Here is a 55,991-nt window from a genome sequence, read left to right as displayed (position 1 = left end):
GATCACCACGCTGTTCAACCTGTTCACCGGCGGGGTGCTGGTCCTGCGCGAACGGTGGGACCCGGAGGCGTTCATCCGGACCGTGGACGCCGAGCGGCTCACCTCCACCTTCGTCACCCCGCCGATGCTCTACGAGGTGCTCGACCATCCGGCGCTGGACGGCGCCGACTTCTCCGCCATGTTCATGTTCAACGTGGGCGCCGGGCCCGCCGCGCCGGCCCGGCTGCGCCAGGCGATCGCGCGCTTCGGCCCGTGCCTGCGCATCGTGTACGGGCTGAGCGAGGCCGTGGTGATCTGCGCCCTGCCCGGGCTGACCGACGACCCGGAACACCCGGAGCGGCTGCGCTCCTGCGGCCGGCCGTACGGGGACGTGGCGATGGAGATCCGGGACCCCGACGGCCGGGTGCTGCCGCCCGGCGAGGACGGCGAGGTGTGGGTACGCACCAAACTCAGTTTCGCCGGCTACCACGGCCAGCCCGAACTGACCGCCGAGACGCTGGTCGACGGCTGGGTACGGACCCGCGACATCGGCCACCTCGACACCGACGGCTACCTCTACCTGGTCGACCGGCTCCAGGACCGGATCCTCACCCGGCAGCGAAGCTGGCCGATCTACTCCCGCCCGATCGAGGACGTGCTCGCCGCCCACCCCGAGGTACGCGCCGCCGCCGTCATCGGCGTACCGGACCCGGTGGCCGGTGAGCTGCCGTACGCGTACGTGGTGCCCGCGCCGGGGGCGACGGTGACCGGGGACGACCTGATCGCGCTGGTCACCCGGGAGCTGAGCGAGACCTGGGCGCCCGGCGCGGTGGAGTTCGTCGAGGCGCTGCCGCTGAACCGCTCCGCCAAGGTGGACAAACGGGCCCTGCGCGCCCGGTACGCCGCCGCCCATCCGACCGACACGGACGCGGTGGGCACGGTGATCGGCAGCCCGGCGTGACCCCGCGCCGGGAGCTGTACACCCTGGTCGGCGCGGACCTGCTGTCCAACCTGGGCACCCGGATCTCGGTGGTGGCCATCCCCTGGCTGGTGCTGGAGACCACCGGCAGCCCGACCCGGATGGGTCTGGTCGCGGCGGCGGAGACCCTGCCGTACATGCTTTCCAGCGCCCTCGCGACCCCGTGGGCGGACCGGTTCGGGGTGCGGCGTACCGCCGTCACGGTCGACGCCGCCAGCGCGGCGGCGATGGCGGTGGTGGCGCTGGCTCCCTGGCTGGGTTTCGGGGCGCTGCTGGCGCTGGTCGCGGTGGCCGGTGGGCTGCGCGGCATCGGCGACCGGGTCAAGCATGTGCTGTTCAAGCCCGCCGCCGAGCGCGCCGGTGTGCCGCTGATCCGGCTCACCTCCGCCTACGACGGCCTGGCCCGGGGCATGACACTGTTCGGGGCGGTGCTCGGCGGGCTGCTGATCGACTGGGTGGGAGTGACCCGGGCGATCTGGATCGACGCGGCCACCTTTGCGGTCTGCGCGCTGCTCATCGGGGTGCTGGTCCGGCCACCCGCCCCGGCGGAGCCGGCGCCCCGGGAGAGCTACCTACGGGCGCTGCGCGGCGGCTTCGGCTACCTGCGCACCGACCGGGCACTGCTGACCATGCTGGTGGTGGTCTCGGCGTCGAACATGTTCGCCAACGCCAGCGTCGCGGTGTGGATCCCGCTCTGGGTGGACCGGGTGCTCGGCGACCCGGCCGGCTTCGGCCTGGTGCTCGGCATCTTCTCGGGCGGGGCGCTGCTGGGCAACCTGCTGTTCACGCTGGCCGGCACGCGGTTGCCCCGCCGGTCGACCTTCGCGCTGGGGCTGGCGCTCAGCGGCGCGCCCCGGCTGCTGGCGCTCGCCCTCAGCGACGAACTGGTGGTGGTGCTCACCGTGACGTTCCTGTCCGGGGTGGCGATCGCGGCGGTGAACCCGCTGCTCGGCGCGGCCCTGTACGAGCGGGTGCCGGCGCCGCTGCAGACCCGGGTGCTGGGCATCTCCGGGTCGGTGGCCTTCCTGGGCCTGCCGGTGGGGGCGCTGCTCGGCGGCTGGTCGGTGGCGGCCCTCGGGTTGACCCCGGCGCTGCTGGTGATGGCGGCGGCCTGTCTGGTGCTGACCGTGGGACCGCTGCTGCTGCCCCGGCCCCGCGCCGACCGCCCGGCGGCGGAGCCGGCGATGTCCACCCCGGCCTGATCCCGGGGCCGCCGCCCGATGTCAGTCCAGGTCCGTGCAGACGTTGTGAGTTGTGCCGTGCACCATGGTGAGGGTCTTGAAGTTCGTCGGGGAGAACTCGACGACGAACTGCCCGTCGATGAGCCACGCGCCGCGCGGCAGATTGCCTCCGTTCTCGCCGAAACCGAACAGCACCGGCCCGGTCACGTACCAGGTCGTCGAGCCGTCCGTGGCGTACTCGACCATCGCCATGCCGCCCGCGTCCAGCAGGGTGCTGACCCCGGTCGCGGTGTTCGTCACCCTGGTCAGCAGGGCGCCCTGGTACATCTCCCGACGCGGCGAACCGTCCGGGAACTCAGCCAGCACCTTCTTGCGGACCTCGTCCAGCACGGCCTCGACGTGGATCGGGAAGTCGCACCGGGCACCGGCAGGCTGGTCGAACGGCTGCTGCGGAGCCGGCACCCAGCCGTGCCCGCCGCCGTTCCCGGCCGCCCCGGCCGGAGTGGTGGACACCGTGGCCACCAGGGCGCCTACGACGAGGGCGGCCCCGAGGTTGAACATCCGACGCATGATCACTCCATTCTTGACGCACGATCAGGACCCAGGCTCGCCAACGCCGCTCACCAGATCCTCACCACGCGGTCCGTCACCCGCGCGCCGTGATCGAACTCCGGGCGCACACCGGCTCGTTGGAGATGACAACCTGAGGCGGGTGCCAGGCGGTCAACCCGACATGGAATTCCGACTGCTCGGCCCGTTCGAGGCGTACCAGGACGGCGAACCGGTCGCGCTCAGCAACCGGCGGCAGGAGCGCTGCCTCCTCGCCCTCCTGCTGCTCGACCCGGGCCGCCTGGTGCGCACCGACCGGCTCATCGAACTGCTCTGGAACGGCCAGCCGCCGGCCTCGGCCCGGGGCGTCGTGCAGACGTACGTCGGGCGGCTCCGCGCCGCCCTGGTGCCGTACCGGGTCACCATCGGCAGCCGGCGCGACGGCTACCTGGTGGAGGCCGACGGATATCAGATCGACATCGACGAGTTCAGCCGCCTCAGCTACCGGGCCAGCGACGCCACCGACCCGGCCGAACGGCTGTCCCTGCTCGATCGGGCGCTGGCCCTCTGGCGCGGCCCGCTGCTCGCCGACACCGCCGACGATGAGCTGCGCGAGCGGCTGCACGGGCCGCTGGAGGAGCTCCGCCTCACCGGCGTCGAACTGCGGGCCGAGGCCCAGCTCGCGCTCGGCCAGCACGCCCGGGTGGCCGCCGAGCTGGCCCCGCTGGTCGCCCGGCACCCGACCCGGGAACAGCTCGTCGGCACCCTGATGACCGCGCTGTACCAGGGTGGCCGGCAGGCCGAGGCGTTGACCCTCTACCAGACCACCTGGCACGCCCTGGTGGACAACCTCGGCGTCGATCCCGGGACGAGGCTGCGCGAGGTGCACCGGCGGATCCTCCGCGCGGACCACCGGCTCGACCGCCCGGGCCGCCGAATGTACGAGGTACGGGTACGCGGTGAGAGCCTGCCATGGAGCGTCGGCGGGCACCCGGCGCTCGAATTCTGCAACACCTTCGCCGGCTGGCAGCACCCGGCGCCACAGCCCGGCGCCGAGTGGCTGCGCGGCTACCGCACCCTGGCGGTGTGGGCCGGTCACGTCGGGCTGGTCGACGACGTCGCGGTGGCCCGGCTCATCGAACTGGCCCGGCGTGATCCCCGCGAGGCCGCCGCCGTGCTCGACGAGGCTCGGACGTTGCGCACCCGGTTGTACGCCTGCCTCACCGCCCCGGACGACCACCGCGCCTTCGACGCGGTGGCCCGTCACGCCGAGGCGGCCGCGCAGGTGCAGGTGTTCCGACGCGGGGTGGACGGCCGCGGCCGGTGGTGGCCGGACCTGCGGGCCGGGCTGCGGCTTCCGGTGCACGCGGTCGCCTGGAGCGCTGCGGAACTCCTCGCCGACCCACGCCGGCTCACCATCCGGACCTGCCCCGATCCGGCGTGCGGCTGGCTGTTCCTCGACGACAGCGGACTGCGTCGCTGGTGCAGCCTCGGCACGTGCGGCCGGTCGGGCGCGGGCGCCCTGTGTCACATCGCTTGAGCCACTAGATGATTGAGTCCGAAGTTCGGGCTGGTCAGTGGTCGTATGCGATGAGTGATCGTTTCCTGGGTGCGCCGGTGTTGGTGTTGTGCCAGATGCAGGTGGCCATCGCGAGCAGACGCTGGCCGACGCGGGCGTAGATGCCGGCCCGGTGGCGGGCTCCGTGTTGTTCGAGACTGAGTTGGCCTTTGAGGGTGTCGAAGATCGCCTCGATCCACTGGCGCATGAGCAGCAGACGTCGTTCGGTGCAGCTCGGCGTCGAGTCCCGGGTGCCTTTGCGGGCGGGGCGCAGCAGGTGGACACCGAGGTCGTCGAGGAACGCCTCGAACGTCTGACCGGCGAAGCCCCGGTCGGCCAGGATCACCTGCCCGGACTGGACGAGGTGGTGGTCGACTTCCAGCAGGGCGGCCAGGACGTCGCGTTCGTCGAGTTTCGGGTTGGCCAGGCACCAGGTCACCGGCATGCCCTCGACGGTGGTGACCAGATACAGGCGCATGCCCCAGAAGTAGCGGGAGTGGGAGGCGCAGTAGCCGTAGCCGGCGTCGCCTGCCAGGTCGGAGCGTTTCGCGGTCTCGCGAGAGGCTCCGCAGGGCACGGGTGTGGAATCGACCAGCCGCAGGATCGGTACCCCGGTCGGGGTGTTCTCGGCCAGATGTCGGATCGCTGCGGCGATCAGCGGACCGGCGGCTCGTAGCCGTTTGCCGTATCCGGACTGGTCAGGGATGTAGGGGAACAGGTGGCGCAGGTTCTTGCGGGCGTAGCGGATCCAGTGCCGTTCACGGGGGAAGTCGAGCAGGACCTGCGCGATGGCCAGGCACAGCAGTTCGGCGTCGGACAGCAGGGGCGGGCGACCGATCCGGCGACGACCGATGACGTGATCGTCGAGGAACACGTAGAGTGCGGTCAGAAGGGTATCGAGGTCTGTCTTCACAAACTGACATCGATACCCTTCGCCGTGTCCAAGTCAAGCTGCCCAGTCACACAGCTCAGACTTCGGACTCAATCATCTAGAGTCGGCCCATGGCGACCTGGGATGACGTACGCCGGATCGCGCTCGCCCTGCCGGAGACCACCGAGCGGGGCAGCCACGACGACCTGCCCGCCTGGCGGGTCCGGGACAAGTCCTTCGTCTGGGAACGGCCGCTGCGCCGCGCCGACCTCGACGCCCTGGGCGACGCCGCCCCCGACGGCCCGATCCTCGGCGTCCGGGTGCCCGACCTGGGCGCCAAGGAGGCGCTGCTGGCCGATGATCCCACCGTCTACTTCACCACCCCGCACTTCGACGGGTACCCGGCCGTGCTGGTCCGGCTCGACCGGATCGACGTCGATGAGCTGGCCGAGCTGATCACCGAGGCGTGGTACGCCCGCGCCCCGAAGCGGCTCGCCGCCGCGTACCGGTCGGAGGCGCGGTGAGCACTGCCCCACGTCCCGGCTCACCGTCCGTGCGCCGGGAGCACGCGCGGATGGACGGAATCGTCTTCGACATGGACGGCACCCTGATCGAGTCGCACGCGGTGGTGCCGGCGGCGTACCGGGCCGCCATCGTGGACGGCGGCGGGCCGGCCCTGTCCGACGCCGAGATCATCGCGGGGTATTCGCTCGGTCCGCCGGCCGCGCTGCTGACGCACCTGATCGGGCGCCCGGCCACCGAAGTCGACCTGGCCTGCTACCACGAGCACCTCGCCACGCTCGCGGAGCGGGTGGCGGTCTATCCCGGCGTGGCCGAGGCGCTCGCCGACGTCGCCGGCCGGGTGCCGGTCGGTCTCTTCACCGGAGCCAGCCACCGGGCCGCCGAGATCCTGCTCGACCGGGCCGGCCTGCGCGGACACTTCCGGGTGGTCCTCGGCGGGGACGAGGTCGCGCGGCCCAAGCCGCACCCGGACGGTGTCGAGCTGGCCTGCCGGCTGCTGGGGCTCGATCCCCACCGTGCCGCGTACGTCGGTGACTCGCCGCTCGACCTGCGGGCCGCCCGGAGCAGCGGCGCGATGGCCGTGGCGGCCGGCTGGGGCCACCAGTACGACGCCGCGGAGCCGGCGGACCTGGCCGCCGGACGGCCGGAGGAGCTGCTGTCGCTGCTCGGCTGACCCCGGTCAGCCCGGCCGGCGCAGCGCGACGTCGACCGCCTCCTCCGGGGTGTCGACGTGCCGCGGGCCGGGCAGCGGAGCACCGGCCGGGTCGAGGATCTGCCAGCCGCCGAGCACGGCCACCGGGACACCGCGCCGCATCGCCAGCGCCACCTCGCTGAGGGTGCCCCACGAGCCGCCGACGGCGATCACCGCATCGGCGCTCCACACCAGGATCGCGTTGCGGGCCTGTCCCATGTTGGTCACCACCGCCGCCGACACGTCGGCCTCACCCGGGTCGGTGCCGTCGTCGGGGCGTACCCCGATCACCAGGCCGCCGCGGGACCGGGCGCCGGCGGCGACGGCGGCCATCACCCCGCCTCCCCCGCCGCAGAGCACGACGGCCCCGTGCTGCGCGAGCAACTCCCCCACCCGCCGCGCCCACGCCTCCTCGCCCGCCGACGCCTTCGCCGGCCCACACACCGCCACCTGCACCCACATCCCTCCATTGCGGCAGTTGATCATGGGGTTAGCGGCGCGACACGCCGGGTGAACGGCCGCCAACCTCATGATCGACGCAGCGAGGGCGGGTGGGTTAGCGTGCGAGAGTGGGATCGACGTTGACCGAAGCGACGGATCCGTGGTGCCTCCGCCCGGGCGAGGCCGCCGAGCTGCTGCGGGGGCATCCGTGGCGGCGGTTCGTGGTGCTGGGCGACAGCGTGGCCGAGGGGCTGTGCGAGCCGGTCCACGGCTACTCCGACCTGCAGTGGGCCGACCGGATCGCCGCCGAGCTGCGCGCGGTCCAGGCCGGACTGGCCTACCGCAACCTGGGGCGGCGTGGGCTGCGCGCGCACGAGGTGCGGACGGCCCAGCTGGCGTCGGCGCTGGCGTTCGGCCCGGACCTGGCGCTGGTGGTGTGCGGTGGCAACGACGCCTTCCGGCCCGGCTACAACCCGGACGCGGTCGACGCCGAACTGTCCGTGATGATCACCGCCCTCCAGGACGCCGGGGCGAGCGTGATCACGGTCGGCATGTTCGACGTCTCGCACAGCCCCGCCGTCCCCGAGGCGCTGCGAGCCGGCCTGCGGGAGCGGATGCGTCAACTGTCGACCCACACCGGTCGGCTGGCCGAGCGGCTCGGCACCCTGCACGTGCACCTCACCGACCACCCGGCCGTCGCCGACCCGTCGCTGTACAGCGGCGACGGCCGGCACGGCAGCGCCCGCAGCGACGCCATCGCCACCGCCGAGACCCTCCGCGTGCTGGCCGCCCACCTGGCCACGTCGCCACGCCACGTGTCCGACGGGACACAGATCGAACGCCGGTGATGGCACAATCCCGGGATGCCGCCACTGTTCACGACGACCCGCAGTGCAGCGTCCACCAGCGACGACGGGCTGTTCGACGCGGTCGAAGCCGTCCTTCCCGCCCTGGGGTCAGCTGACCCGGTCGTGCCGGACAACGACGCCGGCGCGCTCGGCTGGGGGCTCGCCTGGCGGATGCAGGCGTACCTGCTCATGGCGGAGGCCACCGGCGACCCCAGCTACCTTGGTCGCCTGGCACGCATGGCGGACGCGGTCATCGCGGCTCGGGACCACCTGCGGGGCGTGCGGGACCACCGTGGCCAGAGCCTGCCGGTGTGGAGTTCCGCCAGCAAGTTCACCGTGGCCACCGCCGTGGTCCCGGACGTGACCGGCGCGCCAGCCCTGCACGTGCACCACCTCCCACCGCACGGGGTGAAGGCGGCCGTCCAGGTCACACCGGTCGCGGACGGCCGGTTCGCGCTCACGGTCACCCCGGGCGGCGACCGGCCGCCGATCGTGCTGGCCGACCTCAGCCTCGATCCCACCGACTCGCGCCGCGCCGACCGGATGGCCTACGCGCAGCACAGCGCCGCCGCGCCGGTGACCGTGGACCTGCTCGCCGGGCCGCCGGGTGCCGAGGCGGCGGCGACCGGTGCGCCCGACGCACGCCGGGTACGGCCGGGCAGCTACCCGTGCCGGCCCGCGCGGGTGGTCCTGGCGGCGCAGACCGGGATGATCACCTACCCGCTCGCCGGTCTCGCCCGGCTCGCCCGTGAACGGCCCGACCTGCTGCCGGCCGCCGTCGCGGCGCGTACCGACGACTATCTCGCCGTGGCGCACGAGGCGCTCGCCGGGCACAACCACCAGTGGCGGGTCTCCGCCGACGGGGAGGGCTACTACGTCTGGTTGCCGGACGAGCCGGTCGGATTCGCCGGTGCCGAACTGCCCACCAACGAGTTCCTCGCCGTCGGGCGGACGCTGATCCAGCTGGCCGCCGCGACCGACGACCGCGACTACGCCGACCGGGCGGCCGCCATGGCCCGCACCCTGCGCCGGCAGTTCGCGGTCCGGGCCGGCGGCGGCTTCGTCTGGCCGTACTGGCCCTCGTTCGGCCGGGTCCACGGCGGCTGGGCGAAGACCGGCGATCCGGCCCGCGACGGCTCCCGCTACCGTCCGCAGTTCCATGCCGTGCCGAAGGCCGAGGACGTCACGCACGCGCTGCTCGACATCGACTTCGCCGTGCTGTACCACTCGACACCCGGGCTGCCCGAGGTCTTCACGGAGGCCGACATGCGGGCCCTGGCGCGTACCTTCACCCACCACGTCAGCACGCGCCGCCTCGGCCTGCGGCCAACCGTACGACGCGACGTCAGCGGCACCGGTCGACCCGGCACCGCCCGCCACGAGGCGCACGTCGCGGGCTGGTTGCCACTACGTCGCTGGGACCACGCTGGGACCCCACGGTGGCGAAGGCGGTGTCCGCCGTCCACCGCAGCCGCCGCCCGGTGCCGCCGATGGCCGTCGATGCCTACTGCGCCGCCCTCCTTACCCGCTGGCGCCACCCCTGACCCCGTGTTGATCAAGAAGTTCGCATCGGGAGCCGACTCCGGACGACGCAAACTACTTGATCAACGCAGGTGGGGGTGGGGAGCGGGCTCAGTCGGTGAGGAGGATGCCGGTCATGAGGACGCCGCGGGCCAGGTTGAGCACCGGCTCGCAGCCGGGGTAGCCGACCCGGGCCAGGGCGCCGGAGCCGGTCCGGCCGAACAGGTACGGGGCAAGGCTGTAGGGCACCTCGGCGCTGACCGTCTCGCCGGTCTCGATCTGCACGAAGTCCATCGCCACCCGGTCGGCCTCGTGGTAGCGCTGCAGGATGTTGCCGCCCGCGTCGATTGCGGCGCGGATGCCGTCCTCCCAGGCCACCGCGCTCATCTCCCGGCCGATCAGCACCCCGTGCCCGGCCGAGCCACCGGCCGGCTTCGCCACCAGGTCGGCCTGCTCGGCCAGGGCGCGGTCCAACTGGTCGGCGGTGAGCGCCACGGTGTGCGGGACGTACCGGCGGATCAGCGCCTGGTCGGCCGCCGACAGCAACGCCAGGTCGGCCCAGAGCCAGGCGTAGTTCAGCTTGTTGCTGAGCAGCCAGGCGGCGGTGCTGACGAACATCGGCAGGGTGCCGGCCGCGAGGGCCCCGGCGACCGCGTCCAGGCCGGCGCTGGGGGTGACCCGGTTCGGCACGAACAGCCGGAACAGCGCGGCCACCGGGCCACCGCCGACCACCAGTCGCTGCTCCTCGTCCAGGGTGGCGGTGGAGACCGGGGCGATGATCAGGTCGATGCCGAACCGCTTGGCCTGGTCGGCGAGCGGGGAGAGGATCCGGATGAACGTCTCCGGGTCGTCCAGCCCCGGGTACTCGGCGTCGAAGTCCATCAGCAGCGCCACCCGGGCCCCCTCGGCCAGAGCGAGGGTGTCCCGGATCGCCACGAACCGCTGGTCCAGCAGGGACGGCGCCGGGCGGGCCGGCAGCCCGTCGAGCAGGCCGTGCTGGCGGTAGAGGTCGGCGTACCGGTAGATCACGGTGTCCGCGTCGAAGCCGCCGCCGAGGCTGCTGTCGATGTTGTACTCCACGATGCACGGCACGCCGCCGGAGAGCAGCACGTCCGGCCGGTACGCGGCGAGCAGCCCCTCGTGCAGCGGCTCGTCCTCGTCGAGCAGCTTGGTCTCCCCCGCCGGCACGTCGAGCAGCCGGCGCAGCTCGCCGGCGGTGCGGGCGCGCCGCTGGCACGCCTCGAGGATGAGCTGGGCGATCCGGTCGCAGACCTCGTTCAGCTCGCGGAACGCGTCGGCGGTGAGCACCGGTGGCCGGGCCAGCCGCCACTGCTTGTTGTACGTCGCCCGGCCGTGGTGGATCCGCTCCCACTCGGCGGCGCCGGCGGCCACCATCGCCCTGCGGGTCGACTCGGGAAGGTCGGTCCACGCCTGCTCGGCGGGCGGCCACGGGTAGTTCGGGTCCATCGGTCAACCGTCCTTCACGGTGAGTTGGATGGCGGCGGTGAGCTGGTCGCGGCCGGGCTGCACGGCCCGGTCCAGGGCGGGCGCGAAGGGCAGCACGGCGCCGTCCGGGCGGGTGACCCGGCGGGGCGGCGCGAGCAGCCGCACCCGTTCGACCACGGTGGCGATGATCTCGCCGGCGATGCCGCAGGACCGGTTGGAGTCGTCCACCACCACGAGGCGCCCGGTACGGGACACCGACTCGACCAGCCCGTCCCAGTCGAACGGGTACAGCGTCCGGGGGTCGAAGACCTCCACCGACACCTGGCCGGCGAGGTCGCCGGCGACGGCCAGCGCGTCGTGCACCAGGTGCCCGACCGCGACCACGGTGACGTCGGTGCCGGCCCGGCGGACCACGCCCCGGCCGAGCGGCACCGGGGCCGGGTCGGCGACGTCGGCCCGCAGGTCCATCGCCCCGGCGGGGGCGAACACCACCACCGGGTCGTCGCAGCGGATCGCCGACACCAGCAGCCCGTACGCGTCGGCGGGGGTGGCCGGCACCACGGTGGTCACCCCGACGTGGGCGAAGAGACTGTACGGGTGGTCGGAGTGCTGCCCGGCCCAGCCGGTCCGGGAGCCGGAACCGGGCACCAGGTAGGTGACCGGCACGGCGCACTGCCCGCCGGTCATCAGCGGGAACTTGTGGGCGTGGTTGACGATCTGCTCGAAGACCAGGAAGAGCAGCGACGGGATCTGGAACTCGATCACCGGCCGCAGCCCGGCCAGCGCGGCGCCGGTGGCGAAGCTGGTGAACGCCTGCTCGGACAGCGGGGTGTCGACGACCCGCTCTGGCCCGAACCGTTTGAGCAGCCCGGAGGTGACGTTCGCGGCGGCCACCCGGATGTCCTCGCCGAGCAGGAAGACCGACTCGTCGCGGGTCATCTCGTCGGCGAGCGCGCGGGTGAGCGCCCTGCGGTAGGACAGCCGGGGCATCAGCCACCTCCGGTCCGGGCGGTCAGCCCGCTGGCGTACAGGTGCTCCAACGCCCCGGCCGGGTCCGGGGCCGGGCTGGCCAGGGCATACTCAACGGCCGCCGCCAGGGTCGCCTCGACCTCGGCGTCGACGGCGTCCCGAACCGACCGCGGCAGCCGCGCGCCCTGGATCGCGACCGGGTCGCGGGCGCGGCCCCGGGCCACCTCGGCCGGCGGGCGGTAGTCGAGGCGTACCACGTGCTCGAAGGTGTGGTGGGCGTCGAACCGGTAGGTGTGCGCCTCGACCAGTTCCGGGCCACCGCCGGCACGCATCCGGGTGACGGCGGCAGCGGTGGCGTCGCGTACCTCCTCGGGGTCCTGTCCGTCCACGACGGTCGCCGGCATGCCGAACGCCGCCGCGCGGCCGCCGATGGTGCCGGCGACCGCGCCCGCGACGGGCATGGTGGTGGCGTATCCGTTGTTCTCGCAGACGAACAGCACCGGCACCCGCCAGAGCGCGGCCAGGTTGAACGCCTCCAGCAGCATCCCCTCGTTGACCGCGCCGTCGCCGAAGAAGGTCGCGCCCACGATGTCGTCGCCGCGCCGCCGGCGCGCCCACACCGCCCCGGTGAGGATCGCGCCGGCGGCCCCGACGATGGCGTTGGCGCCGAGCACCCCGACGCCGAAGTCGGCGGCGTGCATCGACCCGCCCCGGCCCCGGTTGAGGCCGGTGACCCGGCCGCAGAGCTCGGCGAGCATCCGGGCCGGGTCGGCGCCCTTCGCGAGCACGTGCCCGTGCCCGCGATGGGTGCCGGTCACCAGGTCGTCGTCGCGCAGCGCGGCGCAGACCCCGGCCGCGATCCCCTCCTGCCCGAGGTACGGGTGGATACCGCCGACGATCTCCCCGGCGCGGACCAGTTCGATGGCCCGCTCCTCGAAGCGGCGGATCAGCCGTACCGTCCGGTAGAGCCGGACCGGGTCGTGGGTCACGCCGGGCGCCCCTCCTTGATCGCGGCGAGGATGTCGTCCCAGAGCTTGGCCCGGGCGGCGAGCGCGGCGTTGACGGTGTCCGCGCACTGCTGCCATTTGGCGTCGTCGTCGCCGCACAGGTCGGCGAGCATCTGCATGGCCATCGGGGTGTGCTGCTCCCCGTCGACCTCGATGTGCCGCTCCAGGTAGTCGACGAACTTGTTGAGCCGCTGGTTGCGTTCGTTGACGGCGACGACCTGGGTGAACATCTCGGGGATGAGGTCCTCGCGGCCGAACGCGAAGGCCGCCGCCTGGCAGTGCACCGGGGTGCTGTCGATGATCCGCCAGGTGGTGCCGGCGAACGCCGCGGACGGGGCCGGCACCCCGGCCTCGACCAGCGCTTCGGTCACCGGCCGGCCGGCGCGCAGCAGGTCGATCAGCTTTTCCACGGCCCTGGTGTCCGCGCCGGCCTCCGCCATGCCCTGCACGTAGAGCTCGAAGTGGCTGATGTAGCCGTCGCCCAGCTCGTCGCTCTCCTCCACCATGACGATGTCGTTGATCAGGCGGCGGCTGCCGGTCGGCCCGGTCGGGACCCACGGCACGGTGACGCAGGTGAGCTGGCGCTGCAGCGACTTGAGCAGCGACATGAAGTCCCAGACCGCGAAGACGTGGTGCTCCATGAAGGTGACCAGCGCGTCGTGGTTGTCCAGGTTGGCGTAGAGCGGGTGCTTGACCACCACGTCGCGGCGGTCGGTCACCGCCCGCTCCAGCCGCTCGATGCCCGGGTGCGTCCTACCCCAGTCGTACCGTGACATGTTCAGCCTCCCTGCTGGGCGCGGTCGCGCCAGATGACCGGGCAGAATTCGGGGTCCGCGTAGTCCGGCCGACCGTCGGGGGTGCGGCGGACCAGCACGTCGTGGTTGTACCCGGCGAGCGTGCCGTCGGAGAGCGGATGCTCCCGCCAGGCGTTGCCGCCGTCCTGCAGGTGCAGCGAGATCGCCCGGCGGGGCCGGCCGCTGACGTTCGGGCCGCTGCCGTGGTAGATGCGGCAGTGGTGGAAGCTCATGTGCCCCTTGGGGATGACCATGGGGATCTTGCGGATCTCCGCGTGGTTGTGCGCGGCGTTCTCGGCGAGCATCACCTCGAGCTGGTCGCGGTCCCGGTCGGCGAAGTGCCGGACCACGGTGTCGTCGGCGCCGATCTCCTGCCAGCGGTGCGACCCGTCGACCATGGTGATGGTGCCCATCTCCTCCCCGCAGTCGTGGAACGGGATGAACGCGGTGAGCATCCGCTCCGACGACAGGGCCGCCCAGTAGTGCTTGTCGAAATGCCAGGGCACGATGTTGGACGGCTCGCCGGAGATCGGCGGCTTGTAGATCAGCGTGGACTGGAAGACCCGGATCTCCGCGGCCTGGGCCAGCCGGGCGGCGACCGCCCCGATCAGCGGCTTGCGCAGGATCCGGCCGATGACATCGTGCTCGTAGTGCACGTAGTCGTTGTGCCGCTGCACATCCCCCAACGCCGGCTCCCAGTACGCCAGCTTCGGCGGCCGCGCGGGCAGCCGCCGGTCGCGTTCCCCGGCGTAGTAGCGGTCGGTCGCCGCGAGCAACTCGTCCACCTCGTCGTCGGTGAACAGCTTCTTCGACAGGTACCAGCCGTGTTCGGCGTAGTGGCGCACGTCCTCGTCGGACGGCAGCAGCGCCTGCTCCTCGGCGGCCAGCACCGGATGTGTGGCGGTCATGCCCCAACCCCTTCCGCGGCCGCGGCGGCGGCGGTCGCCCCCGCCGCGGCCAGTTCCCGTTCCTTGGCCTCGTAGAGCGCCTTGATGTTGCCGCTGCCGAAGGTGCGCGCCCCGCGCCGCTCGATGAGTTCGAGGAACAGGGTGCGGCGCACGTGCATCGACTCGGTGAAGATCTGCAGGAGCTGGCCGCCGTGGTCGGAGTCGACCAGGATGCTCAGGTCGCGCAGCCGGTCCAGGGGCGCGTCGACCGGCCCGACGCGCCGCTCCAGGTCGTCGTAGTAGGCGGCGGGGGTGCCGGCGAAGCGCACCCCCCGCTCGGCGAGGGCGCCGACCGCGGTGACGATGTCGTCGGTGCGCAGCCCGAGGTGCTGCACCCCCGCGCCGGCGTGCCAGCGCAGGAAGTCCTCGATCTGCCCGGGCCGGCGGCTGGTGTCCGGCTCCAGCAGCACGACCGTGACCCGCTCGGACGGGCTCTGCACCACCTTGGAGTTCATCGCCTGCCCGGCGACCTCGATGTGCTCCTCGAAGATCTGCGCGAAGCCGAACACCCGCTCGTAGTGCGCGACGGTCCCGTCGAGCTGGCCGGGCGGCACGCAGACCGCCAGGTGGTCGATCGCGGCGAGCAGCTTGTCGTCGTCGCCGGCCGGCAGCGACTCGACCGCACCCGGCAGGAACTCCGTGCGGTCGCCGCGCCGCTCGACCAGGCGGTGCAGCACGTCGCCGAAGCCGCCCACCTCCGCGGTCACCACCTCGGCGTCCACGCCGGTGAAGGTCCGCGGCGGCGTCACGCCGGCGGCCCCCCGGCCCACCAGCTCCGCGTACGCCCCGGCGGCGTCGTCGACCTCGAGGGCCACCACCGCGATGCCGTCGCCGTGCCGCTGCACGTACGCCGACGCCGGGTGCTCGGCGGTCAGCCCGGAGGTGAGCAGCATCCGGATGTCGGCCTGCGCCAGCAGCAGCGAGCGCTGGTCGGCCAGCCCGGTCTCCGGGCCGCCCTGGCCGCGCAGCCGGAACCCGACCGCGGTGCCGAAGTAGAAGGCGGCCTGCCGGGCGTCCCCCACGTACAGTTCGATGTGGTCTATTCCGTTGATGTCCATCTGTCAGCCCTTCCCGATGTCCCCCCCGTGACTGCCGTCCCGGGCCTGCGCCGCCCGGGGGTGGAACGTCGGATCACCTCCCCGTCCCGGCGGCCGGCGTCGCGGCGCCGGCGGCCCGCCGCGCCGCTGACGACCACTGCGGCTCGGCGCGTCTGTCGCCGCGCCGCGGCCCGGAGCAGTCGCCGGCGAGCCGGCGGAGCAGCAGGCTGACGTTCTGGCCGCCGAACCCGAACGAGTTGGTCAGTGCGTACTCGGCCCGGGTGGCCCGGGGCGCCGTGCGGATGTGGTCCGCCGCGCAGTCCGGGTCCGGGTCGTCGAGGTGGTAGGTGGGCGGCAGCAGCCCGCGGCCGAGCGCCAGCGCGGTCGCCGCGGCCTCCAGCACCCCGGAGGCGCCCAGCAGGTGCCCGGTGAGCGCCTTGGTGGAGCTGACCGGCACCCCGCCGACGCCGAACACCTCGGCCAGCGCGGTGGTCTCGGCGATGTCGCCGAGCTTCGTGCCGGTGCCGTGCGCGTTGACGTAGCCGACCTGGCCCGGCTGCACGCCCCCGCCGGCCAGGGCGCGGCGCATGCAGCCGGCCGCCCCGGCGCCGTCCGGCCGCGGCGCGGTCGGGTGGTACGCGTCGCTGTTCACCCCGTACCCGGCGACCTCGGCGTAGCCGGTGACGCCCCGGGCGGCGGCGTGCTCGGCGCGTTCCAGCACCAGCAGCGCCGCTCCCTCGGCGAGGACGAACCCGTTGCGCCGGTTGTCGAACGGGCGGCTGGCCTCGGTCGGCTCGTCCCAGCCGCGGGCCAGCGCGCGGGCGTTGCCGAAGGTGTCGGCGAAGGTCGGGAACAGCGGTGCCTCGCTCGCCCCGCAGAGCACCACGTCGGCCTCGCCGGCGCGGATGAGCCGGACCGCGTCGGCGACCGCCTGGGCGCCGGACGCGCAGGCCGTGCCCACTGCCGAGCTGTAGCCCCGGATGCCGTGCGCGATGGCGATCCGGGCCGACGGCATGTTCGGCAGGATCCCGGTCAGCAGGTACGGGCTGACCGCGGCCCGGCCTCGGGCGGCCCGGGCGAGCACCTGGCTCTCCAGCGTGGACATGCCGCCGACCCCGCCGACGATCACCCCGATCCGGTCCGGGTCGACGTCCCGCCCCACCTCGATGCCGGCGTCGGCGAGCGCCTCGGCGGCGGTGATCAGGGCGAGCAGCACGATCCGGTCGAGCACCTTCGTCTCCGGTCCGGAGGCGACGCTGCGCGGGTCCACCTCCGGCAGCACCCCGGCCACCTCCAGGCAGTCCCGGGCCGGGTGCCCCTCGGGCGGGCGACGCAGCCCGGACCGGCCGGTGGTGAGCGCGCCGAAGGTCTCGTCGACGCCCCGGCCGGCCGGGGTGAACAGCCCCATGCCGGTGATGACGGCGGTCATGACGCCGACTCGGTCAGGTAGCGCTCGCGCAGCGCCACCTTGCGGACCTTGCCGGTCACGGTGACCGGGAGGTCGTCGGAGCGGACCGGCACCACCCGGCGCAGGGTGGCAGCCAGGTCCGGGCCGAGCGCGGCGCGGATCCGCTCGGTGCGGTCCTCCGCCGGGTCGGCCCCGGCGGCCAGTTCGAGGAGCACGTCGGTGACGACCGGGGGTCGCGGCGCGGCGTCGGACGAGTCGCGCCGCAGTGGTCGGCCGGCCCGGTCGCCCTCCTTGACGATCACCACGGTGCAGTCGGTGACGTCGGCGCAGGCGGCGAGGATCCGCTCCTCGGACAGCGCGGTGAAGAAGCGCTTCCCGTCGCCGGCGTCGACCGAGTCGACGGCCCGGTCCAGGTGGTAGTAGCGCCCCTCGTCGTCGGTGTGGACCAGGTCACCGGTGAGGTACCAGCCGCGCAGCCGGGACCGGTAGGTGGTGACCGAGTCGTTCCAGTAGCCGCGGAACAGCGACGGCGAGTCGACGCCGAGCCAGCCGACCTGCCCCGGGGGCAGCTCGTCGCCGTCGTCGTCGAGGACGGCGACCTTGGTAAACCGGTACGGGCGGCCGACGCAGCGGCCGTACCGGTCGGTGTCGACGGTGTGGGTGATGTGGAACATCGAGTGCCCCATCTCGCTGGAGCCCAGCCCGTCGATGAAAACCGACCCCGGTGCCCGGGTCACGCCCTCCCGGGTCACCACGTCCCGCGAGCCGACCTCGACCAGCCGCCGCACGTGCGGCTCGTGGGAGCAGTCGCCGGTGTTGAACCACAGCCGCACCGAGTCGAGGTCGTAGCCGGACAGGTCGAAGCGGGCCAGTTCCGCCCAGGTGACGGAGAACCCGAAGACCCCGTCCGGCCGCCACCGCTGGATCGCGTCGAGCACCCGCTCGCCGCCCTGCTCGGACAGCAGGTACATCTCCGCCCGGTTGCCGAGCGCCTGGTTGACCATCAGCACCGTCGCGGTGTGCGGGGCGGGCAGCGCGTTGAGGATCCGGCCGGTGCCCTGCGCCTGCGGCATGGACAGCAGGTGCCGGGTGGCGGCGAACAGGCTGGCGTGCGAGTGCAGCACGGCCTTCGGCACGCCGGTGGTGCCGGAGGTGTGGGTGATGACGACCGGGTCGTCCGGGTGATGCCGGTGGTGGGCCGGAGCGGCGGCCGGGTCGCCGGCGCCCGCCTCGGCGGGCTCGCCGAGCAGCGGGGCACCGAGGTCGTGCCCGTGCAGGGCCGCGGCGTGGGCGGCGTCGGCGAGCACCCCGGCGGCCCGCAGCCGGCGGATGTACTCGGCGGCGATCTCCGGCCGCAGCTTGCCGTTCATCAGCGCGGGGATCGCGCCGAGCCGGGTCAACGCCAGGAACGACAGCACCATGTCGGCGGCCGTGTCGGCCCACACGGCGACCGGGTCCCGCCGCCGCACTCCGCGTTCGTACAGCCAGGCGGCCCGGGCGGCGACCCGCTCGGCGAGCTGGCCGAGGGTCAGCGGGTGCTCGGCCGGGTGACCGTCGACGGGGGTGTCGAAGGTGAGCCCCGGCCCGTCCGGGTCGGCGCCGTGGGCCAGCACCCGGGCGAGCACGTTGCCCGCGCCGAGCGCCGTGTCGGCGGCCAGCGCGCCGCGTAGTCCCTTGCTCCTCATGGAGTTCCCTCCCCCAGCAGCACCGCGGTCGCCTCGCCCGGCGTCCCGTCCGGCGCCTGTTCGATCAGGATCAGCAACGCCTCGTCGGCGTCGCCGTCGTACAGCAGCAGTTCCGCCTCGGCCGTGCCGTCGGCCCGCGGCTCCCCGGTCGGGCTCAGGCAGACCACCGGGCCGTCCAGTCCCCAGCGCGCCGCAATGTGCCCGGCCACGCTGTTCGGCACCGACTGGAAGAAGAACAGCGGCCCGATCCGGCCGCCGGCGGCGACCGTGGCCCGGACGTGCTCCGCGCTGGCCCGGTCGCCGCTGGCGCTGACCAGCACGACCGCCGTGCGGGTGCCGGCCGGCACGGGCCGCGCGCCGTGCCGGCGGGTCAGGCAGCGGTCGGCGACCGCGGCCACCAGCGGCGGGAACGCCGAGTGCACGAACCCGGGCACCGGGGGCGGCGCCCCGTCGCCGGGTTCCGGCCAGCGCGCCTCGGCGAGGACCCGCGGCCCGCTCGCGGCGCTCACGGCGCACCGACCAGCAGGGCCGTGTTGGCGCCGCCGAAGGCCGCGTTGAGGGTCAGCGCGTAGTCGGTGACCGCGGGGCGGGGCGCGTCGGTGATCACGTCCAGCGGGCAGGTGTCGTCCGGGCCGAGGAACCCGGCGTTGACCGGCAGCTTGCCGTGCCGCAGCGCCAGCACGGTGACCACCAGTTCGAGCAGCCCGGACGCTTCGAGGGCGTGCCCGTGCACGGACTTGGTGGAGCTGACCGGGATTCGGCCGGCCCGGTCGCCGAACACCCGGCGCAGCGCCGCCGCCTCGGCGGCGTCGCTGTACGGGGTGCCGGTGGCGTTGGCGTTGACGTAGCCGAGCGCCTCGGCCGGCAGCCCGCCCCGGCGCACCGCCGCGGCGACCGCCCGGGCCAGCCCGCTCCCCTGCGGGTCGGGCTGGCAGGGGTGGTACGCGTCCCCGGCCCGGCCCCAGCCGGGCACGGTGGCGAGGGTGGGCGCGCCCCGGCGGGCGGCGGCGGCGGGTGACTCCAGCACCACGGCGGCCACCCCGTCGCCGAGCAGCAACCCCTGCCGTCCGGCGCTGAACGGTCGGACCGTCCCGTCGGCGGCGAACGCCCGGCCGGCGTCGAAGAGCGCGTACTGGTCCGGCTCGACCAGGTAGCCGGCCGCGACGACGACCCGGTCCAGGTCGCCCCGGCCGATCAGGGTCGCCGCGTCGGCCACCGCGGTGCTCGCCGACACGCAGGCGGTGGTGTAGACCCGGATCCGTTCCGTCAGCCCGCAGCGCCGGGCCAGGTCGGCGGCGAGCGCGGGCGCCTCGGGTCCACCGTGGACGGCCAGGAACAGCGCCGCCGCGGACCGGTGCGTCCGGTCCAGCCCAGCCGCCCGGCAGGCGGCGTCGACCGCGTCGGTCAGCTCGTCGACCAGCGGGCCGACCTCGGGCAGGGTGGCCGCCACGGTGACCCGGCGGCCGGTGGTGTCGAACCTGCGGACCGGCGCGAACGCCGGGGTGCCGGTGAGCACCCCGGCGAGCAGCGCGTCGGCGCCCCTGCCGAGGGCGCTGAGCGCGTGGACGCCGGTGATCCTCAGGTGCTGCCGGTCAGCCATCTGCGGGCGCGGTCAGCGAGGTGTGGAACACCGCCAGCGCGTCGTCGACGGTGCGGATGCCGGCGAGCTGGTCGTCGCTGAGCTCCATCCGGCGGTCGTAGCGTTGCTCGACGAGGTGCACCAGCCAGGCCAGCTCCATCGAGCCGATCCGGTCCGGCACCTGGTCAACGGGTTTCGCGGTCAGTTCGGCGAGCATGCTCACCAGGTCAGCTCGCCCCAGGTCGGGCTGACCGGCCATCAGGAGCGGTCGCTCGTCGCGCCGGCCACCCGGTCGGCGACCATCGTGGTGAACTCGCCGACCGTCATCAGGGCCAGCTGCTCCGACTCGTCGTCGGCGAACTTCAGGCCGTACCGGTCCTCGACCCGCACGGCCAGGTCGGCCAGGGCCAGCGACTCGAGGTCGACCCCGGAGGGGCCCAGGGTGGTGTCGTCGTCGACGTCCTCGACGTCGTAGTTCATGTCGGCGAGCTGCTCGATGACGAAGGTGCGGACCTCGTCGCGCATGGCGTTAACCTCTTTCCGTGAGGCAGCTACCGGTGCCCGGTCGGGACACCGCGTACGTGTGGCTCGGCCGCACCGCCGGCAACCAGCGGGAGCTGACGCGGCGGCTGCTGCGGTGCGCGGGTGGCGCGCTGCTCGGCCGGTCCGGGACGGAGATCGGGGTACGGCGGGCGCCCGGCGGGCGGCCCGAGGTGTACGCCGGTGACGGGCGGACGCTGCCGGTGAGCGTGAGCCACGTCGACGGGCTGGTCGTGGTGGCCGCCCGGGCGGGCGGGCCGGTCGGGGTGGACGTCGAGCGGTGCCGGCCGCTGCCCGCCGCCCCCCTCGCGGGCCGCTGGTACGACCCGGGGGAGGCGGCCTGGCTGCGGGTCCGGGACGAGGCCGGCCGGGACCTGGACTTCCTGCGCCTGTGGACGGCGAAGGAGGCGGTCGGCAAGGCGCTCGGCACCGGGCTGCGCGACGGCGGGCTGCGCCGGCGGATGCCGGTGCCAGGCGTTCCCGGCGACCTGCTGCGCCCGGTGCCCGCCTGTCCCGGCGTACGGGTGGGCCACCCGGCGGCCGGGGACGGCCTGGTGCTCGCGGTGGCGGTCGCCGGGGCGGCCGGGGAGGTCGACGTCGTGCTCGCGTAGCGGGCCGGTCATGACGCCGCGTCCCGCAGCGCCGCCGTCGACCGGACCAGCTTGCCGGTGGTGGTGCGCGGCAACTGGTCGAGCAGGTGCAGGGTCCGCGGCCGCTTGTAGCCGGCGAGGCGTTCGGCGAGCAGCTTGTCCAGCGTCGCCGCGGACAGCGGCCCATCCGGCTGGACGTACGCGGTGATGCCGTCGTCCCAGACCACCACCGCGGCGCCCACTCCGGGCAGCTCGGCGACGGTGGCCTCCACCTCGGTCAGGTCGACCTTCATGCCGCCCACCGACACCTGCGAGTCGAGCCGGCCCTTCACCGTGACCAGCCCGGTCTCCGGGTCGACGGTGCCGGCGTCGCGGGTGTGCAGCCAGCCGTCGGCCCACCGGGTCGGGTCGGCGAGCCCGACGTACGGGGACGCCGGGCAGCTCACCCACAGCTCGCCGCCGGACTCCCGCACGCGCATGCCGGGAGCGGGGGCGATGGCGGGGCGATTCGCCCCGTACAGGTCGGTGCCGATGACGCCGACCTCGGTCATCCCGTACATGTTGCCCAGCGTGATGCCGTAGCGGTCGGTGAAGGCGCGGGCGACGGCGGCCGGGACCAGCTCGCCGCCGGTGGTCATCCGCTTGAGCTGGGGCAGCGGCCCCGGCGGGGTGGTGGAGGCGAGCAGCCCGATGTGGAACGGCACGCCGAGCACGGTGGCCGGGGTGTCCTGGGCGGCGACGGCGGCGAGGATCGCGTCCCCGGTGAGCCGCTCCGGCGGCACCAGTTCGACGCCGGCGTGCAGCCCGTAGAGCAGCCCGCCGACCAGGCCGAGCACGTGCACCATGGACGGCAGCAGGATGATCCGCTCGCCGGGCAGCGCCACCCCGTCGATGCGCGTGTAGCGGTGCACCTCGCCGACCAGGTCCTCGGCGGTGCGGCCGATCACCTTCGACGGTCCGGTGGACCCGGAGCTGAGCTGGATCACCGCGTGCGGGCTGCCGGCCGGGCGGTCGGAGTAGGCCGTGATCCCTTCGGTGACGTCGACGAAGATCCGCAGCGCGCCCCCGCCGGTCCGTACCGGGGCCACCACCACCTGCGGGGTGAGCCGGCGTAGCGCCCGGTCGACCTCGTGGTCGGTGAGCCGGTGGTCCAGCAGCACGGCCTGGGCGCCGCTGCGCCAGGTGGCGAGCAGGTTCACCACGTACGCCAGCGACGGCGGCAGCCGCAGCGCGACGGCGCCGCCGGGGCGCAGTCCGGCCTCGGCGAGCCGGGCCTGCGCCTCACCCACCAGGCGGCGCAGGGTGCCCTTGTCGACCGGTTCGGGCAGGCGTAGACAGACATCGGTGGGGCGTCCGGTGAACAGGACGTCGTCCACCCAGTCCGCCTCCGCCGCCACCGGATCTTCCGCCACGGGATGCACAGTCACGACCGCCCACCGCCCAGCCTCAAAATGGACGAAATCCGCCCAACAGGTGCGTTCTTCGGAGTGCTGACGGAACCCTACGGCAGCCCAATCAGCCATTGCTACATGCAAATGGCTAGATCAGGAAAAGCGGCTGGGTGGATTGCCGAGGATCGATCGGACAGGCAGGATCGCGGATACGCCGGCCCGGTACCCCGCCGGCCGTCGCCCCCTGCCCGAAAACCCCGCCACGGCCCCGCCCGCGCAGGACCGGCAGTGCACCTGACGCAGATCGCCGACAGGGCGGTGTCCCGGCACTGCGGACACCGCCCTGTCGCCGACCTGTGGCGCGCCTACCCGGGATCCCCGGTCGCGGGTGGGGGCGCGGCGCCGCGCAGCACCAGCGCGCTGTTGAAGCCGTCGAAGCCGCGCGCCCCGACCAGCGCGATACGACTACGCGGGCGGCGTGGCTCCCGCAGGAAGGGCAGCTCGCAGCCGGGGGCGGGCCGCTGCGGGCCGGCGGAGGCGGGCAGCAGGCCGCGGTGGAAGGCGAGCAGCGCGGTCGCCGCGTCCAGCGCCGACCCACCCTGGTACGCCCGGCCGGTCAGCGGCTTCTGCGTGGTGACCGGCGGCATCCGCTCCCCGAACACCGCCCGCAGGGCGCTCGCCTCCGCCCGGTCGTACGCCGGCACGCCCAGCGCGTCCGGCCAGACCACGTCCACGTCGTGCGGCCGTACGCCGGCCCGCTCCAGGGCCAGCCGCAGCGCCCGGGCGTAGTGGGTCGGATCGGGGCCGGCCTCGGGATCGGTCGGGGCGGCGTCGTGGGTGGCCGCCCAGCCGGTGATCTCGCCGTAGATCCGGGCGCCCCGGTCCAGCGCGTGTCCCAACTCCTCCACCACGAAGACGGCGCCACCCTCGGCCGGCACGTAGCCGCTGGCCCCGGCGTCGAACGGCCGGTACGCCCGCTCCGGGTCGGCGACGTCGCTGAGCAGCCCCGAGCGGAGCTGGCAGGCCAGCGCGTACGGGCTTAGCGGGCACTCGGTCGCCCCGGCCACCACCAGCGGGGTGCCCCGACGGACGGTCCGGACTGCGTGGGCCAGGCTGTCCAGCCCACCGGCCGACTCCGACACCGTCACCCCGCACGGCCCCTTGAGCTGGTGGTGGATGGACACCTGCCCGACACTGGCCGCGTAGAACCAGGCGATCGACTGGTACGCCCCGACGGTCCGCGTCGGTCCACCCCACAGCCGCTGCAGCTCCCGCTGGCCGAACAGGTTCCCGCCGGAGGAACTGGCCAGCGTCACCGCCCACCGGTACGGGTCCGGCGCCCGCTCCGGCAGCCCGGCGTCGGCCAGCGCCAGCCGGGTGGCCGCGAACCCGAGATGCGTCCACCGGTCCGTCTGCACCCGCTGCCGGGTGTCGGCGAACCCGCCGGGGTCGAAGTCGGGCACCTCCCCGGCGACCCGGGTGGGATAGCTCGCCGGATCGAACAGGGTGATCGGCCCGGTGCGCCGGGTGCCGGCGACCACGCTGGCCCAGTGCGCGTCGTTACCGATCCCGGTCGGCGCCACCACCCCGATCCCGGTCACCACCGCCCGCGCCGTCATGGAGTGACCGCCAGCCGGCGGAAGACCATCGCGGACTGGAAGCCGCCGAAGCCGCTGCCCACCGACAGGGCCACGTCGACGGGCACCTCCCGCGCCTCGTTGGGCACGTAGTCCAGGTCGCACTCCGGGTCCCGGGTGGCCCAGTTGGCGGTGGGCGGGACCACCCCGTACTCGATGGCCAGCGCACACGCGGCCATCTCGATCGAGCCGATGGCGCCGAGCGAGTGCCCGACCATCGACTTGATCGAGCTGACCGGCACCCGATACGCGGTGGGCCCGAGCGCCCGCTTGAACGCCGCCGTCTCGTGCCGGTCGTTCTGCCGGGTGCCCGAGCCGTGCGCGCTGACGTACGAGACGGCCGACGGGGCGAGCCGGGCCTGGCGCAGCGCGTCGCTGATGGCCAGGGCCATCTCCACCCCGTCCGGGCGCAGCCCGGTCATGTGGAAGCCGTTGCTGCGGCTGGCGTACCCGGCCACCTCGCAGTAGACGTGGGCGCCCCGGCGGCGGGCGTGCTCGACCTCCTCCAGCACCAGCACGGCCGCCCCCTCGGCGAGGACGAACCCGTGCCGGTCGGCGTCGAACGGCCGGGACGCGTGCTCCGGGTCGTCGTTGTCCGGGCTGGTGGCCTGGATGGCGTCGAACGAGGCGACCGTGACCGGGGAGATCGGCGAGTCCGCCGCCCCGGCCAGGACCACGTCCGCCTCGCCGTCGGCGATGAGCTGGTGGGCGTACCCGATGGCGTCGATGCCGGAGGTGCAGCCGGTGGAGACGACCTGGGCCGGGCCGTGCAGGCCGTGCCGGCAGGCCACGTCGGCGGCCAGGCTGCTGGGGACCAGCGCCTGGTAGAGGTACCGCCCGCCGAGGGTGTGGTCCACCAGCCAGCGCCGGCCGGAGTCGCTGACCCGGACGTACTCCTGCTCCAGGGCCATGGTGCCGCCGACGGCGGTGCCCAGCACCACGCCGGCGCGGTCCCGGTCGGCGTCGGTGAGGGTGAGCCCGCTGTCGGCGAGCGCCTCGGTGGAGCAGGCCAGGGCGAACTGCACGTACCGGTCGGCGCGTTGCCGTTCGGCGAGGGTGATGCCCGCCGCGTCCGGGTCGAAGTCGCACTCGGCGGCGATCTGGGAGCGGAACGGCGACGGGTCGAAGAAGCTGATCCGCCGGGTGGCGGTCCGCCCCTCGGTGATGGTCTTCCAGAACCGGTCCCGGGTGGCGCCGCCGGGTGCGACGACGCCGATGCCGGTGACCACGGTCCGCCGGCCGGTCACGACGGTTCCCGAGGGGGCGGGGGTGTCTCGGTGTCGACGTGGCCGAGCTCGGGGCGTGGAGCGAGGGGCCCGAGGTGGAAGACCACCTCGGCCGGCTCGTCGCCGGTGTTGCGCAGCCGGTGCCGGACGTCCTTCGGCACGAAAAGCGCCTCCCCCGCGCCGAGCGGCACCGGCCGGTCGTCCAGGTCGACGGTGATCGCGCCGCGGGCGACGTAGAGAAACTCCTCGCTGTAGGGGTGGTAGTGCTCGGCGATCCGCTCTCCGGGGGCGAGGGCGGCCACGCCCATGAACCCGGAGGTGCTGCCGACGGTCTTCGGGCCGAGCAGGACCCGCAGCTCGCCGCCGCGCCGCCGGTCGGCGGGGACGTCGTGGACGGAGACACGGGCGGTGGTGGTCTCAGGCATCGCGGCCTTCCTTCCCGGTCGACACGGCCGCCCGCCGTTCGATCCGTTCCTTGATGACGGCGAGCTGGACCTTGCTGTTGGCGTTGATCCGCTCGGTCATGCCGGCGTTGTCGACCGGGGCGGTGGGCTTCATGGCGAAGTCCTGCACCCAGGTCATCCGGGTGCCGCCGGGGACCTCGTCGTAGCGCCAGTGGATGCGCATGTACTCGAACGGGCCGGTCTCCACCCGGTGGGCGTGCACCTGCCGGCTCGCCCGGTCGGCGGTGCGTTCGCTGACCCAGCTCCAGGCCACGCCGTTCTCGTCGGGATGCATGGTGAGCCGGAACCGCACGGTGTCGCCGGTGCGGTCCAGGATCTCCACCGCCGCGTACTCGGTGAACAGCTCGGTCCACCGGGCCACGTCGTTGGTGACCTCCCAGACCAGAGGCAGCGGTGCGGCGATCTCGATGCCGTTCTCCGTGTGTCCGGGCGGGTCGGCCTTGCGGGCCACCAGATCGGCGACGCCGGCGATGCTGAGCTGCCCGGCCTGCTCGGGGATCTTGACCCGCCACCGGTCGGCCACGACCGCGGAGAGTTCGAGCAGGGCGAGCGAGTCCATGCCGAGCTCCTCCAGGCTGGCGGCCGGGGTGCGGGCGGCGGCCTGCGCGTCCAGGCCGCAGTGGGTGACAAGGATGTCGGTGATCTGCGCGGCGAGCGGGCGGTCGGAAGCGACGGTCATCGGGTTCTCCAAGCGGTCGGGCCGGCGGCGGGCACGGCGGTGACGGGGGTACGGCCGGCCGGGTCGGCCTCGGCACGGGTGACGGACACGGGATCAGCGGGCGCGGGGGCGGCGCGGTCGGGATCCGGCCCGCCCTGCCCGCCGTTCACGGCCACGTGGCCGGCGGCCCCGGCGGCGGGCGCGGTGCCCTCGGCCGGCGCGGTGCCCTCGGCGGGCCTGCCGTCGACGGGCGCGGCAGCGGTGGCCGGCGGGACATCGGGCGTGGCCCCCTCGGCAGGGGCGGTGAACAGCCGGTCGACCAGGCCGGTGGTGTGGCGTCCCCGGCGGAACGCCGGGTCGCGCAGCACCCGCCGGACGAACGGGATGGTGGTGCGGACACCCGGCCCGGCCACGTCGAACTCGCCGAGCGCGCGGTCGAGGCGGTCGAGCGCGCCGTCCCGGTCCGGCGCCCAGACCGCGACCTTGGCCAGCAGCGAGTCGTAGTGCGGGCTGACCAGATAGCCGGGATGGCCGTGGGTGTCGACCCGGGTGAACGGGCCGCCGGGTGGCCGGAACCGGTCGAGCCGGCCGGGCGCGGGCGCGAAGTCCCGGTCCGGGTCCTCCACGTTGACCCGGGCCTCGACGGCCACCCCGCGCAGCCGGATGTCCTCCTGCCGCAGGCGCAGCGGCGTACCGGCGGCGATGTGCAGCTGCTCGTGCACCAGGTCCACGCCGGTTACCAGCTCGGTGACCGGGTGCTCGACCTGGATCCGGCAGTTGATCTCCAGGAAGTGGCCCTGTTCCGCCCCGTCGACCAGGAACTCGACCGTCCCGGCGCCGGTGAAGCCGACCGACAGGACGCCACGCAGTGCGGTCTCCGCGAGCATGTCCAGGGTGGACTGCCGCAGCGCCGGGGCGGGTGCCTCCTCGATCAGCTTCTGGTGGCGCCGCTGCACCGAGCAGTCCCGGGTGCCCAGGTGCACCCCGTTGCCGTGGCCGTCGCAGAGCACCTGCACCTCGACGTGCCGGGCGTCGGCGAGGTAGCGCTCGACGTACACCCGGTCGTCGCCGAAGGCGACCTGGGCGGCGGCGCGGGTACGCGCGTACGCGCGGGGCAGGTGGGCCGCCTCGTGCACCACCGTCATGCCGCGCCCGCCGCCGCCGGCCGCCGCCTTGATGATCACCGGGTAGCCCACCTCGGCGGCCACCTCCACCGCGTCGGCGACCGTCGGCAGGGTCTGCACGGCGCCCGGCGGCAGCGGCAGCCCCGCCTTGCTCATCAGCGCACGGGCGGTGGACTTGTCGGCCAGCGCCGACATCACCTCCGGCGGCGGGCCGACGAACGTCAGTCCGTTGGCCGCGCAGATCTCGGCGAAGTCGGCGTCCTCGGAGAGAAACCCGTAGCCGGGATGCACGGCCTGCGCACCGGTCTGCCGGGCGGCCTCGACGATCGCCGCGGCGTTCAGGTAGCTCTGCCGGCTCGCCGCCGGTCCGATCCGGACGGTCTCGTCGGCCAGCCGCACCGGCAACGAGTCGGCGTCGGCGGTGGAGTGCACCACCACGGTACGCACCCCCAGCTCCTGGCAGGCCCGCAGGACCCGCAGCGCGATCTCACCCCGGTTGGCGATCAGCACCTTGTCGAACATCAGCTTCCTCGCGTGGCGAGCGGTTCCAGGGCGACCAGCGGCTGGTCGTACTCGACGGGCTTGCCGTCCTCGACCAGCATCTCGACCACCCGTCCGGCCTGGTCGGCGGTCACCTCGTTCATCAACTTCATGGCCTCGACGATGCCGACCACCTGGCCGGGCCGGACCAGGTCGCCGACGGCGACGAAGGCAGCGGCGCCCGGTTCCGGGGCGCGGTAGAAGGTGCCCACCACGGGTGACCGCACGGCCAGCCGGTCCGGCGCGGACACCGGCTCGGTGGCCGGTTCCGCGACCGGCTCGGCATCGGCGCGCGGCGCGAGCGCCGCCTGGGCCGGACCGTGCCACTCCACCTCCAGCACGTTCTCGCCGCTGCGCAGCCGGACCCGGCGCACCGGGCCGGCCAGTTCGGCGACCAGCTTGCGGGCGTGCCGGCGCAGCCCGTCCAGCACCTCGTCGGGTCGGGCGCCGGCGCTCATCGGGTAACCCCCACGGCGCGGGCCGCGCCGAAGCGACGGAACCGCTGCCGGCGGCGGCGGACCAGGGTGGCCGGCGGCACGTCGAGCAACGGGGCGAGATTCGCCGCCACCGCCCGGCCCAGCAGCTCGGCCGCGCCCGCCGGGTCGCCGTGCGCGGCCGGCGCCGGCTCCGGCACCACCTCGTCGACCACCCCGAGCCGGCACAGGTCGGTGGCGGTGAGCCGCAGCGCGCGGGCCGCCTGCGGCGCGGCGGAGCTGTCCGGCCAGAGGATCGCGGCGCAGCCCTCCGGGCTGATCACCGAATAGACGGCGCGTTCGAGCATGAGCACCCGGTCGGCCACCGCGAGGGCGAGCGCCCCGCCGCTGCCGCCCTCGCCGGTGACCACCGCGACGACCGGGGTGGGCAGCATGCTCAGCGCGAGGATGTTCTCGGCGATCGCCGCCGCCTGCCCCTGCTGCTCCGCGCTCACCCCCGGGTCGGCACCGGGGGTGTCCACCAGGGTCACCACCGGCAGGCCGAGCCGGGCCGCGAGCCGCATCAGCCGCAACGCCTTGCGGTGCCCGGCCGGGCTGGCCATGCCGAAGTTGTGTGCCACAAGCTCGGCGGTGGTGTGCCCCTTCTGGTGGCCGATCACCATCACCGGCCGGCCGTCGAGCCGGGCCAGGCCGCCGACGATCGCCGGGCAGTCCGCGCCGAGCCGGTCGCCGTGCAGCTCGACGAAGCCGTCGAAGGCGGTGTCCAGGTAGTCCAGCGTGGTGGGCCGACCGGGGTGCCGGGCCGTGCGTACAGTCGCCCAGGCGTCCCGCTCCGGGCCGGCCGCCGTCGCGGGCACGGCGCCGCCGCCCCCGGTCGCCGGCCGCGGCGCCGGCACCTGCCGGGGTACGGTCACCCGCCGGCGGGCCGCGTGCGCCGCGGCGAGCAGCGCGGTCAGCCGGCCGCGCAGCGCGTGCCGAGGCACCACCATGTCGATCTGCCCGTGCCGCAGCAGGAACTCGGCGGTCTGGAAGCCCTCGGGCAGCGCGGCGCCGGTGACCTGCCGGATCACCCGGGGGCCGGCGAAGCCCATCCGGGCGCCGCTCTCGGCGAGCACCACGTCGGTGTTGGTGGCGTAGGACGCGGCCACCCCGCCGTAGGTGGGGTCGGTGAGGACGCTGACGGTCAGCAGGCCCGCCTCACGCAGCCCGGCGAGGGCCTGGCTGACCGTGGCCATCTGCATCAACGACAGCGCCCCCTCCTGCATGCGGGCCCCGCCGGAGGCGGTGACCAGCACCAGCGGCACCGCCTCGGCAAGCGCCCGCTCGGCGGTCAGGGTGATCAGCTCCCCGACCGCGCAGCCGAGGCTGCCGCCGAGGAAGCGGAAGTCCATCACCGCCAGCGCCACCGGATGACCGCCGATGCGGGCGGTGCCGCAGAGCACCGCCTCGTCCAGCCCGGTGGCGACGCGGGCCGCGCCGAGCCGGTGCGGGTACGGCACCGCGTCGACGAATTCGATCGGGTCGACCTGGACGGCCCGCTCCGGCAGCGGGACGAACGACTCCGGGTCGACCAGCTGCGCAACCCGGTCCGGGGCGTCCAGCCGGGCGTGCGAGCCGCACTCCGGGCAGACGTCCAGGTTGCGGCGCAACCGCTTGCGGTACAGCAGCGAGGCGCAGCCGTCGCAGCGTGACCAGAGCTGCTCGTCCTGGGGCGCGGTGGTGGTCACGGCCGCCGCCCGGGCGCGTCGTACCGGTAGAAGCAGTGGGCCATGGCGTCCCGCGGTGAGCTCCAGTCCGGCAGATACGGCGAGATGTACGGCCGCAGCCGCTCGCTGACCCGGATGAACTCGGGATGCCCGCGGGCGTCCTCCACCGCGCCGTCGGCCGGCCGCTCCGTCTCTAGGAGATGGACGTAGAGGTCGTGCAGCCGGTAGAGCGACCGGTGGCGGACGCCGACCACACCGGGCAGTTCGGTCGCGTCGGACGCGGCGAAGATCTCGGCGACCCGATCCTCGGCGGTCGGCACCACCTTGGCGACGATGAGTGAACGGTCCATGGAGAGCCTCCCCTTGGGTGCGCGAACCCGGCGCATGGCGCGGCCGGTCCCGCCGGACGACTCCGTCACCGTCGCGCCGACACCGTCAACGGGGCGTCACCTGTGGGCCATTCGAGGCGAAATGTCGTGACGCTGCGTTGACGCATCCTGTGCGCGAGCTATCAGAAGATCGACTTCCGGGAACTCATTCCGACACTTTTTCGCAGTTCAACGCCAGTTTTCGCGCGGAGTGTGGACAGTCGCATTTGCCATCATGACTGTTGACCCAGAGTAATCATAGTTGGTAACGTTCGTTGCGGTCAGCCCGGCTGCAGCGGCGTCAGCCGCAGCGGCGGGAGCCGTTCCGACACCGGAGTCGCAGGCACCGCGCCGGGCAACACAGGACAGTTGGAACGAAGGTTCCGGTGCAGGGGGTGCGCCCGTGACCGGTGAATCGAGGACGCCGGCGGCAGAGGATCCGTCCGCGCCACCGGTGTCGTTGCACCTGCTCGGCGGCTTCCGGTTGCTGCACGACGACGTGCCGGTGGTGGTGCCCCGCGGACTGCAACGGGTCATCGCCCTGATCGGGCTACGACCCGGCGCCACCCGCAGCCACCTGGCCGGGCTGCTGTGGCCGGAAACCTCCGAGGAACGAGCGCTGTCGTCGCTGCGTACCGCCCTGTGGCGGTTGCGGCAGGACCCCTGCTGCCCGCTGCTGACCGACGGTGACACCGTCCGGCTCGGCGACACCGTCCACCTCGACGTCGACGAACTGGTCGACACCGCCGCCCGCGTCCGCGACCGCGAGACGCCCCGCGGGGCCGCCAGCACCGGGCGCCACGACCTGCTCCCCGGCTGGTACGACGACTGGGTGCTGCTGGAACGCGAACGGCTGCGCCAGCTGCGGCTGCACATGCTGGAGGAACTCGCCGGCAACCACCTTGCCGCCGGCCGGCACGGCGAGGCCCTGGAGGCGGCCCTGGAGGCGATGGCCGCCGAACCACTCCGGGAGACCCCGCACCGCCTCGTGGTCCGCATCCACCTCGCCGAGGGCAACGCCTTCGAGGCGGTGCACGCCTTCTACGTCTACCGCGACCTGCTGCTGCGCGAACTGCGCCTGGAGCCGTCCCCGGCGATGTGCGCGCTACTCGACGACACCCTCGCCCCGATCCGGCGCGCCTCGCGACCCGAGCCACCGTCCCGGCGATCCGACCGGGGCAACCCGCCCGGCCGGTCGTCCGGCCCACCCTCGCACCGCGGACCGACCTCGCCCACCGCACCCGGCTCGCGCTCACCGGACACAACCGACGGTGCGGCAGCAGCGACGGCGTCACGACAACCATCACCGAACAGTGACCGATCGTGACGAGCAGTTGACACTCGACCGGGCAATGTGAGCGCACACGGTGTCCGACGGCCCGGCTGCGCGGGACGGCGGCACCGCCGGCGAGAGGGGTCCCGATGAGTCGACTGTTGGTCGTCAGCCGGATCGTGCCGGGCGCGGAGGGACGGGTGGCGCAGATCTTCGCCGAGTCCGACGCGACCGAGCTGCCCGTCCTGACCGGCGTCCGGCACCGGTCGCTGTACAGCCTGCACGACCTGTGCGTCCACCTGATGGAGACCACCGACGTCGACCCGGACGCGGCGGCCGGCGTCCGCAACCACCCACTCTTCGAGCAGGTCAACCAGCGACTGTCCGCACACACGTCGCCGTATCTGCCCACCTGGCACTCCCCACGGGAAGCCGTCGCCGGCTGCTTCTACAGCTGGGACGCCACCGGAGCCCGCACACCGGGGCTGATCCGCTGACCGCACCCGCGGCAGCGCGCGTGACCGGGCGCCCCGGACCCCACCAGGCACCAGGGTCCGGGGTGCCCCAGCCCCTCCCGCGGCACACGCTCAGTCATCCCACCACCACCGTTCGGCACGAACCATCCCACCAGCGACGAAAGCCGCGGACCGCCCTGTCGTCCCCGACGTACGTGTGCGAAGCTGCCCCGAGTTTTCTCACGACTGTCGTTCACGTACTGAGGAGGAGATTGGCCGTGTCGTCGAGTTTCGGGCTATGGCTGGTCGTGATCCTGGCTGTGGTGGCGGGCCTGGTGATCTGGCGGGTGCTGGCCGGAGGCCGCACCACCGCCGGCCCGGCAGCGCCCACGGTGGAGGGTGACCCCACGACCGCCACCAGTGACCAGGAACGGCCCGCCGCGGTCGTCGACGAGGTCCCGGCGCCCGCCGCGGTGACCGAGGAGCCGGCCCCGGCCGAGCAGGACGCTCCCCCGGTCGCCAACCCGGCCGTCGAGGCCACCGCCCCACTGTCCGCCGAATCGGCCGGCTCCGCTCCGGCCGACCAGCCCGCCGAGGCCGCACCGGTCACCGTCAAGGTCGAGCCGGCGGCCGTCGATCCCGAGCCCGCCACCACCGAGGCCGAGCCGGTCACGCCGGCAGCGACGCCCGCGGAGCCGGCCACCCCGGTGACCATCCCCGCGCCGCGCGCCTCGGTCGAGAACACCACCACGGCCGTGGCGGAACCCGCCGCGGCGCCGGCCGAACAGGCCGCCGACGACTTCCGGCAGATCCAGGGCATCGGACCGAAGATGGCCGCCGCGCTCCAGGCCGCCGGCATCCGCACCTACCAGCAGCTCGCCGAGCTGGACGAAGCGGCGCTGCGGGAGACCATCAAGGCCGCCGGCCTGCGCGCCGCGCCGAGCGTGGCGACCTGGCCGCAGCAGGCGAAGGTGCTGGCCGGTGCCCGTGCCGAGGCCGAGGCGGTGCTGCCCTGAGCGGCCCCGCCACCGCTTAAACACCCCGGGCCGGTGGTGACGCTCCGTCACCACCGGCCCGCACCAGCGCCGGCCGGCGCGGCGTCAGCGCCCGCCCGGTGTGCCCCGCCCCGGCCGGCGCCGTCGCCACCGCCCCCGGAAGGGTGCACCGGAAAGCGCGAAAACACGGGTCAGGACGGCCGTGGCTACCGTCGGTGAGGAGCCGGACGGCCCGCCGCGCGCGCTGCTGATGACCACCGTCCCGGACGCCTTCGGCACGCCGGGGCCTGGTCTTCGCCGGGACGTACGTCGCCATCCACCTTGGACGTGGACTCTTCCCCATGCCGGCGGGCGCCGGCGGTACTGTTCCTGCCGCCGCTGCGCGCGGCGCTCGGCGCCATGCTGGTGCTGGCCGGCGTGGCCGTCGCCGACCACCTGCGCAGCCGGGGCCGGCCGCCGCAGGATCCGGCCCCGCCGACCTGAGCCGGCGTGCCGTGAGCGGCGCCGCTGCGGGCCGCCACCCGGGGGCCGCGATGATCGAAATCGGCCGCGCGTCTCGCGGCACCGTTTGGGCACTCACCCGCCCGGGGTACAAGGACCACACCTCTCGAATCCGCCACAACCCCGTGGAGGCACCCCATGCGCGGCACCTCGATACTCGGCGTCCTGGTCGTCATCTGGCTCATCATCGGCGCGATCGCCGCCGGTCAGCGCGGCTACTACAGCAACGACGACAAGAACTGCGCCGAGGCCGGCACCATTCTGGTCACCATCGTGGCCGGTCCGCTGAACTACATCGGCGCCAACCCCAAGGTGGACTGCACGCTCCCCGAGCCCTCAAAGTAGGCCACTCCCCTTCCGGCCCGCGCCCGCTCCCCGCGGCGCGGGCCGCTTCGGGTCCGGCGCGGGTGCCGTCACCCTCCGTACGGCGTCCTAGCAGGCAGCGTTTCCCGGGGGCGTTGACCGGCGTCGGCCGGGACGGGCAGCCGCCCACGAGTTTCTCGCCGGCGACCTGGGGCGCTCCGCCGCACGCCCGGCTGAACACGCCGCCTCAGCCGCCGACATGGATGCCGGGGCGGTGGGCGGGGTCGGGCTCAGCCTTGCGGATGATCTCCCGGACCACCGGCGGGGTGTCCCCCCGGCCGAGGATCAGGTAGCGCAGCAGATGCGCGAGGGGATTTCCCTCCGACCACTCGAAATGGGCGTGCGGGCGTACCCCGGTGGCGTCCCGGAGCGCGAGCAGGATCGCCGCGATCGCGTTCGGCACGGCCGGGCTGCCGGCCCGCAGCACCCGGTACCCGTCCACCTCCACCCCGTGCACCCGCAGCACCTGGCTAAACTGCGACGGGTCGATCACGTCGATCTCGAGGAAGAGGACGTCGGCCTTGCCCGGCACCGGATTGATCGCCCGCTGCGCCCGCTCCTTGGCCCGGTATTCCTGCACCGTCCCGCTCTGCCGCTTGTTCGCGACCAGATGCAGGCGGCCGTCGTTTGCCAGCGAGTCGGCGATGAACCGCCGCGCCGGCTCGTCGAACTCGATCTGCGCGGCGCGCAGCTCGGTGGTGCGGGTGACCCGGGAGACCAGCGAGACCACGACGATGCCGAGGATGAAGAACGCGGAGATCGTGATGCCGTCCGGCTTCTCGATGACGTTCGCCAGCAGCGCGTAGAGCAGCACCACGGTGAGCACCGTGAAGCCGGCCGCGGCAACCCGGTGCCGGGAGCGGAGCGCCGAGATGGCCACCGCGATCGCGCCGGAGAACATCATCGCCAGGATCCCCGTCGCGTACGCCCCGGCCTGGGCGTTCACGTCGGCGCGGAAGGCCACCGTGATGGCGATGCTGATCAGCGTGTAGACGAGGACCACGGGCCGGACCGCGCGGCCCCACTCGGGCGCCATGCCGTAGTCCGGCAGGTAACGCGGCACGATGTTGATCAGGCCGGCCATCGCCGAGGCGCCGGCGAACCAGAGGATGAGGATGCTGCTGATGTCGTAGACGGTGCCGAATCCCTCGCCCAGGTGCTCGTGGGCCAGGAAGGCCAGCGCCCGCCCGTTGGCCGCCCCACCGGGCTGGAACTCCTTCGGGGGGATCAGCACGGTGGTGACGAAGGTGGTCGTGATCAGGTACACGGACATGATGAGCGCTGCGGCGGTGAGCAGCTTGCGGGTGTTCCGGATCCGGGACCGGAGCCGCTCCTGCGGGTCGGCGCCCCGGCCCCGGACCAGCGGCTCCATGCTGACCCCGGTCTCGAAGCCGGACAGGCCCAGCACCAGCAGCGGGAACGCCAGCACGGCCGGCCCCACCAGGTCGCTGACGTTGGTGACCTGGGCGGTGAGGAGTTCGAGCCAGCCGTTCAGCACCTCCGGGTGGGCCGCCACCTGACCGAGCCCGACCACCACGACCACCGCGTTGAGCGCAAGGAAGACCGCGACCAGGGGGATGGCGACCTGCACCGCCTCGCTGAAGCCCATCAGGAACACGCCGCCGAGGATGAGCAGGAGCACCACCGTCACCAGCACCGCCGCCGTGGCGCCGTGCGGGACCGACGCCGGCAGCTTGGGGTTCTCCAGCAGGTGCACGGTGGCGTCCGCGGCGGAGAGGGTGATCGTGATGATCCACGAGGTGGCGACGAAGCCGAGCAGGATGAGTACGAAGATCTTCCCCCGCCAGAACGGCAGCAGCCGCTCCAGCATGGCCACGGAGCCCTGCCCGTGCGGGCTCTCCCGGGCCACCCGCCGGTACATCGGCAGCATCCCGAACAGGGTCAGCGCCACGATCAGCAGGGTGGCCACCGGGGAGAGCACACCGGCCGCCAGGGCGGCGATGCCGGGCAGGTAGGAGAGGGTGGAGAAGTAGTCCACGCCGGTCAGGCACATCACCTGCCACCAGGGGTGGGCCCGAGCCTCCGGTTCGAGCGTCTCCGGGCCGACCGGATGCACCCGGTGCTGGAACAGCCACTGGCTCAGCCGGTTGGGCGGCTCCGCCGGCCGGGTGTGGCTCGGCACGCACTCCGGGATCCGCGCGGGCGTCCGGCCGGGGCCAGGGGCGCGGTCCCGGTCGCCGGCGGCGTCGAGTCCACGCTCGTCACCGCGCCCCGCGTTGCCCCGCCGCCCCCGCCTGCGTCGCGGCCCGTCCCGCCCGTCCGTCATGTCCACCCCTCGGCGCGCGGCTCGCCGGGCCGCCCGCACAGCGCCACCCGCAAACGCCAGCCTGACCCGACCGTAGGCGGTACCCGGGGCGCCGACCGGCGAACCCGGCAAGCCGGGCAAGATCGGCCGGGCGGCGGGGCGGTGCCCCCGGCGGCTCACCGGTCCGGCCGCGGCCCGGTGGTCGGCACCGCGCCCGGGCCAGCCCATCCCGCGGGCCGGAACCGGCCGGCCGCCCCCGGGCCGGCCGGCCCCCTCCCGCTGTGGTCAGTCACGCAGGTCCAGCCGGTCGGTGAGCCAGGCGAACCGGTCGTCGCGGACGCTGGTCGCGCCCAGGTCGTGCTCCTCGCGCGGATAGAGCGACACCCGGGCCTGCGGTGCGGCGGCGGCGAAGGCCGCGCGGGTCGCCGGGCCGACGAACCGGTCCGCGCCGGCGAACTGGAGGTACGCCCCGGCGCCGAGCCGCCCCACCAGGTCCACCGGGTCCAGCCCGGCGAAGACCGCCCGGTACGCCGCCTGCTCCCCCTCCGGCAACTGGAGCCAGTACAGGTCGAACCAGTTCGCCCAGGTGGCGTCCGGCGCGAGGAGCACCGCGGTGCGCAGCCCCGGCTCGCCGGCGGCGAGGTCGACGGCGTACATCGCGCCGTAGTCGTGGCCGACCACGGCGGTGCGGGTCCGGTCGACGCCGGGCTCGGCGAGCAGCCGCCGGTACGCGTGCCGCACCGCGTCGAGCTGGGCGGTCACCGCGGCCCGGTCCCGCGCGTCGCCGACCGGGTCGCCCGCCCACGGGAAGGTGAGCTGGGGCAGCAGCGAGACCACCCCGCGCCCGGCCAGGGCGGTCGCCTCGGCGAGGAACTCGGTGCGGTCCTGGTTGACCCGGCCCGGCTCGAACCAGTGCAGGTCCAGCACGCCGGCCAGCCCGGCGCCGGACCGCTGCGGCCGCACCAGGTACGCCCGGACGGCCGGCTGCCCGGGCACCGGGATCTCGATGTCCCGGACCAGCACGGCGGCCCCGTGTCCCCCGGCGCTCGCGGCGTCGGCCGGAGCCTGCGCGTGCGCCCCGCCGGCGCTGACGAACGCGCCGGTGACCAGCAGCACGGCCATGGACACGAGTGCGGGTAGTCGTCGCATCACACACCTCCATAAGTTTTTAAACGCGTTTTACAGCTGATGAAGGTAGGATGGCGGGCGGCGGTAGGTCAAGCGGGGAGGGACGGCGGGCGTGTCGGCAACCGGACGGCGGAGCGGGCGCGGATGAGCGCGGTGCCACCCCTGGAGCCGGCGCTGCGGCTGGCCGTCGCGCTGCTGCACAGCTACTGGGTGCTCCAGGACCCGGTCGACCAGCTCTCCGTGGCCCGGCTCCGGGCCGCCGGCCGGGAACTCGGCCTCACCGAGCTGACCGAACCGCTGGGCGACGCCGACCTGCCCCGGTTGCGGGAGCTGCGGACACGGCTCTACCAGGTCTTCGCCGCTCCCGACCCGGCCGCCCGGGTGGCCACCCTCAACGAGGTGCTGACCGAGGTCAGCGCCGGCACGGCGGTCGAGGCCAGCCCGGACGGCACGCTGCGGCTGACCCCGCTGCCCCGGCCCGGCCCGATCGGGCCGTTCGCCGCCACCGTCACCGGAGCCCTGGCCCGGGCCGCCACGACCGGCGGGACGGACCGGTTCGGCGTCTGCGCCGCCGACCCCTGCCGGGCGCCCTACCTTGACCGGACCCGGGCGGGAAGGCAGCGCTACTGCTGCGAACTGTGCAACAACCGGGCCGCCGCAGCGGCGTACCGCAGCCGGACCCGGCGCGCCTGACGCGTCAGACCAGCGCGGCGGCCCACCGGTCCATGTGGGCGCTCAGCAGCTCGGCGGTGGCCCGCCAGTATGCCCCGTCCTCGGCGTGGATCCGCGCCCACGGCTGCACCCCGGTCCGGGCGCCCCGGCAGAGCAGGTCAGACATGGCCCGGGCCCGGCGGCCGAGCAGCGCGGCCAGGGCCGGCCGCTCGGCCGCGCCGAGGCCGTAGCCGTCCACCAGGGCGCGCAACCGCTCGGCGGACTCCCCCAGCGGCCGGTCCGGGCGCATCCCCGCCATGCTCTGAGCCGCGTACGCCAACTCCCACAACCGGGTGCCGGGACCGGCCGAGTCCCAGTCGATCAGCACCCAGCCCCGGGCGGACCGGACCAGGTTCCACGGTGCCACGTCGTGATGGCAGACGAGGTCCTCGCCGTCGGGCGGGATGACCCGCTGCCACGCGGCCGACGGCGGGGACCCGAAGGTGGCCGTGGCACGGTGCAGGTCGGCCACGAACGCGCCGATCGAGGCCAGCTCGTCGAGCGAGTAGGTGCCAGACGGGTCGCCCACCTCTCCCTGGACGTACTCCAGCACCTGGCGGCCCCGTTCGTCGCGGCCGAGCGGGCGGGGCGCGCCGGGGAAACCGACCTCGCGCAGGTGGGCCAGCAGGGCGTCGACGGCGTCGGTCCACGGGCCGGCCGGGCGCCGGACGGTGTCCCCGACCCGCACGACGCCGGCGGTGACGTTGCCGGTCAGTGCCTCCTCCACCGGCCCATCCTCGCACCGGACCGGCCGTGACGGCGTCCCCGCGCTCCGCCCCCCTGGACTCCGGAGCGCGGGGACCCCCCCGTCCCGGCTACTGCAGGAACGCCCCGAGGGGCGAGAGCAGCAGCCGGCCGAGCAGCGCGGCGTTGTCGTCCAGCCGCGTCCGCTCACACTCGCGGGCCTCCGGATCGTGCCGGCAGCGCCAGATCTTCTGCGCGTTGCGCCAGGCCACGTTCCGCGTGTACTCCACCAGTTCGCCCTGGTACCAGTCGTCGATCTCGCCGTTCAGCATGTCGATCATCAACTGCCAGTTGTCCAGGTAGCCGCGGCGCAGCCCCGGGATCTTCTCGGCGAAGATGTTGTTGACCTCCAGGTAGTCGCGGTGCTGCTCGCTGCCGTCGACCGGCTCGGACTCCAGGCTGTCGAACGTGGTGACCAGCGCAAACGGCAGATCGTAGTTGATGTGCGCGTTGACCCCGGCCGCGGCGGACGGCAATGGCCGGGCGTCCGGGCCGCGCATCCGCTGGAACAGGCAGGCCCACGCCTTCGGCGTGTTCGGGCTGGACTCGGTCCAGAACCGCAACGCGTCGAAGTAGCGGGTGGCGAACTCCACGTCCAGGCGGGCCAGGAAGACCGGGTCGGCGAACCGGTCGTCGTAGAGGCCGTCGAGAACGGTGCTGGTGATGACCAGGTAGAGCTTGTTGAAGTCGGCGAGGGGGCAGCTCTCCTCGAGCGGAGGCAGCCGGACCAGCATGTCCTGGAGCTTGGTGAGGTGGTCGACGACCGCCGGCACGTCGGCGGGGTGGTCGGCGAGCAGCCCGACGATGTCCTGGTGCACAGGACCCCAGACCGGTTCCGTCATCTCTCCTCCACTGTGCCGAAACGCCGCGGGGCGCCACGGTGACGCTGGACAGCCTCCCAGCCGGCGTACGCCGGCCGGATCAGTAGAACGACGTATTCGGCGCGCTCGGGCGCCCGGTCTACGCGGAGCGGTTGCGCAGGAAGATCGCGCTGGCCTGCACCCGGGTGCGGACCTGAAGCTTGTCGAAGATGTGCGACACGTGCACACCGATGGTCCGCTCGCTGATGAACAGCCGCTGGCCGATCTCCTTGTTGGTCAGCCCCTCCGCCACCGCGGCGAGCACCTCGCGCTCCCGGACGGTGAGCACCTCCAGCTCGTCCACCGCCGGCGCAGCGTCCGCCGGGGCGCGCCGGGGCCGGGGCACCGGGCGGGCGTCGGCCGGCCGCTCCTCCAGGGTCACCCGGGCCCGACCGGCCAGGGTACGGATCTCCGAGCTCAACGGCACCGCGCCCAGCCCCTGCGCCATCTGGTACGCCTGCCGCAGCAGCTTGCCCGCCGTGGCCGGCTTGCTGCGCCGGGCCAGCAGCGCCTCGGCCTGCCGCAGTCGCGAGTACGCCGCCGGATAGGGGTGGTTGCGGTGGTCCCACAGCTCGGCCGAGCGGGCCCACAGTTCCGGGTCGCCCTTGCCGTCGAGCCGGCTGACCTCGGCGTCACACAACGCCAGGAACCCGTCGGCGACGTAGCGCACCGGGGCCCCCGCCTTCTCGCTCTTGCGCGCCACCCGATCGGCCACCTCGCGCAGCCGCCGCACCGCGGTGGGGTCCACCTCGACGGTCCGGCTGGCGTGCGCCTCCGCCTCCGCCCGCAGCCCGTGCCAGGCGAGCGTGGCGAGCACGATGACGTCGTCGGAGCGGCTCTCGGTGAGGCCGCGCTGGACGGCCTGCCGGGCCAGGTCGTGCCGCCCCTGCCACATGGCCAGTCCGGCCCGCAGGATCAGCATCGGCAGCACGTGCCGGGCCCCGCCGCCGGCCAGCACGGTGGCCACCGCCTCCAGGTCCCGGTCGGAGGCCTCGATGTCGCCGTACCCGACGGAGAGCCGGCAGCGGGCGAGCAGCAGCTCCACCGCGTCGGCGCCGGAGGGACGGTGCCGCAGCGCCGCCGCGACCACCTTCTCCGCCTCGGCCCACTGGCCGACCCGGAACAGCCCGTTGGTGGCGATGGCCAGCAGCCGGGTCTCCCAGGTGCGGCCCAGCCCCAGCTCGGCGACCCGCTCGGCACCCCGGCGGGCGACCACCACCCCCTCTTCGAGGATGTTCAGCGGACCGGTAAGCAGCTCCGCCAGGTGCAGGTACGCGCACGCGACGTCCTCCGGCCGGCCGGCGCGCTCGGCGATCGCCAGCGCGTTGCGCATGACCGCCAGCCCGGCGTCCGGGTCCTCCAGGAAGGCCTCGCTGAAACCGAGCGCGGCGCTGGCCAGCACCAGCTCCGAGGTGGAGCCCTCGACCGCCGCGGCCAACTCCAGCGCCTCCCGGGCCTGGTCACCGGCCTCGCCGTACCGGCCCAGGTGCAGCAGCAGCTCGGCCAGGTGGGCGGCGGCGGTGGCCCGCTCCCGGGGGGTGCAGTCGGCGGCCTGCAAGGCCCGCCGATACTCGGCCTCCGCCGGCGCCGACCGGCCGGCGGCGGCCAGGTAGCGGGCCCGCCGGATGTGCAGGGCGCAGGTCGCCGGCCCGGCCGGGTCCGCGGCCAGCTCCTCCAGCAGGGCCAGGGCCCGGGCGTGCTCGCCGCAGTGGTGCGCCGTCTCGGCCGCGTGCTCCAGCAACTCGGCGCGGTTCACCTCGACCGGGTCCGGCCGGTCGCCGTCCGGCGACACCGCGGCCGGGGTGTTCGCCAGCTGCAACGCCGCCGACCAGTGCCGGTGTGCCTCGGCGTACCCCTGCAGCCGCTCGGCCTCGCGGGCCGCGGCCATCGCCGCCGGCAACGCCCGGCCCGGCTCGCCGGCCAGCCGCCAGTGGTGGGCCAGCCGGGCCTGGTGCAGCTCGGCGGTGGCCGAGGTCAGCGCCTCGGCGTAGCGCCGGTGCAGCGCGGCGCGCTCGGCGGGCAGCAGCTCGTGCGCCAGCACCTCGGCCACCAGCCGGTGCCGCAGCCGGTAGCCGTCGTCGGCGCCGACCAGCAGCCGGTGCGCCACCGCGGCCCGGACCGCGTCGATCAGCTCCTCCTCCGGCAACCGGACCACCTGGGCGAGCAGCCAGTGCTCGACCGGTTCGACACCCGCGGCGACCGCGTGCACCACCGCGTGCGCGTGCTGCGGCAGCGCGTCCACCCGGGCCAGGAAGACCTCGCGCACCGTGTCGGAGAGGCCGTCGCGGCCGTCGCGCAGGTCCCGGGCCAACTCCTCGACCACGAACGGGTTGCCGCCGCTGCGCTGCCACATCTGGTCGGCCGCGTCCGGATTCAGCGGCGCGCCGACGATCGCGGCGGCCAGCTCGTCGGTGCCGGCGCGGTCCAGCGGCGCCAGGTCGACCACCCGGACCGAACGCAGCCGGCGCAGCTCGGTGAGCACCCGGCGCAACGGGTGCGCGCCCTGCAACGACTCGGCCCGGATCGCGGCGAGCACCGACAGCTGCAGGTCACCGAGGCCGGCGAGCAGATAGAGCAGGAGCTGGCGGGTGCTCCGGTCGACCCACTGGAAGTCGTCCAGGACCAGGACCAGCGGACGCCCCCCGGCGACCAGCTGCAACCCGCGGGAGACCCGTTCCAGCAGGGTGCCCGCGCCGTCCGGGCCCGGGGTCTCCTCGTCGAAGACCTGGAGCAGGCCGCGGACCGCCGAGGCGAGGCGGGCCTCGGTCGCCTCGGCGTCGAAGCGGCGCAACGCCTGCCGCAGCGGATGCAGCGGGGAGGCGTCGCCGATGTCGAGACAGGAACCGGTCAGCACGAGCGCGCCCGCCTCCCGCAACCGCTCGCTGACCTCGGCCAGCAGCCGGGTCTTGCCCACCCCGCTCTCACCGGTGAGGAAGACCGCAGCGGTGTGCCCGGGCGCGACGTCGTCGAGCAGGGCCGACCGGAGCGCCGTCACGTTGTCGGCACGGCCGACAAGCGGTGCGGTGTCCACATCGCTGGCCATGGCTCGCAGCCTAGTCACACGTTCCCCCACCGTTCTATGGGCGAGAGCCGGTGGTGGTACATCTCGCGTCGACATTACGACTAAAGGTTGCGGGTGGTCGACATACGTCGTCCTACCGATCCCCCGAGGACCCGGTGGTGAAAGTCTCCGGAGGTCGTCAGGCACCGGGCGGGGGGGAAAGGGTGGGTGCGAGGCCAATGACCACGATCGTGAGAAGTCGGAAACCCGTCACCGCCACGCACTGGCCGGTGCCCGAGGAGAGACGCACCGTCACCGTGCTCTTCGCCGACATCGTCGGCTCGACCGGTCTGGTGGAGCGGCTCGACCCGGAGGATGTCCGGGAGCTGCAACGCGCGTACTTCAACACAGTCGCCGGGGTGCTGCGCCGGTGGAACGGCGTGGTGGAGAAGTACATCGGCGACGCGGTGATGGCGCTGTTCGGGGCGCACGCGTCGGACGGGTTCGACGCGTACCGGGCGGTGCGGGCCGGGCTGGAGATCCAGGACGCGCTGGACCGGCGGGCGCCGGCCGGCATCCGGCTGCGGGTCCGCGTCGGCGTGGCGACCGGCGAGGCCCTGGTCGACCTGGCCGCCACCCGCGACGGCGGACACGGCACCGCCAGCGGTGCCGTCATCACCACCGCAGCCCGCATCCAGCAGTACGCCGCGCCGGGCGGGGTGACGGTCTGCGCGGCCACCCGGCGGGCCACCGACGGCCTGGTCGACCAGCGCCCGCTGGCCGCGTTGACGGTGGCCGGGAAGGCGCTGCCGCTGGACGTCTGGCGGGTGCTGGGGGCGGCCCGGCCCCGGCCGACCCACCACCAGGGCCCGCTGGTCGGTCGGCGCCGGGAGCTGGCCACCGCCGGCGACGAGATCGCCCGGGCCGTCCGGGACCGGCGGCCGCGCTGGGTCTCCCTGGTCGGTCCGGCCGGCAGTGGCCGCAGCCGGATACTGCACGAGCTGACCCGTACGGTGTCGACGGTGGACGGTGCGCCGGTCCGCTGGTGCGTGGCGCACTGCCCGCCGTATCCGGAGGGAGAGCTGGCGCCGCTGGCCGACACGGTCCGCGCGTTCGCCCGGGTCCGCGACACCGATCCGACCCCGACCGTACGTCGCCGGCTGGCCACGGCGCTGGCCGGGCTGCTGCCGCCGGCCCACCGCGCCGCGGCGGTGCACGCGCTGGCGGACTTCGTCGTGGCGCCCCAGGACGTGGGCGCGGCGGGCCGCGGCGCCGAGGTCTGGCGGGAGGTCCTCCTCGACCTGGCCGCCGGCCAGCCGACCGTGGTGGCGGTGGACGACCTCGACCGGGCCGCCCCGGCGTTGAACCGGTTCCTGCACCGGCTCTTCGCCGCGGCGAGCGAGCGGGGACTGCCCCTGGCCGTGGTGGCCACCCACGGCCCGGGCTGGGCCGACCTGCTGCCCGGCGCCGCCGGGCGGCGTCGCCGGGTGCCGCTGCCCGCGCTGGGCGCCGTGGACACCGGGCGGCTGCTCCGGCATCTGCTCGACCGGGCCGGCCGCCCGGCCGCGCTGGCCGGGGAGCTGCTGCCGCTGACAAGCGGCAACCCGGCGGTCGCGCAGGCGTACGTCCGGGCGCTCGACGAGGACGGCGACCGGATCGGGGTGCCGGAGACGGTGCGCCGCCGGGTCGACGCCCGGTTGGACCGGCTGGACGGCGACCAGCGGGCGGTGCTGATGGCCGGCGCGGCCCAACCCGCGGAGTTTCCGGCCGCGACAATGGACCGGCTGCTCGGCTGGGTGCCGGGCCGGGCGGAGCCGGTGCTGCGCGCCCTGGTCGCGGCCGGTCTGCTGCGCCGGACCGGCCTGGGCGGGTACGCCGTCGCCGAGCCCACCGTGGCCCGGGTGGCGCGGCACCGGCTGCCGCGCGCGCTGCGGGCGGAGTTCGTCGGGCGGGCGCGGACCGCCCCGCAACCCGCGGTGGCCGCCGCGACCGGCGCACCGGAGCATCCGGAGGGCGCCACGCCGCCACGTGCCCAACCGGTCGGGCAGCGCACCCGCCACGACCAGGGTGGTCTCGTCTCGCACGGCATGTTCAGGGCCGAGACCAAGGCTGGGCCATTCGACGGCTCGCCCACCGTCTCGCTGCCGCGCTTCCCGTCCCGGTACGCCGGCCTGCCGCACATCGGGTTGGCACGGGGAGCGGGCGCCCCGGTGGACGCTCGCCGGCAGGCCCTGCCGGCCGTCGGGCCGCCAGCCCTGGCGGAACGGGACCGGGAACCGGCGCACCGGGCAGCGACCCGGGCGCGAGCACGGGGACGCGGTCGCACCGGCGGTTTCGCCGGGTCGCCGGCGCTCGCCGTGGCCTGAGCCCGGCGCCAGGGGCGGAGCGGGCACGGGGCTGCTCCGCCCCCGGCGTCGTCCCGGTCCGCGCCTGCCGCGGTTGCCCCGGTGCGTCCGTCGCGCGCACCACATCCTCCTCGCTGGCGAGGGCGGTGGTCAGGTTCCAGGTCGTCCGCCTACAGACCTGATGGCGTAAGCGATTCAAGCCCGTCGGGCGTGGGATGAGTCGGGCACGCCATCAGCTCGAAAGGGCCCGACGAGCACCACCTCCGCCGGACCGATCCACTCACGTCATCAAGTTCCTAGCGCCTGCGGCGGAACAACCGGCCCGGGCGGCACGCGGCACGCCGCGCGCGACGGCGGAGAACTCCGTGCCTGCTGATCGGGTGGAGCGGCGCCGCGGCTCAACCGGCGAGGAACGCCAGGGCGCGGTCCCAGGTGAGCGCGGCCGCCAGGGCGTCGTGGTCGGGCACATCGGGGTCCGTGTAGAGGTGGCCGGGCCCCGGATAGCGGTACACGGACAGCTCGGCGCCGGCGCCGGTCATCGCCCGCCGCCACTCGTCCAGCTCGTCCGGCGGCTCGTACTCGTCAGGGTCGGCGAGGTGCAGCTGCACCGGCAGCCCGGGGCGTACCGACTCCGGGGCACCCCCGGTGCCGTGCAGCAGGAGCAGCGCCGCCGCCCGCGGCCGCTCGGCGAGCAGCGCCCCGGCCACCCCGGCGCCCATCGAGAAGCCGGCCAGCACCGCCTCGGCCGGGAGATCGTCGGCGGCCGCGCGCGCCCGCTCCAGCACGCTGTCCCGGCCGACCTTGTCGAGCAGGGCGAAACCGTCCTGGACGGTGTCCGCCGCCGGCAGCCCGTACAGGTCGGGGGTGGCGACCTCGTGCCCGGCGGCACGCAGCCGGGCGGCGGCGGCCAGCACGGCGGGCCGCAGCCCGAAGACGGAGTGCAACAGCAGGATGTGTGCCACCGGTTCATCGTGCTGCCGGGCCACCGGCAGATCGGGCAGCCGCGCCGGTGGAAGGTCAGCCCAGGGACTCGACTTTGGGCGGGGGTCCGCAATCCGGGTGGGGGCGCCGCGGGCTCAGCCAGCCGCGCCGCCCCGCGCGTCCCGGGACAGGGTGCGGCTGCGGCCGCGGAGCTCGGCGACCACCTCGCCGTCCCGCCAGACCGTGACGTCGTAGATGCCGCTGCGGCCGTAGCGGACCCGCTCGGTGGCCCGAGCCTCCAGCAGGTCGCCCTCGCGCACCGGCCGGAGGAAGCTGATCTCGCCGCCGGCGGCCACCGTGGCCGGGCCGTGGCTGTTGCAGGCCAGCGCGAACGCGGTGTCGGCGAGCAGGAAGACGAAGCCGCCGTGACCAATCGCGTGGCCGTTCAGCATGGCCGCGGTGACCCGCATCCGGGCCACCGCCGCGCCGTCGCCGGCCGAGACCAGCTCGATGCCGAGCCCCTTGGAGGCCACGTCGGCGTCGAACATGTCGTGGGCCGCGGTGCGGCCGTCGTGCTCCCCCACCTCAACGCCCCCGCCGCTGGTCGACGATCCGACGCATCTTGCCCATCGACCGTTCCACCCCGTCGGGCTCGACGACCTGCACCGCCACGCTCACCCCGATCGTGTCCTTGACCTGCTGCACCAGGGCCGTCCCGGCCCGCTCCGCCTCGTCGGCCGGCACCCCGGCCCGCCGCTCCACCTTGACGGTGAGGGTGTCCATCCGGCCCTGCCGGTCCAGCACGCACTGGAAGTGCGGCGACAGCGCGGGCGTACGCAAGATCAGCTCCTCGATCTGGGTGGGGAACACGTTCACCCCGCGGACGATCATCATGTCGTCGGTCCGGCCGGTGATCTTCTCGATCCGCCGCATCGTCCGGGCGGTGCCGGGCAGCAGCCGGGTCAGGTCGCGGGTGCGGTAGCGGACCACCGGCATGGCCTCCTTGGTGAGCGAGGTGAGCACCAGCTCCCCCTGCTCACCGTCGGGCAGCACCTCCCCGCTGACCGGGTCGATGATCTCCGGGTAGAAGTGGTCCTCCCACAGGTGCAGGCCGTCCTTGGTCTCCACGCACTCGACGGCCACCCCGGGCCCCATCACCTCGGACAGGCCGTAGATGTCGACCGCGTGCATGTCGAGGCGCTGCTCCATCTCCCGGCGCATGTCCTCGGTCCACGGCTCGGCGCCGAAGATGCCGACCTGCAGCGAGGTGGACCTCGGATCGACGCCCTGGCGTTCCATCTCGTCCACGATCGCCAGCAGGTAGCTGGGGGTGACCATGATGACGTCCGGCTCGAAGTCGCGGATCAGCATCACCTGCCGCTCGGTCATCCCGCCGGAGACCGGGATGACCGTGCAGCCCAGCTCCTCGGCGCCGTAGTGCGCGCCGAGCCCACCGGTGAAGAGCCCGTACCCGTAGGCGACGTGCACCCGGTCGCCGGGGCGTCCGCCGGCGGCCCGGATGGAACGGGCCATCAGCTTCGCCCACGTGCTGACGTCGTTGCGGGTGTAGCCGACCACGGTGGGGCGGCCGGTGGTGCCGGAGGAGGCGTGCAGCCGGGCGATCCGCTCCCGGGGCACCGCGAACATCCCGAACGGGTAGTTCTCCCGCAGCTCGGCCTTCCCGGTGAACGGGAAACGGGCCAGGTCGGCCAGCTCGCGCAGGTCGTCCGGATGGACCCCGGCCGCCTCGAAGGCCCGGCGGTAGTGCGGCACATTGTCGTACGCGTGCCGCAGCGACCAGCGCAGCCGGTCCAACTGCACCGCCCGCAGCTCGTCCACGGACACCCGCTCGACGGGTTCCAGCTCCTCGGGACGAGGGGTGCGGTCCTGCACGGTTGCCTCCTGCGCGACAAGCCCCGACGCCGCCGCGTGCCGGGCGATGCCGCACACCGTACGCCCGTACCGTGGGTCCTGCCAGGTCAGGGGCTCGCCAACGGTCCCTGCCAGTGATGCCCGTCCTGGTGGGGAGGAACTGTGACACAACCGCCCGAACGCCGCGTCGATCCGGATGTCGACCTGCACGTGACCGCCGACCGCGGGGAGCTGGCCGCCCACCCTGCCGCCGTGCTGGGCGCGATCGCGGCCGGGGGCGTGCTCGGCGCGCTGGCCCGGGGAAGCCTCCAGGCGGCCTTCCCGCACCCGCCCACCGGCTTCCCGTGGGCGACCTTCGGCGTCAACGTCACCGGCTGCCTGCTGATCGGCGTGCTGATGGCGGTGCTCACCGCCCGCCCGGCCGGCCCGCTGGTCCGGCCGTTTCTCGGCGTCGGCGTGCTGGGCGGCTACACCACGTTCTCCACCTACGTGGTGGACGTGCAGCGGGCGGTGGCCGCCGGGGCACCGGGCACCGCGCTGGCCTACCTGGCGGCGACCCTGGTCGGGGCGCTCCTGGCCGTCTGGCTGGGGGACGCGCTGGCCGGCCGGGTGCTGGCCCGGGCCGGTGCCGGGGAGGCGCGATGACCGTCCTGCTGATCGCGATCGGAGCCGCGCTCGGCGCTCCATTGCGTTACCTGACCGACCGGGCGGTGCAGGCCCGGCACGATTCCCCCTTCCCGTGGGGCACGTTGACCGTCAATGTGTTCGGGTCGCTGGTCCTCGGCGCGGTGGTGGCGGTGCCGGCGGACCCGGCGGTGACCGCGCTGATCGGTACCGGCTTCTGCGGCGCGCTGACCACCTGGTCCACGCTCAGCTACGAGACGCTGCGGCTGACCCGGGACGGTGCCCGCTTCCACGCCGTGGCGAACGTGCTGGCCAGCGTGGTCGCCGGGCTGGGCGCGGCCAGCCTGGGGTACGCGCTCGCCCGCGCATTCACCGGCTGACCCCCGTCGGCACTGCCCGTCCGCATCTGGGGCGGCCGGCCCGGACTACGGAACCGGGCCGGCCGGCCCGGCGATCAGCCGCGCAGGCCGACGACCGGACCGACGACGAACACCGCCGGCGGCGTGACGTCCACCCGCGCGGCGAGCCCGCCCACCTCGTCCAGCCGCAACGACCAGCTCCGCTGGCCGGGCTGCCCGGCGTCCCGGACCATCAGCACCGGGGTGTCCGGAGCCCGGCCGTGCTCGACCAGCACCGCCGCGATCTTCGCGATGTTCTCCACCGCCATGAGCAGCACCACCGTGCCCCGGGCGCGGGCCAGCGCCGCCCAGTCCACCAGGGAGTCCGGGTGCCCGGGCGGCAGGTGCCCGGAGACCACGGTGACGTCGTGCGCCACCCCGCGATGAGTCACCGGCACCCCGGCCAGGGCCGGAGCGGCGACCGCGCTGCTCACCCCGGGCACCAGCACGGTCTCCACCCCGGCTGCCGCGCAGGCCAGCACCTCCTCGTGACCGCGACCGAAGACGTACGGGTCGCCGCCCTTGAGGCGGACCACCCGCCTGCCGGCCCGGGCGTGCGCGATCAGCATGGCGTTGATGGTGTCCTGCGCCATCGCCGGCCCGCGCGGCACCTTGGCGGCGTCCACCACCAGCACGCCGGGACGCAGCCGGCGCACCAGCCCGGCCGGGGCGAGCCGGTCGGCCACCACCACGTCCGCGGCGTCGAGCAGCGCCTGCCCGCGTACGGTGATCAGGTCGTCGGGGCCGGGGCCGCCGCCCACGACGGCGACCTGGCCGGGCCGCAGCGCCGGCTCGTGCCGGTGGTCGCCGTGGTGGTGATGGTGGTGGTGGCCGGACCCGTCGGCCGGGTCGTCGGGGTGGTGGTGCGGGGTCTGCGGCCGGCCCACCTTGTCGACGAACCCGGGCAACGTCACCCGGTACGCGCAGGTGTCGCAGTTCATCCGGATGTCCCCGCGCAGCGCCTCGGCGTGCCGTTCCAGCACCAGGTCCGCGAGGGCGTCGCAGTCGCCGATCAGGTCGGCGACGCGCACGTCCAGCCCCGGGTGGTCGACGGCGAACTCCCGGGACCGCGCCGCGATCCGGTCCGGGAGCACCCCGGCGAAGAGGAAGTACGGGGCGACCACGATCCGGCGGGCGCCGAGCCGGCGCAGCCGTTCCAGCACGGCCGGCACGGACGGCTCGGCCAGCGAGATGAACCCCGGTTCGACGCCGGCGTAGCCGCGGCCCTCCCAGAGCAGCCGGGCCACCTTGGCGACCTCGGCGTTGGCGTCTGGATCGGTGGAGCCGCGGCCGATCAGGGCGATCCACGTGCCGGCCCGGTCGGCGCCGGCCAGCGCCGCGTCGATCCGCTCGGCCAGGGTGTCGTGCAGCAGCGGGTGCGGCCCGAGCGGCCGGCCGTACGCGTACCGCAGGCCGGGGTGGCGCCCTTTCTCCCGGGCCAGGGCGGCGGGGATGTCGCCCTTGCCGTGCCCGGCGGCGGCCAGCACCAGGGGCAGCGCGACCAGGTGCCGGTGTCCCCGGCCGGCCAACGCGCCGACCGCGTCGGTGAGCGGCGGGCGGGACAGCTCGATGAACCCGCCGTCGACGTCGTCGACCGTGCCCCGGCGGCGGATCCGGTCGACGAGCGCGGCGAACTGGGCGACACCGGCCGCACTGCGGGTGCCGTGCCCGACGATCAGCAGCGGGGTACGGTCGTTCACTCTTCCTCCAGGTACAGCAGGGCGTTGAGGGCGGCGGCGGCGACCGCCGAGCCGCCCTTCTCCCCCACGTTGGACACGGCGGGCAGGCCGCTGGCCCGCAGCGCCGCCTTGGACTCGGCAGCCCCGACGAACCCGACCGGCAGCCCGATCACCAGCGCCGGCGCAGCGGCCAGGTCGATCAGTTCCACCAGCGCGGTCGGGGCGCAGCCGACCACCCAGACCGCGCCGGGGCCGACGCGCTCGTACGCGATCCGCACCGCCGCCGCCGACCGGGTGAGGCCGGCGGTGCGGGCCAGGTCCGCGGCGGCCGGTTCGGCGACCGGGCAGACCGGGTCCCGCCCGGCCCGGGTGATCCCGGCGGCGACCATCCACACGTCGGTGACGATCGGCGCCCCGGCCCGCAGCGCGGCCAGCCCGGCGGCGAGCGTGTCCTCGGCGCAGACCAGATCGGTGACGTAGTCGAGGTCGGCGCTGGCGTGCACCGCCCGCTCGGTGACCGCCCGGGTCAGCGGCGGCAGGTGGGACAGGTCGACCCGCTCGCGCAGGATCCGGTAGGACTCCGCCTCGATCGGGTGCACCACCCTGGCGGTCAGGGTCATCGCTCTCCTCCAGGTCGGGGTTCGACGCGGATGGCGTCCACGGGACAGATCTCCAGGCACTCCAGGCAGCCGGTGCAGCGGTCGGTGACCCGCAGGCCGCCGGGGGTCGGGCGGATGGCGTGCACCGGGCAGGTGAGCAGGCAGGCGCCGCAGCCCTGGCAGGCGGCGACGGTCACCCGGGCCGGGGTCACTCCCGCCACCGGTAGCCCCGGGGCGTGACCATCCGGCCGGCGACCACCCGGGTCTGCGAGCTGCCGACGACGACCACGCTGTACATGTCGACCAGGGTGGGATCGAGGGTGGCGAGGGTGGCCAGGTGGACGCGTTCGCCGGGCCGGCTGGCGTGGCGTACCACGCCGACCGGGGTGTGCGGCGGGCGGTGCGCGGCGAACGCCTCGAGCGCGGCCCCGAGCTGCCAGTCCCGGGCCCGGCTGCGCGGGTTGTAGAGCACCGCCACGAAGTCCGCCTCGGCGGCGGCCGCCACCCGGCGGGCGATCACCGCCCACGGGGTGTGCAGATCGGACAGGCTCAGGTAGGCGTGGTCGTGCCCGAGCGGCGCGCCGAGCAGGGCGGACGCGGCGATTCCGGCGGTGACGCCGGGCACCCCGACCACGTCGATCCGGTGGTCGGCGTGGTCCAGGGCGGGGCTGGCCATCGCGTACACCCCGGCGTCGCCGGAGCCGACCAGGGCGACGGCGTGGCCGGCGGTGGCCTCGGCGACGGCGGTCCGGGCCCGCTGCTCCTCCGCCCCGAGGCCGCTGGCCAGCACCCGGGTGCCGGGGCGGAGCAGGTCGCGGATCTGGTCGACGTACTGGTCGAGGCCGACGACCACGGCGGCCCGGCGCAGCTCGGCGACCGCGCGCGGGGTGCGCAGGTCGGCCGCGCCGGGGCCGAGTCCGACGAGCGCGAGGCGGCCGCGCGGGGCGTGCCGGGCGATCGCGACGGTGGCCATCGCCGAGGCGGTCTTGGGCACCAGCAGGGTCCCGCCGCCGCGCAGCGCGGCGGCCTCCGCGACGCTCGGCGTGCCGACCGCGGCGCGGACCACCTCGCTGGGGTGCGGCACGTCGACCGCCGCCAGCTCCGCCGCCGGCCAGGTCGCCAGGGGTACGCCGTACGCCTCGGCGGTGGCCCGGATGCCCGCCTCGTCGGCCTTGACGTCCACGCTGGCCAGGCAGCGCAGGCTGGCCGCGCTCAGGCCGGCGTCGGCGAGGGCCCGGCGCAGCAGGCCGGTCACCTCGGCGGCCGCTACGCCCCGGCTGGACCCGATCCCGGCGACCAGGGACGGGGGCCGCAGCACCACGGTCCGCTCGTCGAGCGGGACGATCCGGTCGGTGACCAGGATCCGCCAGCCGCCCGCGCCGGTTCCCTCGTCGACGTGGACGTTGTCCGGCAGGGCGGGCAGCGGCCAGGTGGCGTCGGCGACCAGCCGGACCGGCGCGCCGTCGAGGAGCGCCCGGGACACCGCGGCCACCGCGCCCTCCACCGGCCAGCCGAGGGTGTCCAGCCCGGGCAGGCCGACCGCGTCGGTGGCGGTGGTGACCACCGGCCGGGCGTCCAGCAGCGCGCCGACCTCGGCGGCGAGCGCGTTGGCGCCGCCGGCGTGCCCGCCGAGCAGCGCCACGGCGTGCCGGGCCGCCTCGTCGACCACCACCACGGCCGGGTCGGTGCGCTTGTCGCCGAGCAGCGGGGCGAGGATCCGGACCACCGCGCCGGTGGCCAGGAACGCCACCACCGCGTCGCACTCCGCCCAGGCGGCCCGCAGCGCCTCGGCGGTGGTCTCCGCCTCGACGGGCCGGGCGTGCGGCCATGCGGCGGCGAGGGTGCCGGCGTGCCGGCGGCCGGCGGCGGTGGCCGCGACGAGTCCGATCGTGGTCATGGATTCCCCCAGGTGGACGGCGCTTCTCCGGTGAGCACGACGACCGGGTTGGTGGCGGCCAGGCGCAGCGAGCCGCCGGGCAGGTCGGCGAGGCGGGCGGCGGCGAGCTGGCTGCCCTCGACCGCGTATCCGGCGTCGCGCAGCAGGTGGACGGCCGGGGCGACCCGGTCGAGGGCGGCGAGGGTGGCCACCACCCGGGACGGGCGGCGGGCGGCCGCCGCGGCGAGCACGGCGGTGCCGCCCCCGCCGACGAAGACGGCGTCCGGGTCGGGCAGGCCGTCCAGGGCGGCCGGGGCGGCGCCGGCCACCACCCGGACGTCGACGCCGTGCCGGGCGGCGTTGGCCCGGATCGGCGCGTCCGGTTCCCGTTCGACGGCGATGACCGCTGCGCCGAGCAGGGCGCACTCGATGCCGACCGAGCCGCTGCCGGCGCCGACGTCCCAGACCAGCCGGCCGAGGCGGGGACGCAGCCGGGCCACCACGAGGGCCCGCACCTCCACCTTCGTGATCATGGAAGCGCGGTGGGCGTACGCCGACTCGGGCAGCGCCCATCCCTCGGCGGGCGGGGCCGCGGGCTGGTTGTCCGCGCGCCGCCCGCGCCCAGGGTCGGCGTCGGCTCGGGCGAGGCTGAGCACGACGTGCGGGTCGGCCCAGGTCGTGGCGGCGGCCTCCGCCGGGGTGGTCCAGGTGATTCGTTCGTCCGGGGTGCCGAGGTGCTCGGCCACGACCAGGCGGCGGGTCCAGCCGGCCAGCCCGGCGCCGATCTCGGCCGCCCCGGCGCCGGGGGCGGTGAGCACCGCGACGGCGGGCAGCGCCCGGCAGGCATTGAGCGCGGGTCGTAGGTCGCGTCCGTGCGCGCTGACCACGGCGGCGGCGTCCCAGGGCAGCCCGGCCCGGGCGAACGCGGCTGCGACGCTGGACACGGCGGGCCGCACGCGGACCGGGAGGCCGGCCGCCCGGAGCCGGCGGACGATGCCGAAGAACCCGGGATCGCCGCTGGCCAGCACGACGGCCGGGGTGCTGGCGGCGACGGCCGCGGCGAGCCGGCGCACCGCTGGTTCGAGCGGGCCGAGGGTGACGGTGGGGCAGCCGGGTGGCACCGGCGCGGCGGCCAGGTGCCGGGCCGCCCCGACGACCAGCCCGGCGTCGGCCAGCACGTCGGCGAGCCCGGGGTACGCCGGCCGGGCGGCGGCGTCGACGCCGACCACCGTGACGGCCGCCCCGCCGGGGACGGGCAGTGGCGAGGACACTCGGGCGGTCACGCGACCCACCGGCCTGAGGACGCGACCAGCCGGGCGCCGGCGAAGTCCACCATGGCCACGTCGACGGTGACGGCGTGGCCGGCGAAGCGGCGCAGCACCTGGCGGACCCGGCGACAGAGCAGGTCCCCGGCCGGCCCGAGCAGCCCGGCGCCCTCCCACAGCTCGTACGCGTGCCGTCCGGTGTTGGCCGCGGCGACCGCGGCGACCAGTTCGGCGTCGCCGTCGGCCTCGGCGGTGACCGCGCCGAGCAGCGACAGGTCCACCTTCGACCGGGTGTAGTGGGTCATCAGCACGCCCGCGGCGAGCTTGGCGAGCTTGCCCGCCATGCCGACGAAGACCACCCCGGTCATCCCGTCGCCGACGGCGGCGGTGACGGCCGCGCCGGTGAAGTCGCCGACCTCGACGAAGCACACCTCGGGCAGCTCCGGCAGCAGCGCCCGGGCGGCCCGCTCGGTCCGCCCACCGGTGCAGAGCACCACGGTCCGCTCCCCCTGGGCGGCCATCACGTGCACGGCCTGCACCACGCTGGCCCGCCAGGAGGCGGTGGAGAAGGGGCGGACGATCCCGGTGGTGCCGAGGATGGAGATGCCGCCGAGGATGCCGAGCCGCCGGTTGGTGGTCTTCCGGGCCATGATCTCGCCGCGCGGCACGCTGATCACCACGCGGACGCCGACCTCGGTCAGGTCGACCACCTCGGCGACGGCCAGGCCGATCATGCGGCGCGGGGTCTCGTTGATGGCCGGCCCGCCCACCGGCAGCCCCAGCCCGGGCCGGGTGACCGTGCCGACGCCAGGGCCGCCGTCGAGGCGCAGCCCGGGCTCGTCCCGCCAGGCGACGGTGGCGGTGAGCTCGGCGCCGTGGGTGACGTCCGGGTCGTCGCCGGCGTCCTTGACCACCACCGCCTCGGCCCGCCGCGCCGGCTCGACGTCGCAGCGGGCCACCGCGAAGCTGACCCGCCGGCCGGCGGGCAGGCCGATCTCCACCGTCCCCTGCGGCACGCCGGTGACCAGCGCGGTCAGCGCCGCCTTGGTCGCCGCGGTGGCGCACGCGCCGGTGGTCCAGCCGGTGCGCAGCGCGGTGGGCCGGACCTTCGCCGTACGCGGCAGGTCCGGCTCGCGCAGCGGCGGCTCGGCGTACGTCATCGACCGTCCCCGGCCGGGTCCCCGGCGGCGGGCAGGTTCTCGCCGGCGGCCGGGCCGGCGGCGCCCCCGGCGCGGGCGCGGCGGAGCGCCGCGCGGGCGGCAGGCTCCGCCCGGCGGAAGGCGTGGAAGTGGCCAGGGTGGTAGAGGTGCGAGCGGGTGCCGGTGGCGGCGAGCGCCGGCCCGACCAGGAACAGGGTGTGCTTCCACAGCTTGTGCGCCTTGACGGTCGCCTCCAGCTCGGCGAGGGTGCACCGGACCACCAGCT

54 protein-coding genes and 2 pseudogenes (2 of these 56 cut by a window edge) are annotated in these 55,991 nt (G+C 74.8%); 16 read left to right on the top strand and 40 right to left on the bottom strand.

The features are described 5' to 3' along the window. Positions 1-940: the 3' portion of a class I adenylate-forming enzyme family protein gene (locus A6A27_RS20825; RefSeq protein WP_073836285.1), read on the top strand. 629 nt of this gene lie to the left of the window's left edge; 940 of the gene's 1,569 nt are visible here — the last part of the coding sequence; its start codon lies off the left edge, out of view; the stop codon is at positions 938-940. Continuing rightward, positions 937-2,160, top strand: coding sequence for an MFS transporter (locus tag A6A27_RS20820; RefSeq protein ID WP_073836284.1), 1,224 nt, complete (start codon positions 937-939; stop codon positions 2,158-2,160). Before A6A27_RS20825 ends, A6A27_RS20820 begins: the two co-directional genes overlap by 4 nt. A 21-nt stretch (positions 2,161-2,181) precedes the next feature. Here the strand turns inward: A6A27_RS20820 and A6A27_RS20815 are convergent, their stop codons facing one another. Next, positions 2,182-2,709, bottom strand: a complete 528-nt coding sequence (locus A6A27_RS20815) for a hypothetical protein (protein ID WP_073836283.1) — start codon at positions 2,707-2,709, stop codon at positions 2,182-2,184. A gap of 163 nt (positions 2,710-2,872) precedes the next feature. Between A6A27_RS20815 and A6A27_RS20810 the strand changes: the two genes are divergently transcribed. Beyond that, positions 2,873-4,228 (top strand): BTAD domain-containing putative transcriptional regulator, encoded by a 1,356-nt coding sequence (locus tag A6A27_RS20810; RefSeq protein ID WP_073836282.1) that lies wholly within the window; start codon positions 2,873-2,875, stop codon positions 4,226-4,228. A gap of 34 nt (positions 4,229-4,262) precedes the next feature. On the opposite strand, the gene A6A27_RS20805 is transcribed toward A6A27_RS20810, so the two are convergent. Then, positions 4,263-5,159, bottom strand: a complete 897-nt coding sequence (locus A6A27_RS20805) for an IS982 family transposase (protein WP_073836281.1) — start codon at positions 5,157-5,159, stop codon at positions 4,263-4,265. Between the two features lie 89 nt (positions 5,160-5,248). On the opposite strand from A6A27_RS20805, the gene A6A27_RS20800 reads away from it, so the two are divergent. Further along, positions 5,249-5,641, top strand: coding sequence for an MmcQ/YjbR family DNA-binding protein (locus tag A6A27_RS20800; RefSeq protein ID WP_073836280.1), 393 nt, complete (start codon positions 5,249-5,251; stop codon positions 5,639-5,641). After that, positions 5,638-6,312, top strand: a complete 675-nt coding sequence (locus tag A6A27_RS20795) for an HAD family hydrolase (protein WP_241825363.1) — start codon at positions 5,638-5,640, stop codon at positions 6,310-6,312. Before A6A27_RS20800 ends, A6A27_RS20795 begins: the two co-directional genes overlap by 4 nt. A gap of 6 nt (positions 6,313-6,318) precedes the next feature. Here the strand turns inward: A6A27_RS20795 and A6A27_RS20790 are convergent, their stop codons facing one another. Then, on the bottom strand, positions 6,319-6,792 hold the full coding sequence (locus tag A6A27_RS20790; RefSeq protein ID WP_158074021.1) for a TIGR00725 family protein: 474 nt from the start codon (positions 6,790-6,792) through the stop codon (positions 6,319-6,321). Between the two features lie 107 nt (positions 6,793-6,899). Between A6A27_RS20790 and A6A27_RS20785 the strand changes: the two genes are divergently transcribed. Continuing rightward, a complete protein-coding gene (locus A6A27_RS20785) occupies positions 6,900-7,619 on the top strand; it encodes an SGNH/GDSL hydrolase family protein (RefSeq protein ID WP_073836278.1) in 720 nt (239 codons plus the stop codon). Positions 7,620-7,727: 108 nt separating this feature from the next. Here A6A27_RS20785 and A6A27_RS20780 read toward each other — a convergent pair whose 3' ends face one another. From A6A27_RS20780 to A6A27_RS20720, 13 genes are all read right to left on the bottom strand, one after another. Beyond that, positions 7,728-8,810 (bottom strand): hypothetical protein, encoded by a 1,083-nt coding sequence (locus A6A27_RS20780; protein ID WP_073836277.1) that lies wholly within the window; start codon positions 8,808-8,810, stop codon positions 7,728-7,730. Between the two features lie 441 nt (positions 8,811-9,251). Further along, complete coding sequence (locus A6A27_RS20775; protein ID WP_073836276.1) at positions 9,252-10,607, bottom strand: hypothetical protein; 1,356 nt, start codon at positions 10,605-10,607, stop codon at positions 9,252-9,254. 3 nt (positions 10,608-10,610) lie between these two features. Continuing rightward, on the bottom strand, positions 10,611-11,576 hold the full coding sequence (locus tag A6A27_RS20770; RefSeq protein ID WP_073836275.1) for an alpha-ketoacid dehydrogenase subunit beta: 966 nt from the start codon (positions 11,574-11,576) through the stop codon (positions 10,611-10,613). Beyond that, entirely contained in the window at positions 11,576-12,544 is a 969-nt protein-coding gene (locus A6A27_RS20765; RefSeq protein WP_073836274.1) for a thiamine pyrophosphate-dependent dehydrogenase E1 component subunit alpha, read from the bottom strand. Before A6A27_RS20765 ends, A6A27_RS20770 begins: the two co-directional genes overlap by 1 nt. After that, positions 12,541-13,338 carry a DUF3050 domain-containing protein gene (locus A6A27_RS20760; protein WP_073836273.1) on the bottom strand — a complete coding sequence of 266 codons (798 nt, stop codon included), beginning with the start codon at positions 13,336-13,338 and terminating at the stop codon, positions 12,541-12,543. The genes A6A27_RS20765 and A6A27_RS20760 overlap by 4 nt, the downstream gene beginning before the upstream one ends. Positions 13,339-13,340: 2 nt before the next feature. Beyond that, positions 13,341-14,264 (bottom strand): phytanoyl-CoA dioxygenase family protein, encoded by a 924-nt coding sequence (locus A6A27_RS20755; protein WP_073836272.1) that lies wholly within the window; start codon positions 14,262-14,264, stop codon positions 13,341-13,343. Continuing rightward, entirely contained in the window at positions 14,261-15,361 is a 1,101-nt protein-coding gene (gene hppD, locus A6A27_RS20750; protein ID WP_073836271.1) for a 4-hydroxyphenylpyruvate dioxygenase, read from the bottom strand. Before hppD ends, A6A27_RS20755 begins: the two co-directional genes overlap by 4 nt. A gap of 73 nt (positions 15,362-15,434) precedes the next feature. Continuing rightward, positions 15,435-16,769 (bottom strand): beta-ketoacyl-[acyl-carrier-protein] synthase family protein, encoded by a 1,335-nt coding sequence (locus A6A27_RS20745; RefSeq protein ID WP_083672732.1) that lies wholly within the window; start codon positions 16,767-16,769, stop codon positions 15,435-15,437. Continuing rightward, complete coding sequence (locus tag A6A27_RS20740; protein ID WP_073836270.1) at positions 16,766-18,433, bottom strand: class I adenylate-forming enzyme family protein; 1,668 nt, start codon at positions 18,431-18,433, stop codon at positions 16,766-16,768. Before A6A27_RS20740 ends, A6A27_RS20745 begins: the two co-directional genes overlap by 4 nt. Further along, positions 18,430-18,942, bottom strand: a complete 513-nt coding sequence (locus A6A27_RS20735) for a beta-ketoacyl synthase chain length factor (protein ID WP_073836269.1) — start codon at positions 18,940-18,942, stop codon at positions 18,430-18,432. The genes A6A27_RS20740 and A6A27_RS20735 overlap by 4 nt, the downstream gene beginning before the upstream one ends. Next, complete coding sequence (locus A6A27_RS20730) at positions 18,939-20,033, bottom strand: beta-ketoacyl-[acyl-carrier-protein] synthase family protein (protein WP_073836268.1); 1,095 nt, start codon at positions 20,031-20,033, stop codon at positions 18,939-18,941. The genes A6A27_RS20735 and A6A27_RS20730 overlap by 4 nt, the downstream gene beginning before the upstream one ends. Continuing rightward, positions 20,026-20,271 (bottom strand): hypothetical protein, encoded by a 246-nt coding sequence (locus A6A27_RS20725; protein ID WP_073836267.1) that lies wholly within the window; start codon positions 20,269-20,271, stop codon positions 20,026-20,028. Before A6A27_RS20725 ends, A6A27_RS20730 begins: the two co-directional genes overlap by 8 nt. Beyond that, positions 20,271-20,537 (bottom strand): phosphopantetheine-binding protein, encoded by a 267-nt coding sequence (locus A6A27_RS20720; RefSeq protein ID WP_073836266.1) that lies wholly within the window; start codon positions 20,535-20,537, stop codon positions 20,271-20,273. Before A6A27_RS20720 ends, A6A27_RS20725 begins: the two co-directional genes overlap by 1 nt. A 17-nt stretch (positions 20,538-20,554) precedes the next feature. On the opposite strand from A6A27_RS20720, the gene A6A27_RS20715 reads away from it, so the two are divergent. Next, positions 20,555-21,163 carry a 4'-phosphopantetheinyl transferase family protein gene (locus A6A27_RS20715; protein ID WP_073836265.1) on the top strand — a complete coding sequence of 203 codons (609 nt, stop codon included), beginning with the start codon at positions 20,555-20,557 and terminating at the stop codon, positions 21,161-21,163. 8 nt (positions 21,164-21,171) lie between these two features. Here the strand turns inward: A6A27_RS20715 and A6A27_RS20710 are convergent, their stop codons facing one another. The 9 genes and pseudogenes from A6A27_RS20710 to A6A27_RS20670 all read right to left on the bottom strand — a co-directional run bounded on the left by A6A27_RS20710 (position 21,172) and on the right by A6A27_RS20670 (position 30,672). Further along, the gene (locus tag A6A27_RS20710; RefSeq protein WP_073836264.1) at positions 21,172-22,569 is read right to left on the bottom strand and encodes a class I adenylate-forming enzyme family protein; all 1,398 of its coding nucleotides are present in this window, start codon (positions 22,567-22,569) and stop codon (positions 21,172-21,174) included. A 329-nt stretch (positions 22,570-22,898) separates the two neighbouring features. Continuing rightward, positions 22,899-24,152, bottom strand: coding sequence for a beta-ketoacyl synthase N-terminal-like domain-containing protein (locus A6A27_RS20705; RefSeq protein ID WP_073836263.1), 1,254 nt, complete (start codon positions 24,150-24,152; stop codon positions 22,899-22,901). Continuing rightward, entirely contained in the window at positions 24,149-25,417 is a 1,269-nt protein-coding gene (locus A6A27_RS20700) for a beta-ketoacyl-[acyl-carrier-protein] synthase family protein (protein ID WP_073836262.1), read from the bottom strand. Before A6A27_RS20700 ends, A6A27_RS20705 begins: the two co-directional genes overlap by 4 nt. Then, complete coding sequence (locus A6A27_RS20695; RefSeq protein ID WP_073836261.1) at positions 25,414-25,821, bottom strand: cupin domain-containing protein; 408 nt, start codon at positions 25,819-25,821, stop codon at positions 25,414-25,416. Before A6A27_RS20695 ends, A6A27_RS20700 begins: the two co-directional genes overlap by 4 nt. Continuing rightward, positions 25,814-26,539 (bottom strand): SRPBCC family protein, encoded by a 726-nt coding sequence (locus A6A27_RS20690; protein ID WP_073836260.1) that lies wholly within the window; start codon positions 26,537-26,539, stop codon positions 25,814-25,816. The genes A6A27_RS20695 and A6A27_RS20690 overlap by 8 nt, the downstream gene beginning before the upstream one ends. Before the next feature lie 287 nt (positions 26,540-26,826). Then, positions 26,827-28,164: pseudogene (locus A6A27_RS20685) on the bottom strand (acetyl-CoA carboxylase biotin carboxylase subunit); the annotation flags it as partial. Further along, positions 28,164-28,640 (bottom strand): acetyl-CoA carboxylase biotin carboxyl carrier protein, encoded by a 477-nt coding sequence (accB, locus tag A6A27_RS20680; RefSeq protein ID WP_073836258.1) that lies wholly within the window; start codon positions 28,638-28,640, stop codon positions 28,164-28,166. The pseudogene A6A27_RS20685 and the gene accB, both read right to left, overlap by 1 nt. Then, positions 28,637-30,343 carry an acetyl-CoA carboxylase carboxyltransferase subunit alpha gene (locus tag A6A27_RS20675; protein WP_073836257.1) on the bottom strand — a complete coding sequence of 569 codons (1,707 nt, stop codon included), beginning with the start codon at positions 30,341-30,343 and terminating at the stop codon, positions 28,637-28,639. The genes accB and A6A27_RS20675 overlap by 4 nt, the downstream gene beginning before the upstream one ends. Continuing rightward, on the bottom strand, positions 30,340-30,672 hold the full coding sequence (locus tag A6A27_RS20670) for a TcmI family type II polyketide cyclase (protein ID WP_073836256.1): 333 nt from the start codon (positions 30,670-30,672) through the stop codon (positions 30,340-30,342). Before A6A27_RS20670 ends, A6A27_RS20675 begins: the two co-directional genes overlap by 4 nt. 421 nt (positions 30,673-31,093) lie before the next feature. Between A6A27_RS20670 and A6A27_RS20665 the strand changes: the two are divergent. From A6A27_RS20665 to A6A27_RS20650, 5 genes and pseudogenes are all read left to right on the top strand, one after another. Beyond that, positions 31,094-31,870 (top strand): annotated as a pseudogene (locus A6A27_RS20665) (AfsR/SARP family transcriptional regulator); the annotation flags it as partial. A gap of 242 nt (positions 31,871-32,112) precedes the next feature. Beyond that, positions 32,113-32,460, top strand: a complete 348-nt coding sequence (locus A6A27_RS20660) for a TcmI family type II polyketide cyclase (protein WP_073836255.1) — start codon at positions 32,113-32,115, stop codon at positions 32,458-32,460. A gap of 236 nt (positions 32,461-32,696) precedes the next feature. Beyond that, the gene (locus A6A27_RS20655) at positions 32,697-33,434 is read left to right on the top strand and encodes a helix-hairpin-helix domain-containing protein (RefSeq protein WP_073836254.1); all 738 of its coding nucleotides are present in this window, start codon (positions 32,697-32,699) and stop codon (positions 33,432-33,434) included. A 306-nt stretch (positions 33,435-33,740) separates the two neighbouring features. Then, positions 33,741-33,896 (top strand): hypothetical protein, encoded by a 156-nt coding sequence (locus tag A6A27_RS43265; RefSeq protein ID WP_198940374.1) that lies wholly within the window; start codon positions 33,741-33,743, stop codon positions 33,894-33,896. A gap of 156 nt (positions 33,897-34,052) precedes the next feature. Beyond that, on the top strand, positions 34,053-34,259 hold the full coding sequence (locus tag A6A27_RS20650; RefSeq protein ID WP_073836253.1) for a hypothetical protein: 207 nt from the start codon (positions 34,053-34,055) through the stop codon (positions 34,257-34,259). 205 nt (positions 34,260-34,464) lie between these two features. On the opposite strand, the gene A6A27_RS20645 is transcribed toward A6A27_RS20650, so the two are convergent. Then, complete coding sequence (locus tag A6A27_RS20645) at positions 34,465-36,564, bottom strand: APC family permease (protein ID WP_143194088.1); 2,100 nt, start codon at positions 36,562-36,564, stop codon at positions 34,465-34,467. Between the two features lie 264 nt (positions 36,565-36,828). Continuing rightward, on the bottom strand, positions 36,829-37,692 hold the full coding sequence (locus A6A27_RS20640) for a dienelactone hydrolase family protein (RefSeq protein ID WP_143194087.1): 864 nt from the start codon (positions 37,690-37,692) through the stop codon (positions 36,829-36,831). 123 nt (positions 37,693-37,815) lie between these two features. Between A6A27_RS20640 and A6A27_RS20635 the strand changes: the two genes are divergently transcribed. Further along, positions 37,816-38,364 (top strand): CGNR zinc finger domain-containing protein, encoded by a 549-nt coding sequence (locus A6A27_RS20635; protein ID WP_073836251.1) that lies wholly within the window; start codon positions 37,816-37,818, stop codon positions 38,362-38,364. A 4-nt stretch (positions 38,365-38,368) separates the two neighbouring features. Here A6A27_RS20635 and A6A27_RS20630 read toward each other — a convergent pair whose 3' ends face one another. From A6A27_RS20630 to A6A27_RS20620, 3 genes are all read right to left on the bottom strand, one after another. Further along, positions 38,369-39,109, bottom strand: a complete 741-nt coding sequence (locus tag A6A27_RS20630) for a phosphotransferase enzyme family protein (RefSeq protein WP_198940373.1) — start codon at positions 39,107-39,109, stop codon at positions 38,369-38,371. Positions 39,110-39,197: 88 nt separating this feature from the next. Then, complete coding sequence (locus tag A6A27_RS20625; RefSeq protein ID WP_073836250.1) at positions 39,198-39,968, bottom strand: DUF5995 family protein; 771 nt, start codon at positions 39,966-39,968, stop codon at positions 39,198-39,200. Between the two features lie 118 nt (positions 39,969-40,086). Beyond that, the gene (locus A6A27_RS20620) at positions 40,087-43,029 is read right to left on the bottom strand and encodes a helix-turn-helix transcriptional regulator (RefSeq protein ID WP_073836249.1); all 2,943 of its coding nucleotides are present in this window, start codon (positions 43,027-43,029) and stop codon (positions 40,087-40,089) included. A 197-nt stretch (positions 43,030-43,226) separates the two neighbouring features. Here A6A27_RS20620 and A6A27_RS20615 point away from each other — a divergent pair, with 197 nt between their 5' ends. Further along, positions 43,227-45,353 (top strand): adenylate/guanylate cyclase domain-containing protein, encoded by a 2,127-nt coding sequence (locus A6A27_RS20615; RefSeq protein WP_073836248.1) that lies wholly within the window; start codon positions 43,227-43,229, stop codon positions 45,351-45,353. A 377-nt stretch (positions 45,354-45,730) separates the two neighbouring features. Here A6A27_RS20615 and A6A27_RS20610 read toward each other — a convergent pair whose 3' ends face one another. The 3 genes from A6A27_RS20610 to paaK form a co-directional block, all read right to left on the bottom strand. Next, positions 45,731-46,318, bottom strand: a complete 588-nt coding sequence (locus A6A27_RS20610) for a dienelactone hydrolase family protein (protein ID WP_443189984.1) — start codon at positions 46,316-46,318, stop codon at positions 45,731-45,733. Positions 46,319-46,408: 90 nt separating this feature from the next. Then, positions 46,409-46,801, bottom strand: a complete 393-nt coding sequence (paaI, locus tag A6A27_RS20605; protein WP_073836324.1) for a hydroxyphenylacetyl-CoA thioesterase PaaI — start codon at positions 46,799-46,801, stop codon at positions 46,409-46,411. A 37-nt stretch (positions 46,802-46,838) separates the two neighbouring features. Next, entirely contained in the window at positions 46,839-48,203 is a 1,365-nt protein-coding gene (gene paaK / locus A6A27_RS20600) for a phenylacetate--CoA ligase PaaK (RefSeq protein WP_338013301.1), read from the bottom strand. 84 nt (positions 48,204-48,287) lie between these two features. Between paaK and A6A27_RS20595 the strand changes: the two genes are divergently transcribed. Both A6A27_RS20595 and crcB read left to right on the top strand, forming a co-directional pair. Next, positions 48,288-48,770, top strand: coding sequence for a FluC/FEX family fluoride channel (locus tag A6A27_RS20595; protein ID WP_073836247.1), 483 nt, complete (start codon positions 48,288-48,290; stop codon positions 48,768-48,770). Further along, entirely contained in the window at positions 48,767-49,129 is a 363-nt protein-coding gene (gene crcB, locus A6A27_RS20590; RefSeq protein ID WP_073836246.1) for a fluoride efflux transporter CrcB, read from the top strand. The genes A6A27_RS20595 and crcB overlap by 4 nt, the downstream gene beginning before the upstream one ends. Before the next feature lie 74 nt (positions 49,130-49,203). Here crcB and cobA read toward each other — a convergent pair whose 3' ends face one another. The 7 genes in view from cobA to cobM are tightly spaced (each overlapping or abutting the next) and all read right to left on the bottom strand, a layout consistent with a single transcriptional unit that may run on beyond the window. After that, complete coding sequence (cobA, locus tag A6A27_RS20585) at positions 49,204-50,847, bottom strand: uroporphyrinogen-III C-methyltransferase (protein WP_073836245.1); 1,644 nt, start codon at positions 50,845-50,847, stop codon at positions 49,204-49,206. Beyond that, positions 50,844-51,446 carry a precorrin-8X methylmutase gene (locus A6A27_RS20580; protein ID WP_073836244.1) on the bottom strand — a complete coding sequence of 201 codons (603 nt, stop codon included), beginning with the start codon at positions 51,444-51,446 and terminating at the stop codon, positions 50,844-50,846. Before A6A27_RS20580 ends, cobA begins: the two co-directional genes overlap by 4 nt. Continuing rightward, positions 51,443-51,646, bottom strand: a complete 204-nt coding sequence (locus tag A6A27_RS20575) for an ATP-binding protein (RefSeq protein WP_083672728.1) — start codon at positions 51,644-51,646, stop codon at positions 51,443-51,445. The genes A6A27_RS20580 and A6A27_RS20575 overlap by 4 nt, the downstream gene beginning before the upstream one ends. Continuing rightward, positions 51,634-53,322, bottom strand: coding sequence for a precorrin-3B C(17)-methyltransferase (cobJ, locus tag A6A27_RS20570; protein WP_073836242.1), 1,689 nt, complete (start codon positions 53,320-53,322; stop codon positions 51,634-51,636). Before cobJ ends, A6A27_RS20575 begins: the two co-directional genes overlap by 13 nt. Further along, on the bottom strand, positions 53,319-54,593 hold the full coding sequence (gene cbiE / locus A6A27_RS20565; RefSeq protein WP_073836241.1) for a precorrin-6y C5,15-methyltransferase (decarboxylating) subunit CbiE: 1,275 nt from the start codon (positions 54,591-54,593) through the stop codon (positions 53,319-53,321). The genes cobJ and cbiE overlap by 4 nt, the downstream gene beginning before the upstream one ends. Continuing rightward, on the bottom strand, positions 54,581-55,726 hold the full coding sequence (locus A6A27_RS20560) for a cobalt-precorrin-5B (C(1))-methyltransferase (protein ID WP_073836240.1): 1,146 nt from the start codon (positions 55,724-55,726) through the stop codon (positions 54,581-54,583). The genes cbiE and A6A27_RS20560 overlap by 13 nt, the downstream gene beginning before the upstream one ends. Beyond that, a protein-coding gene (gene cobM / locus A6A27_RS20555) for a precorrin-4 C(11)-methyltransferase (RefSeq protein WP_073836239.1) crosses the window boundary here: on the bottom strand, positions 55,723-55,991 show its 3' end. 607 nt of this gene lie beyond the right edge of the window; the window shows 269 of its 876 coding nt (coding positions 608-876); its start codon lies off the right edge, out of view; its stop codon occupies positions 55,723-55,725. Before cobM ends, A6A27_RS20560 begins: the two co-directional genes overlap by 4 nt.

The sequence above is a fragment of the Micromonospora sp. CB01531 genome (genome assembly GCF_001905095.1).
Classification (GTDB): domain Bacteria; phylum Actinomycetota; class Actinomycetes; order Mycobacteriales; family Micromonosporaceae; genus Micromonospora.
This window is presented reverse-complemented; position numbering and strand designations above follow the sequence as displayed.

Coding starts and splice junctions, on each gene's coding strand:
- A6A27_RS20815 (WP_073836283.1), bottom strand. CDS start 2,709: ATGCGTCGGATGTTCAACCTCGGGGCCGCCCTCGTCGTAGGCGCCCTG.
- A6A27_RS20810 (WP_073836282.1), top strand. CDS start 2,873: ATGGAATTCCGACTGCTCGGCCCGTTCGAGGCGTACCAGGACGGCGAA.
- A6A27_RS20800 (WP_073836280.1), top strand. CDS start 5,249: ATGGCGACCTGGGATGACGTACGCCGGATCGCGCTCGCCCTGCCGGAG.
- A6A27_RS20790 (WP_158074021.1), bottom strand. CDS start 6,792: ATGTGGGTGCAGGTGGCGGTGTGTGGGCCGGCGAAGGCGTCGGCGGGC.
- A6A27_RS20775 (WP_073836276.1), bottom strand. CDS start 10,607: ATGGACCCGAACTACCCGTGGCCGCCCGCCGAGCAGGCGTGGACCGAC.
- A6A27_RS20770 (WP_073836275.1), bottom strand. CDS start 11,576: ATGCCCCGGCTGTCCTACCGCAGGGCGCTCACCCGCGCGCTCGCCGAC.
- A6A27_RS20760 (WP_073836273.1), bottom strand. CDS start 13,338: ATGTCACGGTACGACTGGGGTAGGACGCACCCGGGCATCGAGCGGCTG.
- A6A27_RS20755 (WP_073836272.1), bottom strand. CDS start 14,264: ATGACCGCCACACATCCGGTGCTGGCCGCCGAGGAGCAGGCGCTGCTG.
- hppD (WP_073836271.1), bottom strand. CDS start 15,361: ATGGACATCAACGGAATAGACCACATCGAACTGTACGTGGGGGACGCC.
- A6A27_RS20745 (WP_083672732.1), bottom strand. CDS start 16,769: ATGACCGCCGTCATCACCGGCATGGGGCTGTTCACCCCGGCCGGCCGG.
- A6A27_RS20740 (WP_073836270.1), bottom strand. CDS start 18,433: ATGAGGAGCAAGGGACTACGCGGCGCGCTGGCCGCCGACACGGCGCTC.
- A6A27_RS20730 (WP_073836268.1), bottom strand. CDS start 20,033: ATGGCTGACCGGCAGCACCTGAGGATCACCGGCGTCCACGCGCTCAGC.
- A6A27_RS20725 (WP_073836267.1), bottom strand. CDS start 20,271: ATGGCCGGTCAGCCCGACCTGGGGCGAGCTGACCTGGTGAGCATGCTC.
- A6A27_RS20720 (WP_073836266.1), bottom strand. CDS start 20,537: ATGCGCGACGAGGTCCGCACCTTCGTCATCGAGCAGCTCGCCGACATG.
- A6A27_RS20705 (WP_073836263.1), bottom strand. CDS start 24,152: ATGACGGCGCGGGCGGTGGTGACCGGGATCGGGGTGGTGGCGCCGACC.
- A6A27_RS20695 (WP_073836261.1), bottom strand. CDS start 25,821: ATGCCTGAGACCACCACCGCCCGTGTCTCCGTCCACGACGTCCCCGCC.
- A6A27_RS20690 (WP_073836260.1), bottom strand. CDS start 26,539: ATGACCGTCGCTTCCGACCGCCCGCTCGCCGCGCAGATCACCGACATC.
- accB (WP_073836258.1), bottom strand. CDS start 28,640: ATGAGCGCCGGCGCCCGACCCGACGAGGTGCTGGACGGGCTGCGCCGG.
- A6A27_RS20670 (WP_073836256.1), bottom strand. CDS start 30,672: ATGGACCGTTCACTCATCGTCGCCAAGGTGGTGCCGACCGCCGAGGAT.
- A6A27_RS20660 (WP_073836255.1), top strand. CDS start 32,113: ATGAGTCGACTGTTGGTCGTCAGCCGGATCGTGCCGGGCGCGGAGGGA.
- A6A27_RS20650 (WP_073836253.1), top strand. CDS start 34,053: ATGCGCGGCACCTCGATACTCGGCGTCCTGGTCGTCATCTGGCTCATC.
- A6A27_RS20645 (WP_143194088.1), bottom strand. CDS start 36,564: ATGACGGACGGGCGGGACGGGCCGCGACGCAGGCGGGGGCGGCGGGGC.
- A6A27_RS20640 (WP_143194087.1), bottom strand. CDS start 37,692: ATGCGACGACTACCCGCACTCGTGTCCATGGCCGTGCTGCTGGTCACC.
- A6A27_RS20635 (WP_073836251.1), top strand. CDS start 37,816: ATGAGCGCGGTGCCACCCCTGGAGCCGGCGCTGCGGCTGGCCGTCGCG.
- A6A27_RS20625 (WP_073836250.1), bottom strand. CDS start 39,968: ATGACGGAACCGGTCTGGGGTCCTGTGCACCAGGACATCGTCGGGCTG.
- A6A27_RS20620 (WP_073836249.1), bottom strand. CDS start 43,029: ATGGCCAGCGATGTGGACACCGCACCGCTTGTCGGCCGTGCCGACAAC.
- A6A27_RS20615 (WP_073836248.1), top strand. CDS start 43,227: ATGACCACGATCGTGAGAAGTCGGAAACCCGTCACCGCCACGCACTGG.
- paaI (WP_073836324.1), bottom strand. CDS start 46,801: ATGTTCGACGCCGACGTGGCCTCCAAGGGGCTCGGCATCGAGCTGGTC.
- crcB (WP_073836246.1), top strand. CDS start 48,767: ATGACCGTCCTGCTGATCGCGATCGGAGCCGCGCTCGGCGCTCCATTG.
- A6A27_RS20580 (WP_073836244.1), bottom strand. CDS start 51,446: ATGACCCTGACCGCCAGGGTGGTGCACCCGATCGAGGCGGAGTCCTAC.
- cobJ (WP_073836242.1), bottom strand. CDS start 53,322: ATGACCACGATCGGACTCGTCGCGGCCACCGCCGCCGGCCGCCGGCAC.
- A6A27_RS20560 (WP_073836240.1), bottom strand. CDS start 55,726: ATGACGTACGCCGAGCCGCCGCTGCGCGAGCCGGACCTGCCGCGTACG.